At 67.4% G+C, this 57671-nt stretch carries 51 protein-coding genes and 1 pseudogene (2 of these 52 running past the window's edge); 31 read left to right on the forward strand and 21 right to left on the reverse strand.

The window, feature by feature from the left end:
• Both GOARA_RS09190 and GOARA_RS09195 read right to left on the reverse strand, forming a co-directional pair.
• Nucleotides 1-34: the 5' end (the start) of a WhiB family transcriptional regulator gene (locus GOARA_RS09190; RefSeq protein ID WP_007322075.1), read on the reverse strand. It extends 221 nt beyond the left edge of the window; the window shows 34 of its 255 coding nt (coding positions 1-34); it begins with the start codon at nucleotides 32-34; its stop codon lies beyond the left edge, outside the window.
• A gap of 211 nt (nucleotides 35-245) precedes the next feature.
• Nucleotides 246-1196, reverse strand: a complete 951-nt coding sequence (locus tag GOARA_RS09195) for a diacylglycerol/lipid kinase family protein (protein WP_007322076.1) — start codon at nucleotides 1194-1196, stop codon at nucleotides 246-248.
• 52 nt (nucleotides 1197-1248) lie between these two features.
• Between GOARA_RS09195 and GOARA_RS09200 the strand changes: the two genes are divergently transcribed.
• Nucleotides 1249-1662, forward strand: coding sequence for a hypothetical protein (locus GOARA_RS09200; RefSeq protein WP_007322077.1), 414 nt, complete (start codon nucleotides 1249-1251; stop codon nucleotides 1660-1662).
• 10 nt (nucleotides 1663-1672) lie between these two features.
• Nucleotides 1673-2470 carry a ParA family protein gene (locus GOARA_RS09205; RefSeq protein ID WP_007322078.1) on the forward strand — a complete coding sequence of 266 codons (798 nt, stop codon included), beginning with the start codon at nucleotides 1673-1675 and terminating at the stop codon, nucleotides 2468-2470.
• A 1-nt stretch (nucleotide 2471) separates the two neighbouring features.
• Here GOARA_RS09205 and GOARA_RS09210 read toward each other — a convergent pair whose 3' ends face one another.
• Nucleotides 2472-3722 carry an Rv3212 family protein gene (locus GOARA_RS09210; RefSeq protein WP_007322079.1) on the reverse strand — a complete coding sequence of 417 codons (1251 nt, stop codon included), beginning with the start codon at nucleotides 3720-3722 and terminating at the stop codon, nucleotides 2472-2474.
• A 15-nt stretch (nucleotides 3723-3737) separates the two neighbouring features.
• Entirely contained in the window at nucleotides 3738-5342 is a 1605-nt protein-coding gene (locus tag GOARA_RS09215; RefSeq protein ID WP_007322080.1) for a DEAD/DEAH box helicase, read from the reverse strand.
• Between the two features lie 201 nt (nucleotides 5343-5543).
• On the opposite strand from GOARA_RS09215, the gene GOARA_RS09220 reads away from it, so the two are divergent.
• From GOARA_RS09220 to GOARA_RS09250, 7 genes are all read left to right on the forward strand, one after another.
• Nucleotides 5544-6188: a ferritin-like fold-containing protein gene (locus GOARA_RS09220; protein ID WP_007322081.1), complete on the forward strand. Its 645-nt coding sequence runs from the start codon at nucleotides 5544-5546 to the stop codon at nucleotides 6186-6188.
• A 91-nt stretch (nucleotides 6189-6279) separates the two neighbouring features.
• Nucleotides 6280-6600, forward strand: a complete 321-nt coding sequence (locus GOARA_RS20840) for a WXG100 family type VII secretion target (RefSeq protein ID WP_373277741.1) — start codon at nucleotides 6280-6282, stop codon at nucleotides 6598-6600.
• Nucleotides 6601-6604: 4 nt separating this feature from the next.
• A complete protein-coding gene (locus tag GOARA_RS19815; RefSeq protein ID WP_007322083.1) occupies nucleotides 6605-7747 on the forward strand; it encodes an Rv0964c family protein in 1143 nt (380 codons plus the stop codon).
• A 17-nt stretch (nucleotides 7748-7764) separates the two neighbouring features.
• A complete protein-coding gene (locus GOARA_RS09235; RefSeq protein ID WP_138947620.1) occupies nucleotides 7765-8484 on the forward strand; it encodes a hypothetical protein in 720 nt (239 codons plus the stop codon).
• A 63-nt stretch (nucleotides 8485-8547) separates the two neighbouring features.
• On the forward strand, nucleotides 8548-9273 hold the full coding sequence (locus tag GOARA_RS09240; RefSeq protein WP_170265617.1) for a hypothetical protein: 726 nt from the start codon (nucleotides 8548-8550) through the stop codon (nucleotides 9271-9273).
• 294 nt (nucleotides 9274-9567) lie between these two features.
• Nucleotides 9568-9939 carry a hypothetical protein gene (locus GOARA_RS09245; protein WP_007322086.1) on the forward strand — a complete coding sequence of 124 codons (372 nt, stop codon included), beginning with the start codon at nucleotides 9568-9570 and terminating at the stop codon, nucleotides 9937-9939.
• 808 nt (nucleotides 9940-10747) lie between these two features.
• Nucleotides 10748-10981 carry a DUF3107 domain-containing protein gene (locus GOARA_RS09250; protein ID WP_007322088.1) on the forward strand — a complete coding sequence of 78 codons (234 nt, stop codon included), beginning with the start codon at nucleotides 10748-10750 and terminating at the stop codon, nucleotides 10979-10981.
• Here GOARA_RS09250 and fasR read toward each other — a convergent pair whose 3' ends face one another.
• On the reverse strand, nucleotides 10982-11620 hold the full coding sequence (gene fasR / locus GOARA_RS09255; protein ID WP_007322089.1) for an HTH-type transcriptional activator FasR: 639 nt from the start codon (nucleotides 11618-11620) through the stop codon (nucleotides 10982-10984).
• Between the two features lie 102 nt (nucleotides 11621-11722).
• On the opposite strand from fasR, the gene GOARA_RS09260 reads away from it, so the two are divergent.
• The 5 genes and pseudogenes from GOARA_RS09260 (at nucleotide 11723) to GOARA_RS09275 (ending at nucleotide 15503) form a co-directional block, all read left to right on the forward strand.
• Nucleotides 11723-12874, forward strand: coding sequence for a DUF3152 domain-containing protein (locus tag GOARA_RS09260; protein ID WP_007322090.1), 1152 nt, complete (start codon nucleotides 11723-11725; stop codon nucleotides 12872-12874).
• Nucleotides 12871-14043, forward strand: a complete 1173-nt coding sequence (gene moeZ / locus GOARA_RS09265; protein ID WP_007322091.1) for an adenylyltransferase/sulfurtransferase MoeZ — start codon at nucleotides 12871-12873, stop codon at nucleotides 14041-14043. The genes GOARA_RS09260 and moeZ overlap by 4 nt, the downstream gene beginning before the upstream one ends.
• 80 nt (nucleotides 14044-14123) lie before the next feature.
• Nucleotides 14124-14474 (forward strand): ArsR/SmtB family transcription factor, encoded by a 351-nt coding sequence (locus GOARA_RS09270; RefSeq protein ID WP_007322092.1) that lies wholly within the window; start codon nucleotides 14124-14126, stop codon nucleotides 14472-14474.
• Nucleotides 14467-14790: pseudogene (locus GOARA_RS19360) on the forward strand (SRPBCC domain-containing protein); the annotation flags it as partial. The gene GOARA_RS09270 and the pseudogene GOARA_RS19360, both read left to right, overlap by 8 nt.
• Before the next feature lie 59 nt (nucleotides 14791-14849).
• The gene (locus tag GOARA_RS09275; protein ID WP_007322093.1) at nucleotides 14850-15503 is read left to right on the forward strand and encodes a dihydrofolate reductase family protein; all 654 of its coding nucleotides are present in this window, start codon (nucleotides 14850-14852) and stop codon (nucleotides 15501-15503) included.
• An 81-nt stretch (nucleotides 15504-15584) separates the two neighbouring features.
• Here GOARA_RS09275 and GOARA_RS09280 read toward each other — a convergent pair whose 3' ends face one another.
• From GOARA_RS09280 to GOARA_RS09290, 3 genes are all read right to left on the reverse strand, one after another.
• Nucleotides 15585-16439: a TIGR02569 family protein gene (locus tag GOARA_RS09280; protein ID WP_007322094.1), complete on the reverse strand. Its 855-nt coding sequence runs from the start codon at nucleotides 16437-16439 to the stop codon at nucleotides 15585-15587.
• A 91-nt stretch (nucleotides 16440-16530) separates the two neighbouring features.
• Entirely contained in the window at nucleotides 16531-16836 is a 306-nt protein-coding gene (locus GOARA_RS09285) for an MGMT family protein (RefSeq protein WP_007322095.1), read from the reverse strand.
• Nucleotides 16837-16841: 5 nt separating this feature from the next.
• Nucleotides 16842-17660 carry an alpha/beta fold hydrolase gene (locus tag GOARA_RS09290; RefSeq protein WP_007322096.1) on the reverse strand — a complete coding sequence of 273 codons (819 nt, stop codon included), beginning with the start codon at nucleotides 17658-17660 and terminating at the stop codon, nucleotides 16842-16844.
• A 74-nt stretch (nucleotides 17661-17734) separates the two neighbouring features.
• Here GOARA_RS09290 and GOARA_RS09295 point away from each other — a divergent pair, with 74 nt between their 5' ends.
• From GOARA_RS09295 to GOARA_RS09325, 7 genes are all read left to right on the forward strand, one after another.
• Nucleotides 17735-21034, forward strand: coding sequence for an ATP-dependent helicase (locus GOARA_RS09295; protein WP_007322097.1), 3300 nt, complete (start codon nucleotides 17735-17737; stop codon nucleotides 21032-21034).
• The gene (locus GOARA_RS09300) at nucleotides 21027-24407 is read left to right on the forward strand and encodes an ATP-dependent helicase (RefSeq protein ID WP_007322098.1); all 3381 of its coding nucleotides are present in this window, start codon (nucleotides 21027-21029) and stop codon (nucleotides 24405-24407) included. Before GOARA_RS09295 ends, GOARA_RS09300 begins: the two co-directional genes overlap by 8 nt.
• 76 nt (nucleotides 24408-24483) lie before the next feature.
• Complete coding sequence (locus GOARA_RS09305) at nucleotides 24484-25557, forward strand: potassium channel family protein (RefSeq protein WP_007322099.1); 1074 nt, start codon at nucleotides 24484-24486, stop codon at nucleotides 25555-25557.
• A gap of 1 nt (nucleotide 25558) precedes the next feature.
• Nucleotides 25559-26494, forward strand: a complete 936-nt coding sequence (nudC, locus tag GOARA_RS09310) for an NAD(+) diphosphatase (RefSeq protein ID WP_007322100.1) — start codon at nucleotides 25559-25561, stop codon at nucleotides 26492-26494.
• Between the two features lie 133 nt (nucleotides 26495-26627).
• On the forward strand, nucleotides 26628-26879 hold the full coding sequence (locus GOARA_RS09315) for a mycoredoxin (RefSeq protein ID WP_007322101.1): 252 nt from the start codon (nucleotides 26628-26630) through the stop codon (nucleotides 26877-26879).
• Between the two features lie 149 nt (nucleotides 26880-27028).
• Nucleotides 27029-29146: an ATP-dependent DNA helicase UvrD2 gene (locus GOARA_RS09320; RefSeq protein ID WP_007322102.1), complete on the forward strand. Its 2118-nt coding sequence runs from the start codon at nucleotides 27029-27031 to the stop codon at nucleotides 29144-29146.
• Between the two features lie 396 nt (nucleotides 29147-29542).
• Nucleotides 29543-29827, forward strand: a complete 285-nt coding sequence (locus tag GOARA_RS09325; RefSeq protein WP_040522519.1) for a WhiB family transcriptional regulator — start codon at nucleotides 29543-29545, stop codon at nucleotides 29825-29827.
• Nucleotides 29828-29895: 68 nt separating this feature from the next.
• Here GOARA_RS09325 and GOARA_RS09330 read toward each other — a convergent pair whose 3' ends face one another.
• The 3 genes from GOARA_RS09330 to GOARA_RS09340 form a co-directional block, all read right to left on the reverse strand.
• Nucleotides 29896-31209: an ABC1 kinase family protein gene (locus GOARA_RS09330; RefSeq protein ID WP_040522474.1), complete on the reverse strand. Its 1314-nt coding sequence runs from the start codon at nucleotides 31207-31209 to the stop codon at nucleotides 29896-29898.
• A gap of 22 nt (nucleotides 31210-31231) precedes the next feature.
• Nucleotides 31232-32167 (reverse strand): hypothetical protein, encoded by a 936-nt coding sequence (locus tag GOARA_RS09335; RefSeq protein ID WP_083834837.1) that lies wholly within the window; start codon nucleotides 32165-32167, stop codon nucleotides 31232-31234.
• 90 nt (nucleotides 32168-32257) lie between these two features.
• Nucleotides 32258-33700: a zinc-dependent metalloprotease gene (locus GOARA_RS09340; RefSeq protein WP_007322106.1), complete on the reverse strand. Its 1443-nt coding sequence runs from the start codon at nucleotides 33698-33700 to the stop codon at nucleotides 32258-32260.
• Between the two features lie 37 nt (nucleotides 33701-33737).
• On the opposite strand from GOARA_RS09340, the gene GOARA_RS09345 reads away from it, so the two are divergent.
• A complete protein-coding gene (locus GOARA_RS09345; RefSeq protein WP_245548398.1) occupies nucleotides 33738-34844 on the forward strand; it encodes a YlbL family protein in 1107 nt (368 codons plus the stop codon).
• 106 nt (nucleotides 34845-34950) lie between these two features.
• On the opposite strand, the gene GOARA_RS09350 is transcribed toward GOARA_RS09345, so the two are convergent.
• Entirely contained in the window at nucleotides 34951-35916 is a 966-nt protein-coding gene (locus GOARA_RS09350) for an SGNH/GDSL hydrolase family protein (protein WP_040522475.1), read from the reverse strand.
• A gap of 30 nt (nucleotides 35917-35946) precedes the next feature.
• Nucleotides 35947-36546 (reverse strand): PPA1309 family protein, encoded by a 600-nt coding sequence (locus GOARA_RS09355; protein ID WP_007322109.1) that lies wholly within the window; start codon nucleotides 36544-36546, stop codon nucleotides 35947-35949.
• 141 nt (nucleotides 36547-36687) lie between these two features.
• On the opposite strand from GOARA_RS09355, the gene GOARA_RS09360 reads away from it, so the two are divergent.
• A complete protein-coding gene (locus GOARA_RS09360; protein ID WP_040522479.1) occupies nucleotides 36688-39669 on the forward strand; it encodes a UPF0182 family protein in 2982 nt (993 codons plus the stop codon).
• A gap of 16 nt (nucleotides 39670-39685) precedes the next feature.
• Here GOARA_RS09360 and GOARA_RS09365 read toward each other — a convergent pair whose 3' ends face one another.
• Complete coding sequence (locus GOARA_RS09365; protein WP_040522524.1) at nucleotides 39686-39973, reverse strand: hypothetical protein; 288 nt, start codon at nucleotides 39971-39973, stop codon at nucleotides 39686-39688.
• Between the two features lie 192 nt (nucleotides 39974-40165).
• Here GOARA_RS09365 and GOARA_RS09370 point away from each other — a divergent pair, with 192 nt between their 5' ends.
• Complete coding sequence (locus GOARA_RS09370; protein ID WP_007322112.1) at nucleotides 40166-41416, forward strand: MCE family protein; 1251 nt, start codon at nucleotides 40166-40168, stop codon at nucleotides 41414-41416.
• 24 nt (nucleotides 41417-41440) lie between these two features.
• On the opposite strand, the gene GOARA_RS09375 is transcribed toward GOARA_RS09370, so the two are convergent.
• Complete coding sequence (locus GOARA_RS09375) at nucleotides 41441-42940, reverse strand: PH domain-containing protein (protein WP_007322113.1); 1500 nt, start codon at nucleotides 42938-42940, stop codon at nucleotides 41441-41443.
• On the reverse strand, nucleotides 42927-43427 hold the full coding sequence (locus GOARA_RS09380) for a PH domain-containing protein (protein WP_007322114.1): 501 nt from the start codon (nucleotides 43425-43427) through the stop codon (nucleotides 42927-42929). The genes GOARA_RS09375 and GOARA_RS09380 overlap by 14 nt, the downstream gene beginning before the upstream one ends.
• 97 nt (nucleotides 43428-43524) lie before the next feature.
• Between GOARA_RS09380 and ppk2 the strand changes: the two genes are divergently transcribed.
• Entirely contained in the window at nucleotides 43525-44508 is a 984-nt protein-coding gene (gene ppk2, locus GOARA_RS09385; protein WP_007322115.1) for a polyphosphate kinase 2, read from the forward strand.
• Between the two features lie 25 nt (nucleotides 44509-44533).
• Here the strand turns inward: ppk2 and GOARA_RS09390 are convergent, their stop codons facing one another.
• Complete coding sequence (locus GOARA_RS09390; protein WP_007322116.1) at nucleotides 44534-45892, reverse strand: flavin monoamine oxidase family protein; 1359 nt, start codon at nucleotides 45890-45892, stop codon at nucleotides 44534-44536.
• 118 nt (nucleotides 45893-46010) lie between these two features.
• Here GOARA_RS09390 and GOARA_RS09395 point away from each other — a divergent pair, with 118 nt between their 5' ends.
• The 5 genes from GOARA_RS09395 to GOARA_RS18940 all read left to right on the forward strand — a co-directional run bounded on the left by GOARA_RS09395 (nucleotide 46011) and on the right by GOARA_RS18940 (nucleotide 49139).
• Nucleotides 46011-46643, forward strand: coding sequence for a TetR/AcrR family transcriptional regulator (locus GOARA_RS09395; RefSeq protein WP_007322117.1), 633 nt, complete (start codon nucleotides 46011-46013; stop codon nucleotides 46641-46643).
• Nucleotides 46644-46827: 184 nt separating this feature from the next.
• Nucleotides 46828-47268, forward strand: a complete 441-nt coding sequence (locus tag GOARA_RS09400) for a nitroreductase/quinone reductase family protein (protein ID WP_007322118.1) — start codon at nucleotides 46828-46830, stop codon at nucleotides 47266-47268.
• Between the two features lie 44 nt (nucleotides 47269-47312).
• Nucleotides 47313-47906 carry a TetR/AcrR family transcriptional regulator gene (locus GOARA_RS09405; RefSeq protein WP_007322119.1) on the forward strand — a complete coding sequence of 198 codons (594 nt, stop codon included), beginning with the start codon at nucleotides 47313-47315 and terminating at the stop codon, nucleotides 47904-47906.
• 22 nt (nucleotides 47907-47928) lie between these two features.
• Nucleotides 47929-48414, forward strand: a complete 486-nt coding sequence (locus GOARA_RS09410) for an ABA4-like family protein (RefSeq protein WP_007322120.1) — start codon at nucleotides 47929-47931, stop codon at nucleotides 48412-48414.
• Nucleotides 48411-49139, forward strand: a complete 729-nt coding sequence (locus GOARA_RS18940; RefSeq protein ID WP_138947623.1) for a hypothetical protein — start codon at nucleotides 48411-48413, stop codon at nucleotides 49137-49139. Before GOARA_RS09410 ends, GOARA_RS18940 begins: the two co-directional genes overlap by 4 nt.
• Here the strand turns inward: GOARA_RS18940 and GOARA_RS09420 are convergent.
• The gene (locus GOARA_RS09420) at nucleotides 49129-49734 is read right to left on the reverse strand and encodes a hypothetical protein (RefSeq protein WP_138947624.1); all 606 of its coding nucleotides are present in this window, start codon (nucleotides 49732-49734) and stop codon (nucleotides 49129-49131) included. The two genes, GOARA_RS18940 and GOARA_RS09420, sit on opposite strands and share 11 nt — an antisense overlap.
• A 1002-nt stretch (nucleotides 49735-50736) precedes the next feature.
• Here GOARA_RS09420 and GOARA_RS09425 point away from each other — a divergent pair.
• Nucleotides 50737-51180, forward strand: coding sequence for a very short patch repair endonuclease (locus tag GOARA_RS09425; RefSeq protein WP_050947228.1), 444 nt, complete (start codon nucleotides 50737-50739; stop codon nucleotides 51178-51180).
• Here the strand turns inward: GOARA_RS09425 and drmB are convergent.
• The 3 genes from drmB to GOARA_RS09440 form a co-directional block, all read right to left on the reverse strand.
• Nucleotides 51173-53095: an MrfA Zn-binding domain-containing protein gene (drmB, locus tag GOARA_RS09430; protein ID WP_040522483.1), complete on the reverse strand. Its 1923-nt coding sequence runs from the start codon at nucleotides 53093-53095 to the stop codon at nucleotides 51173-51175. The two genes, GOARA_RS09425 and drmB, sit on opposite strands and share 8 nt — an antisense overlap.
• Nucleotides 53092-56496 carry a helicase-related protein gene (locus GOARA_RS09435; protein ID WP_245548399.1) on the reverse strand — a complete coding sequence of 1135 codons (3405 nt, stop codon included), beginning with the start codon at nucleotides 56494-56496 and terminating at the stop codon, nucleotides 53092-53094. Before GOARA_RS09435 ends, drmB begins: the two co-directional genes overlap by 4 nt.
• A 110-nt stretch (nucleotides 56497-56606) precedes the next feature.
• On the reverse strand, nucleotides 56607-57671 hold the 3' portion of the coding sequence (locus tag GOARA_RS09440) for a nuclease-related domain-containing DEAD/DEAH box helicase (protein WP_007322127.1). It continues 636 nt past the right edge of the window; only the last 1065 of its 1701 coding nucleotides appear in the window; the start codon falls outside the window, past its right edge; the stop codon is at nucleotides 56607-56609.

A 57671-nucleotide genomic window follows, 5' to 3' on the forward strand; every position in this document is an offset into this window, starting at 1 on the left:
CGTCGCGACAGATTGCCTTGTGGCGCCAATCCATTTCTACAAATCTCCTCATACGCGCGCAGCGATGCGCGCCCGTCTAAAAGCCTCGCGGGCGTTGGCTGGTTTCTGGCTGTTTGCACGAGCGTCAACTGGCGTTCGACCGCTCGTGGGTCCTTGTGAATACTTTCACGAATCGAGCTGAAGTCAATAGGATTCCATTAACACGTGGGCAACATCACTGTTCGCCCGGGGTGCGTTTTGGTGTGTTACGCGGGCGGGGCGACGACCGACAAGGCGTCGGCGCGGTACCCGAAATCGATCGTCAGACGCTCCCCGACGTAGTCGCCGTCGATCTGCACGGGCAGGGCGACGGGGGAGTCGAAGCGAACGGCTTCGACGTCGTCGTCGCGGAACAGGTGGCGCGCATGCGGGTCGGCGCGGACCAGCAGTCGCGTCGCCAGCGGCAGGTTTCGCGCCACACTCATAGTCGACGAGGCGAAAACGCCCAGGCCACCGGACAGGGACGTGCCCGGGTTGGTTTCGATGATCTTGCCGCCCAGGTAGGTCCACGGGGTGGTGTTGAGGACGAAGGCGAAGCTGGTTTCCGGCAGGACATGGTGCTGGCCGTCGCGGTCGGTGACCGTCACCTCGAAGCGTTCTTGGTCTGCCCGATGGCGCAAGAAGGTCACCACCGTGGTGAACAGATAGCGCCCGGGCGTGGCCGCTTTGCCCTTGTTGCGTTTGGCTTCCATGACCTCGACGACCCGTGCGTCGATCCCCATACCACAGTTGAAGAGGAACCAGCGATCGTCGGCGATGCCCAGGTTGACTCCGCGCTGGGCGCCTGATTCGAGCAATTCGATCAGTTGCGCCGTCGCCAGCAGCGGATCGGCGTCGATGCCCAGGGCCCGTGCGAACACGTTCGCGCTGCCACCCGGAATGATGCCCAGGCGGGGCTGTGCCGTCGGCTTGGGGTCCGCGGGCGTCCCGAGCAACCCGTTGACCACTTCGTTGACCGAGCCGTCGCCGCCGTGGACGACGATCGCGTCGTAGCCGCCGTCGCTCAGCGCCCGTTGCGCCAGTTCCTCGGCGTGGCCTCGATGAGTCGTCTGCTCGACGGTGAGATCCATCCGGGCACCGAGGGTGTGCGCGAGGGTGTCGCGGCCCGCCGGGGTGGTCGCGGTCGCGTATGGGTTGACGATCAGCAATGCCCGCACGGAACACCACCCTACGGTGGCCACTTGTTCGCCGCGCAATACCCTTGGGGTCATGCAACGACCTGCCGCAACTCCCAAGCCGATCTGGTGGGCCGGCATCTCGATCGCGATCCAGGGCTGCGTCGGACTCGTCGCGGCGGCGATTCTGGTCCTCCGGGAGCTCGGCGGTCATCACGAGGATTTCGCCAGCGGCTACGGACTGGCGATGTGGTGCGCGTTCATCGGGCTCGGCGTGCTCGCCGGCGGCATCGCCCTTCTGCGCGGCAAGCGGTGGGGCCGGGGAATCGGCGTCGTCGCCGAGTTGCTGCTGTTGCCGGTGGCGTACGCGCTGTTGACCGATAGCCATCAGCCGTTCCTCGGGGTTCCGCTGGGGTTCTGGGCGCTCGGTACACTCGCCGCCCTGTTCACCGCAAGTTCGCTGGAATGGGCGGCAGGCCCCAATGCCCCGGAGGACTCCGAACCGTAAGGTAGGCGCCATGACTACGACCGTCGCGATCGCCAATCAGAAGGGTGGGGTCGCCAAGACCACCACTGCCGTCTCGCTCGGCGCCGCCCTGGCCGACCTCGATGTGTCGGTTCTCGTCGTCGACCTCGATCCACAGGGGTGCCTGACCTTCTCGCTCGGGCACGACCCCGACCAGCTGCAGGTATCGGTGCACGACGTGCTGCTCGGCGAGGAGGAGATCACCGACGCGCTGCTGACCACCGACGACGGCCCCACCCTGTTGCCGGCCACGATCGACCTCGCCGGGGCCGAGGCGCTGTTGTTGATGCGGCCGGGCCGCGAGTACGCCTTGAAGCGCGCGCTGGCCGAGGTGGCTCAGGACTACGACGTCATCTTGGTCGACTGCCCGCCGTCGCTGGGCGTACTGACACTCAACGGTCTGACCGCAGCCGACTCGGTCATGGTTCCGCTGCAGTGCGAGACGCTGGCGCACCGTGGAGTCGGACAGCTCTTGCGGACGGTCACCGAGGTGCAGCAGATCACCAACCCGGACCTGACACTGCTGGGCGCGATTGCTACCCTCTACGACGCCCGCACCACCCACAGCCGCGATGTGCTCGCCGACGTCGCCGACCGCTATGACCTCTCGGTGATCAATCCGCCCATCCCGCGCACCGTGCGCTTCGCGGAGGCATCCGCGTCGGGCGCGTCGGTACTGCGGGGTCGCAAAAACAAGGGTGCTATCGCCTATCGCGAGCTGGCGGAGAACCTCTGGGGGCACTGGTCGAAGGGACGCGACCTGGCGACCTTCGCCCTGACCGAGGGGTAGCTCAGGGGCCGTACGCGGTGATCATCGCACCGTGCTGCTCGATGATCTGCTCGCCGATCACGGCAGGGACTATCGCCGCATCGGCCGGGCCGGGGTTGCGCGGCACCGGCATCTCGCGCTCGCGACGCCCCGTCGCGGCGTCGACGACGAGATAGCCTGCTCCGGTGGGCACCAGCATCTGCCCGCCGACCGCGACGGCCGGGCCGCGCGTGCCGGGGACCGCGAATCGCGGCCGCATCGTCTCGGCGTCGAGGACGACGGTCGCCTGCCCGGTCCACACCGAGGTGAGGCCCTCATCGCTGACCGGGGCCGAGCTCGCGGGCAGCCCTTCTCCGCCGAGTACCGGGTGACGACCGGTGTCGGCGCCGTCGACGTCGAAGGTGCGGATGGCGGCGGATGCCGGCGCGGGCGCGTTCGCGCCGCCGTCGTAGACGGCGATTCCGGTTTCGGACATCGCGACGACAACCGGCGGTGCGAAGGCGGTGCCGCTCGTGATCACCGACGAACCGTGTTGGGTGATCTTCTCGTCCTTGTTGAGGACGGCTCCGAGGACGGTCAGCCGGTAGCCGGTGTCGCCGTCGCAATGTTCGACGATGGCGACCCGGTCGCCGGCGGTCATCCCGGACATGAGCCGGCAGCTGATCCCCTCGCGCGGGGCGACTTCCGGCTTGAACCGGGCGGCGACGCGGCCGTACTCGATCCCGCGTACGAGGTTGGACCCCCACGTCTCCAGTCGTTGCGGGCCGATGCTCAACGCGTATCCGCCATCGGATTGCAGGGTGACCGAACCGTCGGCGTCCGAGCTACGGGTCGCGCGACGGATGCCTCGGTCGGCGGCGATGGCCGTGACTTCGCCGCATCCGCGCGCGTTGCGGTAGGCCGCCAGCGCGGTCGGAGTCGTGGGCCACCACGCGGCGAGCAGTCCGCACAGCGGCAGTTCACGCTCGTAGCGCCACAGTGACCGCCCGCTACCGGGGTCTCGGGCCTGGACGACACCGTCGTGTCCGGTGAGGACGACGGCGTCGGTGACCTGCGGTGCACGCGTCGCGGCCGAACGGGCGGTCCACTTCGTCACCAGCCGGTCCGGCGCCTGCACCGGGTACGCGGGCGTGGTCGGCGTCGTCACGGCAGGTGACAGGGTCGTGCGGCGAGCGGAACTGAAGTACCAGGTGGCCGTCGCGGTGATGGCCAGGGCGACGACGATAATCGCCGAGACGACGAAGTCGACAGGCCGACGCCGAAGCGGTCGCATCCGGGCGGTGACGAGCTAGTCGCCCTGGGCTGCGGTCGGTGCCGCGGCCGCGGTCGACACGGCATCGCCGGTGCCCTTGCCCCGGCCACCACGGCGACGGCGACGCCGCCGCGGCGCGCCGTCCTCGCCGGTCGATGCCTCGGCGGTCGGGGCGCTGGCCGACTTCGCGGCGGGCGTCTTCTCGTCCGACTTCGGGGAGCCCGCGCCAGCGGGCTTGCCCCCGCGTGTGCGACGGCGTGAGCGCTGCGTCTTGGTGCGCTCGGGCCGCTCGACACGCGTCTGCTTCTCACGGCCGGCGCGAGTGCCCGATGCTGTCTTCGGCGCACCGATGCGCCCGGTTGCCGACTCGGGGATGCCGAGTTCCTCGCGAAGGTGCTCGGAGCTGGAGTACGTCTCGACCGGGTCGGGCACGCCGAGGCCGAGCGCGTTGTTGATGAGTTCCCAGCGGTGCATCTCGTCCCAGTCGACGAGGGTGATGGCGATACCGGTGCGACCGGCGCGGCCGGTGCGCCCGATGCGGTGCACGTAGGTCTTGTCGTCCTCGGGGCACTGGTAGTTGATCACGTGGGTCACGTCGTCGATGTCGATGCCGCGAGCGGCGACGTCGGTGGCGACGAGCACGTCGATCTTGCCCTCGCGGAATGCCGACAGCGCCTTCTCGCGGGCGACCTGTCCGAGGTCGCCGTGGACGGCGCCGACGGCGAAGCCGCGTTCGGCGAGGTCGTCGGCGACCTTCTGGGCGGTGCGCTTGGTACGGGTGAAGATCATCGTCGCGCCGCGGCCGTCGGCCTGCAGCACGCGCGCCACCAGTTCTGCCTTGTCCAGGGCGTGGGCGCGGTAGACGTGCTGGGTGGTCCGCTCGTGCACCGCGGAGTCGTTGGCGTGCTCGGCGCGGATATGGGTCGGACGGTTCAGGAAGGTGCGTGCCAGGGTGACGATCGGCCCGGGCATCGTCGCGGAGAACAGCATCGTCTGGCGGGCGCTGGGCACGGCGGCGAGGATGCGCTCGATATCGGGGAGGAAACCCAGGTCGAGCATCTCGTCGGCCTCGTCGAGGACGAGGATCTCGACCTTGCCGAGAACCAGGTGGCCCTGCTGGGCGAGGTCGAGAAGGCGGCCGGGGGTGCCGACGACGACGTCGACGCCGGCCTGCAACTCGGCGATCTGGGACTCGTAGGGTCGACCGCCGTAGATGGAGGTGACCTTCAGCGGTCGCGTCGTGCCGTCGGTCAGCGTGACATCGACGCCCTTACCGGCGACCGCGAGGTCACCGGTGACCTGCAGGCACAGCTCGCGGGTCGGCACGATCACCAGGGCGCGCGGGGTGTTGTCGAGTTCGCGGACCCCCGACGTCGGGGCGGTCAGCAGACGGTGCAGCAACGGGACGCCGAACCCGAAGGTTTTGCCCATGCCGGTGCGCGCCTGGCCGATCAGGTCGTCGCCGGCCAGCGCCAGCGGCAGCGTCAGCTCCTGGATGGCGAAGGTGTGGGTCTTGCCGTCGGCGATCAGCGCGGCGACGATATCGTCGTGCACGCCCAGTTCGGCGAAGGTGGGAGCGGAGTGCTCCTCGTCGATGATGGTGGTCTGCACCGACTCGTCGGTGTCTGTCGTATTGCTCATATGCGTTTGTCCAAAGCCTCTCGGATTGCCTCGCGCGCATCCGGTGGCTTGGGCCAGCTCCTTGGTCGCGGCTCCCCGTCGGGGGCGCGTGCGGAGCGATGCGCGCACAATTGTCGGCGCCGCGCTCGTCGAACCTTGGTGGGCGACGCCTGACGACAGTGTACTTGGTCAGCCGTACCAGACCCGCCTACCATCCATCCCATGGACGAAAACCCGGGCATCGCCAAGCTCTACTCGGTCCTCATCGCCGGCGAGTACGCCGCGCACAACCGACTGATCACCGAATCGGCGATGGCCCCGGATGTGCCCAGCCGCATAGCCATTGGACGGATGGCCGCTTCCGAGATGGGGCATTTCGACGAGCTGGCCGCCGAGCTGGTCAAGCGGGGAATCGACCCCGTCGAGGCGGTGCTGCGCCACCTGGACGTCTTCGATCGCTACCACGGCACGACGAATCCGAAGACCTGGGACGAAGTCATGGTGAAGGCCTATGTCGGGGACGGGCTCGCCGCCGACTTCTACGGCGAGCTCTCCGACGTGCTGCCCGACGAAGCGCGGCGTGTCGTGTCGACGGTGATGGCCGAGACCGGCAACTCCGAGTTCGCCAAAGATTGGGTGCGCGCGCGGGTCGCCGCGCAGCCGGAGCTGCGCTGGCCGCTGACCCTGTGGGGGCGACGCCTGCTGGGCGAAGCCATCACCCACACACAGTGGGTGCTCGCGGCCGAGGAAGACGTGACCGACCTGCTGTTCACCGGCGGCTCGACCGACCTCGCAGCGGTTTCCCGCTTCTTCGAATCGGTTACTGATCGTCACGCGAAACGCATGGCTGATTTGGGTTTGGGGTAGGAGCGAATGAAGCTCGGATGCTACTGAAATCCGCCACTTCGTCCACATGTTTGGAGGTATGTCGAACATGGCTATCGTGAATGATGGCGCGATGACCGTCGACCCGACGGTGTTGTTAGCCCACGCGAAAGAGGTGCGGTCGAGGGCTGACCAAGGGCGAGAGGAGCTGGCGAGCCACCGCCGCAACATAGAGGACGCGGCTGCCTCGTGGGGTCCAAGTTCCCGTCGGGCTATGAGCGAACGCGTCGCAGAGTGGGCATCGGACACCCGCACGATAGTCGCCAACCTCGAGAACTACGCGGACATGATTTGCGACGCGGGTCATCGCTACGCAGCGCAGGAGGAGCAGAATACTGGGCGAATGAACTCAGCCAGCAGTTCTGTTGGCCGTGATCGCTTGAATTTGGCGTGACGCTATGCTCCCCAGCGAAATTCGTAGGTGGAAAGTAGAAGACATTGAAAGTGTCTTCGGGTTATGCGACCGGACGACCCGGACATGTGAGTGGATCGGCCAGCCAATCGCAAACCCCGACGTCTTCTCGACATGGTCCGGCGATGCGGCAAGGGCTGCTCGCCGCGCCGGCAAGAAGCGCCGAAAAGACTTGGACGCCCACGGCAACGAGGCCCGTCGCGTCGGAGTGCTCGCAAAAAGGGCGGCAACGGCCGTGGGCGATCTACAGGTACGCTTGGACAAATTGGCGAAGGCGATCAGTGATCAAGGGATGGTGCTGCACGAGAATACCGGGTATGTCGAGGACCTCCGGCCACCGAGCCTCGACGAGCAGTTGGGGTCGACCGACGTCGCAGCTGCCGCTGCCGCTGCCGAACGTGAGGCGATGAAGCAGCGGTTTCAGCAACAGGTGGCCGATCTGATGCGAGATGCGGACGATGCCGACAGAGATCTCGCCGTCGCGGTCCAGGCGGCAAGCGGTGAGACGCCGATGAACCAGATTGGCGCGCCTGGTGACCCGAACTGTGAAGGCAGCTTTCCTGGAAAGTCGGCACGTGAGGTCTGGGGTTCTACACCCTTTGCGCAGAATCCCAATTCGCAAATCGTGAAGAGATACATACCAATGGTGTTGCCCAAGGGTTGGCGCGACAATCCGAGGAACCCCACTACAAATCTGGGAAAAACTCACAGTAAGAAAGTCGTCTTCGACCCGAACGATCGCGGAGTGACGGGACCGTACTCGGGGAGCTTCCACCGGAGGGGATCGACCTCCGGTAGTGACAAAATCGAGTTTGAGAGGCACAGCTACAAAGGGGGCAAGTTTACCAAAACGGAGTCGCTGGAGATTGATGTTGACCGCGGAACTCGACTCCGCGCAGACAGTGCAACACCGACATCAATGCGTGAGGTTACTATCAACGGCAAGCAATACATGGAGGTCGAATACACCTACGACTATTCTGCGTCGAATACCGTGAAGGTCGGAGTGAATGGTATTCCGTTTCATCACACATCGGGGTGGAATTCTCTTACTGTCGATGAGGTCAACAATCTCTACACCAACTATGGGATTGCGGCTCCCCGGCCCGGAGTCCGGCCAGGGGAGTAACCACCTTGAGGAGGACTATGAAGCGTCGATGGGTATTCGTCTTGCTGCCTTTGGTGGTTTTGTTAGTACTCGCATCTGTTCTTGTCTTCGCGTCAACGGATCGCGGTTCGGACGCACCGGATTCTGGTCGTACGACTTCTGGCGGTGCGGCGAACACTTTCGGTTCGGACGAGGCCTTCATGCTCACTGTTGCGGATCTCCCATCCGGATATGCCGTCCGCCCGCTGACCATCCCTCAGCTGCCGTTCGAGCAAGAGCTGAAGCAGGAGAAGGCCACGCCCTCTGTCGAGGATGGCTGTCACCGAGAACGCGTCGAAGCACTTGAGGAGTCTGTGGACGTTCCTATGGCCGCGATCTCAATCCAGCCGCCCATAGGTCGGGGTCTTCACGACTACACGCAAGTGGTTATCCATAGTCCCGACACCGTGGACCGTCTGCTGAACAGCAACGTTCAATGCGCGTTCACATGGTTCTTCACTTCAGCGGGAGAGAGGTTCGAACGCCGAATCAATTCGCTGCCGGAGCCGCCCCATCTGCCCAATGGAGTCGCGGTGACCGTGTGGTCATGGAACACCTGGGGTGTCGAATCGGCTAGAACACAGTATCGCCTGCAAGGCTTCGCTGTGTTCAAGGGCAAAGGGATGCTGCTGGAGACGACTAGCCCGGTCGCTATTGACTCGAAGCAGTTCCAGGCGATCTTCGTGAAGGCCGTCAACAAGTTTGCCCGGACGACGTAGCCAAGGTCGACCGCGACAAGAACGATCGGTGAGAATGACATGATTGGGCGGATCGCGTACGTCATGTTTGCGCTGCTCGGTGTGATCGTCCTAATTGTGGCGGCACTGTTCGTGGTACTCCGCTCCGAACCGAGGGCCGAATCATCCCAGGTGCCGCGCGGATCGAGCACGCTTGCCCAGTCCACTCGTGCATCGAACACCATCGCTGTCGATAGATCCTTGATGCTCACCGCTTCGGACCTCCTCCCTGGGGCCTATATCTCGACGCCGCTGACCGACCCCTACGTTCCGATAGATCAGGAACTGAAGGGAGAGCAAGCGAAACCTTCATCGCCGGAGGGTTGTCACGAGCTGCGATTGGATGCGCTCACCGGGCTGTCGAAGGTGCCCTTGTCGGCCATGCTCTTTCAGCCATACGGGGCGGCCGGGAGCGGAGTCCAATACACCCAAATGGTCGTCCATGACTCGAATGCGGTAGCTCGCCAGGTGACGAGCACCGAGACATGTGCGGACAGATGGCTGACCGATTCGCGTGGGCGGAATACCGCTCGCAGGGTGACTCCTTTGCCTGAGCCGTCGTCGATGCCAGATAGCGCCCGCGTGTTCTTGTGGCACACCTGGCAGGACGACGCGGGCTCGGTAGAGCGCCGGATCGACGGGTATGCCTTGGTCGGGAATATGGGAATGCATCTGTTTGCCACTAGTTCGGGCGAGATAGAAATCAAGGAGTTCGAGTCAGTGTTCAGAAAAGCTGTGAACCGGTTCGCCGAGGCCAGCTCCGGGCGATGAACCACTAGAGTAACGAGGTCATGTCATGATCTCTCTGCGCAAGATGCATCCAATATCAATGATGGAGGGGACCGATGCGAAGCAACTTCGCAATCTTGTGACGCCGGCGGCTATCCTGGCCGCGTTGTTTATCACGGGAATCTCGGTGTTCGTAAATTCGCGATCAGGTGCGTCACTGACCGGGATTCTTAGCCTCTTCGCGCCGTGGTTCCTGGTGGCGGGCGCAGCGGGAAGCCGTCCACTGTGGGATCCAGATTTCGTGACGGGCGACGTTTCGGGCAGCGCGGGTGGCAGGTGTTCTGGAAATACTACGGCCCGATCGGACTACTCATTTCGGTTCTGTTCAATGTGCAACTGTCGTTGGTCAATGATCATTTAGATCCGCCCGAGTGGTACTCCGGAACCACCTTCTTCGTCGTTGTGGCACTGATCGGCGTTGCGACGTTCGCGATCCCGCTGACGCCGATCCGGCAGATCGGATCAGGTCTTTTCGTTGGGGTTGGTGTGATTACGTTGTTTCCGATCATGCTCTATCTCGTGCTGTTCCTTGTACTCCCGTATTTTGCCTATGTGGCGACGGCCGTTGTCTGTTGGATAATCGCGACGCGGACCAACGCGCCGACCGAGGAGTCGCAACCGTTCGGGGGTGGATCGCCGTCACCGTGAACCACACAGAAAGGTCGTGTCGGTGAAGCGAGTGGCCCTGGTCGCGGTGCCGCTGGCACTCGTTTGCGTGCTGGTTGCCGCGTCGATTGCACTCTTCTCGGGGAGATCTGGCGAGGAATCTTCGCGGGCCTCCAACACAATCGCCGGCGACGAGGAGCGCATGCTTACCATCGCGGACTTTCCTCCCGGGTACTCCTCGGTCCCGCTCGCCGATCCCTACGTCCCGATTGCGAAATCGTTGGACGTGGAGAAATCGACGCCGTCGTCGCCTGACGGATGTCATCAGATTAGGGTTGGCGCATTCGAAGAAATGCTAAAGGTCCTGCTGTCTGCCAAGAACTTCTTTCCCCGCCCGGGTGCCGGTCAATCGGTGTACACGCAGATGGTGTTTCACGACTCGAATGCCGTGGCTCGACAAGTGACGAGTGGAGACATCTGTGCCAACAGTTGGTCGAAGAACTCGCGCGGGCAGACAGTTGAGCGCCGGATGACAGACTTGCCCGTCCCTCAAGGGTTGCCAGCTGGCGTGCGCATACGTCAGGTCATGGCGCGTATGGGAGCAGGGCTCGAGTCTTTCGGAGTATCGCACCGAAGCGTATGCCTTGGTCGGGGATATGGGCATGCACTTGGAGACCGCCCTTCCGGTCGAAATCGACAGGGCGCAGTTTGAAACCGTCTTCGTCAAAGCTGTGAACCGATTCGTCCAGGCGAAGTAGCCATGGCTGGTCGCGTCGTCTGGCTTCCGCTGTCGGCGAAACCGAGGTCACGGCATGTCGTAGCGCTTCGAGTCTCGGCTAGGCTCTAGCCCATGAGCGTGGAAGTGAAGATCGGCATCGTCGACAGCCCCCGTGAACTGGCCGTGCAGGTGGCCGATGACAGCGAGAAGACCTTCGACGCGGTGTCGTCGGCCCTGAGTGGCAAGACCGACCTGCTCACTCTGACCGATGACCGCGGCTCGCGCTTTCTGATCCCGTCGGCGAAGATCGCCTACGCCGAGGTCGGCAGCGCCGAAGTCCGCCGCGTCGGCTTCGGCTCCAAGTAGCTACTTCGCCTTTTCGACGTTCTGATTGGGGACGCGGGACAGTCCGCCCCACAGCAGGGCGACGGTGGTCTCCACCGCGATCTCCTTGTCGACCGGCCGGTGCGCGTCGATCCAGTAGCGCGCGTTGACCTGACTCGCTCCGACGAGGCCCGCGGCGAGCATCCGCGACCGGTACGGGTCATAACCCGAGTCGTGCATGATGAGTTCGTAGACGGCATCGACGCACGCCTCGATGGACCCCTCGACGCGCTTGATGACGGCCGGATCCTTGACGTCGGAAGTGAAGATGAGGCGGTAGCCGGAGTTGTCGAGGTCGACGAAGTTGAAGAAGGCCTCGACGGCGGCGCGTACACGCTGCCGGTTGTCGGTGCTGATGCGCAGCGCGTCGTTGATCGCGGTGACCAGCTTCTCGGCGTGCGAGTCGACCACGGCGATGTAGAGGTCGAGTTTCGACGGGAAGTGCTGGTACAGCACCGGCTTGGATACTCCGGCGTGAATGGCGATCTCGTCCATGCCCGCCGAGTGGTAACCGCGCTCGACGAAGATCTCACTGGCAGCGTCGAGGAGCTGTAGGCGGCGCGCACTGCGCGGCAGCCGCGTGCCGTTGCGGCCGGCGGGAGTCGTGCTGGACGAAGTCATGGCAGCAGCCTACTCCCGGGGTGGTCGGACGCTTTTCGGTAACCTGGACGTCATATGTGGAGCCTGCGCGGAATCCTGTGCGGCCTGTGAGAAAGTTAACGCGTGAACCGATCTGAGGACGTCCGCAACGGCGCTCCTCGACCCCGTGCGGGCGAGGGGGGCCGGTCGCGCCCCGCCGCCGGCGATCCGAACCGGCAGCGAACCGCCGCCGACGGCGGGTATCCGAACGCGGATCGGTATCGGTACAACGCGCCTCCGCCTCCGCCGCCTTCCGGGGCGATGCCACGCTCGCGCCCGGCCTCTGGTGCGTACCCGGTCACGCGGCCGAACCCGGGGCAGCCACTGACCGCGACGTGGGATCCGCCTGCCGGCTCGGCGAGCGCCTTCGAAGATCTCGGCAATCCAGTGAGCCGCTTCATCGCCACCTACGGTTGGCGCGCGTACGCCATCCCGGTGCTGTTTGTGCTCACCGTCGTACTGATGGTGATGACGGTGCGCGGGGGAGAGGCCGACGGCGCGGCCGACAATGCCTCGCCCGACGCGGGCCCCAACACGCAGATCGTGACCGAGTCGGCGCCCGTGGGCGCGCCGACGGGGAACATCGCCGAGTCGGCGCTGCCGGTCGGTGCGCTGCCGCCAGGCGGGCACTTCACGCGCGAGGGGCGTAAGACGTTCCACGTCGTGCCGGTTGCCGGCAAGCCGAAGAAAGCGGGCACCGGCGCAAGGCTCTTCACGTATACCGTGGAGGTCGAGGACGGTCTCGTCGCCCACGACTTCTCCGGCGACCGGGCCTTCGCGTCGATGGTGGAGGCAACCTTGGCCAACAAGAAGAGCTGGATCGGCGGCGGCAAGGTCTCCTTCCAGCGCGTCGGGCCGGGCAACAACCCGGATCTGCGGATCTCGCTGACGTCGACGAACACCGCGCGGGCGCTGTGCGGCTACCAGATCAAGCTGGAGAGTTCCTGCTTCTACCCGCCGACGCACCAGGTGATCATCAATGAGGCGCGGTGGGTGCGCGGTGCGATCTCCTTCGCCGGCGATACCCACAGCTACCGCCAGTACCTGATCAACCACGAAGTAGGGCACGGCATCGGCTACGAGGCGCATGAACCGTGCAAGCAGGACGGCGCCCTTGCACCGATCATGATGCAGCAGTCGTTCGGGACCGCTAACAAAGACATCATGGCGCTCGACCCGGACATGAACGCCAACCGCGCACTGAGCTGCAAACCCAACCCCTGGCCATTCCCATGACTCTTCCTCCGTTGACCGAACCGACCGGCGAACTGAGCCGCGAGGAGGTCGCCCGGTACAGCAGGCACCTGATCATTCCCGACGTCGGCATGGCCGGCCAGAAACGCCTGAAGAACGCCAAAGTTTTGGTCATCGGCGCAGGAGGATTGGGCTCTCCGACGCTGATGTACCTGGCCGCCGCCGGAGTCGGCACGATCGGCATCGTCGACTTCGACGTCGTCGACGAATCCAACCTGCAGCGCCAGGTGATCCACGGGCAATCCGACATCGGCATCGCGAAGGCGCAGAGCGCGAAGAACTCCATGCTGGAGATCAACCCGCACATCACCGTCAACACCCACGAATTCGCACTGAGCAACGAGAACGCCGTCGAACTGTTCTCCCAGTACGACCTGATCCTCGACGGTGCGGACAACTTCGCCACCCGGTACCTCGTCAACGATGCGGCGATCCTGGCCGGCAAGCCGTACGTCTGGGGGTCGATCTACCGCTTCGAAGGCCAGGTCTCGGTGTTCTGGGAGGACGCGCCGGACGGCCAGGGCATCAACTATCGCGACCTCTACCCGCAGGCGCCACCGCCCGGAATGGTGCCGTCGTGCGCCGAGGGCGGGGTTCTTGGCATCCTCTGCGCGACGATCGGCTCGATCATGGGTACCGAGGCGATCAAGCTGATCTGCGGGATCGGGGAGACCCTCCTCGGCCGCCTCATGGTCTACGACGCGCTGGAGATGACGTTCCGGACCGTTCGGATCCGCAAAGATCCGGACGGCGTCAAAGTCACCGAACTCATCGACTACGACGACTTCTGCGGCGTGGTGTCCGACGAGGCGCAGGCCGCCGCTGCCGGTGCGACGCTGACCCCCGCCGAGCTGAAAGCCCGGCTCGACGACGGTGCGCGACTGGCGCTGATCGACGTCCGCGACCCGGTCGAGTGGGACATCGTGCACCTCGACGGTGCGACGCTCGTTCCCAAAGGCGAGTTCGAATCGGGCGACGGTCTGGCGAAGATCCCGCAAGACCGTCCGACGGTGCTCTATTGCCGTACCGGGGTGCGTTCGGCCGAGGTGCTCGCGATGCTGAAGGGGGCGGGCTTCTCCGACGCGACTCACCTGCAGGGCGGCATCACGGCGTGGGCCCACCAGGTCGATCCGTCCATGCCCGTCTACTGATACCCGCTTGCCCAGATGCGTTCACCTAGATTGCGAGACGCGCATTGATCATTTGCCTATATGGGCATATGATGGTCGGCATGGCCCGAGCAGCGACCACGTCGGACGCGTTCAACGCGATCGCCGAGCCGCAGCGCCGGGAGATCCTGGTCCGGCTGCGGCGCGGGGAACGAGCGGTCGGCGAGCTGGCGAACGAGCTCGGCATGACCCAACCGCAAGCCTCCAAACATCTGCGGGTGCTACGCGAGGTCGGGCTGGTGCAGGTCCGAGGTGCGGGCAAGCAGCGGCTCTACGACCTCGATGCGAGTGGGCTCCTGCCGGTACAGGAATGGCTGGGCGGCTTCGAGCAGTTCTGGAGCGAGAGCTTCGACCGATTGGACGCCTACGTGCGGGATTTGAATCAGACGCGACAGGAGCACCCTCATGAGTGATACGACCGACCGCGAGATCGTGGTCTCCCAGGTCATCGGCGCACCGCGCGATCTCGTCTTCGAGGTCTTCACCGATGTCGCGCATCTCTCTCAATGGTGGGGGCCCGAAGGGTTCACCACGACGACGCGATCATTCGAGTTCCGCGTCGGCGGGGAGTGGGACTTCATGATGCACGGGCCGGACGGAACCCACTATCCCGAGTGGATCAGGTGGCGGGAGATCGTCCCACCGGAGGCGATCGTGCTCATGCACGGTGAGTACCGCGACGATCCCAACGCCTTCGACTCATTCCTCAGCTTCGAGCCGGAGGGGGACGGCACCCGGCCGACTACGTCGTCGAAGCCTCGGCCACCAACCGATAACCAGGAGGCACCGTGTCACTCGTCCGCGTTCACAACTTCTCCATCTCGCTCGACGGCTTCGGCGTCGGCGAAGGCCAGCGAAAGGAAGAGCCGTTCGGTCACGCCGGAACCCGCCTGCTCGACTGGGCCATCGGGACCAAGACTTTCGTGGAAATGGGTTTCCACGACGAGCAGGAAGGCTCCGTCGGGATCGATGAAGCCTTCGCGAGCCGATGGAATACCGGCATCGGCGCAGAGGTCATGGGACGCAACAAGTTCGCCCCCAAGCCCGGACCCTGGCCCGACGAGCAGTGGCGGGGCTGGTGGGGCGACAACCCGCCGTTCCACACTCCGGTTGTCGTCCTCACGCATCACCCGCGCCCTCCGCTGGAACTGGAGGGCGGCACCTCGTTCCATTTCGTCGACGCGGAGCCGGAAGCCGCGCTGGCGCGCGCTCGCGAACTCGCGGGTGATCTCGACGTGCGGATCGGCGGTGGCACGACGACTATCCGCGAGTTTCTGCAGGCCGATCTGATCGACGAGATGCACATCGCCGTCGTGCCGATTCTCCTCGGTCGAGGAGAACGGCTCTGGGACGGACTGGAAGGTCTCGAGCAGCGATTCCACGTCGAAGCGGTGACCTCGCCGAGCGGCGTCGTCCACCTGACCTTTTCCCGGCGCCGCTGACCTACCCCACGCAAACCCAGCAGTCGGAGACAAACCCGACACCGAATCGCTGCTGGGTTTGTCGCTAACCGCGGGGTTTGCCTAGACGCGGAGGCGGACCAGGTCGACGACCCGCATCAACCCGGGCAGTGCGCCTGCCGTCGAACGCGGGTGCAGCGCGTGCACGGCCAGCCGGAACATGGCGGCGCGCAACAGCATCTGGCCCCATTCGGGCTGATCGGACCATCGGTCGAGGAGATCCTCGTCGGCGCCGCCCCAGGCCAGCGAATCGACCGCGACGACCGCGGCCGCCCAAGGGGCCGGCCGCCAGTACGGCACGATGTCGGTGATGCCCGGTGCGGCGGCGCCCGCGAAGAGCACGGTGCCGAACAGGTCGCCGTGGACGATCTGCGACGGCGAGGTCACCGGACGGCGCAGGCCCGCCAGGGTCTTGAGCGCGTCGACGCTCGCCTTCCCGTCGTCGGTGACCGGCTCGGACATTCCGGCTGCTCGGGCGGTGCGCAGCGGCTGATCCTCCCAGGCGGCGCGGTCGGCGGCGGTGAAGACATCGACGTCGGTGTACGGCGGGGCGGGCGGCTGGAGCAGGAAACGCGGCCGGTCGAGATTCGCCAGGGCCGTGTGCAGCCGCTCGGCGACCTGCAGCACCTCGTCGTACCGGGGCTCGGGCGACCCGGCGATGTAGGTGTCGGCACGCCATCCGGAGACGACGTAGCGCCCGTCGGTCGAGCGGAACGGTCTCGCGATGCGCAGGCCGTCGACGAAGAGATTCTCGCGGGAGGCGGCCGACCACGCCGCACGGGCATGGTCGGGAACCATCGACAACACGACCTCGCCGACGCGCCAGCCGCCCACCCACTGATCTCCCATCGGAATCGGTGGATGGGCCGTCAGGCCGAAGGTTTGCCGCACGTGTTCGGGCGGCTCGACTGTGGTCACGACCCAAGATTACCCAGCTAGCCGTCCGATTCCGGGCAGCGACACTTCGGGCCGGACCGAGCACGGATCGCCAGACGTGTGCGCCTGAGACCTACCGGCCGGGCGGCGACCACCGGCATTCGCGGAGTACGACCCGGCCGTCGACGACGGGCGCTCCCTCGTCGGCGAGGCGGGAAAGTTGCCGCGAGGCCAGGTGCGACGGCGGTCTGCCGGAGGCGCTGATCACGCGGTGCCACGGCAGGTCGGCGGAATCGGTGCGCATGATCCAGCCGACGATGCGCGGGCTGGAGAGCCCGGCAGCATCGGCGAGGTCGCCATAGGTGCAGACCTGGCCGGGCGGAATGGCAGCGACCAGGCCGCGGACTCGCTCGACGTCGTCGTCGGTCACCTTGGCCATGGCGCTCAGTCTCCTCGCACGAGGCGCGCCACGAGGCCGGGCGCCAGAAACGGCACCATGTGTTCGCAGTCGGCGTGGTGAATCCGCACCGAGTCGGCACGGTGCTCCCGGCAGGCGTCGAGGAATTCGGCGCTGACCAGCGGAGGGTCCACCCGATCGGCGACGACGACATCCGTCGGCAGCCCGGCGGGCGGGAGTTCGAACCCCGTGGCCATCTCGCTCCACGCCGTCGCCGCTGCCGGTTGGCTCACCCGCCAGCCGTAGCGTCCGGCGGGCAGGAGCACCTGTTCGGACGGACGCAGGTGCGCGGCAATCTCCTCGTCGAGGATGTCGTCGGGTACCTCGGCCCAGCCCTCGCCGCGCTTGGCGTCGCGCGCGACATCCGGCGACGGATACGTCCAGTGGGCCATGCTCGCGGAGGCGATCTCGAGCGCCCGGTCGGGGGCGAGGCCCTGCGCCGGATCGAGCAGGACGAGCGCCCGGACTTGCTCCGGGTGTCGCTGTGCCAGGCGGATGGCCAGGGCACCGCCGAACGAGTGCCCGACGAGCGTGAACGGCGAATCCAGCTCGGCGACAACGGAATCGAGAGCCGTCAGATTCGCCTCGTACGACCACGGCGGCTCCCACGACGACTCGCCGTGCCCCAACAGGTCCGGGGCGACGATACGGTGTGAGGGCAGGTCGCGGGCGAGACGCGCCCACCGCCTGCCGTGTCCGGTGAGTCCGTGCAGGGCCAAGACGAGCGGCGCCGTCGTGGCGTCCGGACGAGCCGAATCGTCGCTCGGATCGCGAGGGCCGAAGGTCTCGAGGTGCAGTGCGCTCATGGTGCGTCCGACCCTAATCGAACAGCGCGACTTACCCCCGACGAGGACGTCAGACCGACGTGATTCGATAGGGCATGGTCCGCAGCCCGGCTCAGCGCCCCCTCGTGCGCACGACGCTGGTCGCCGCGCGGCCCCGGGCCGACGCGCCCCGGCATTGGCCGCCCGAGGTGGCGCGTCTGATCGAGAACCCGGTACTGGCCGATCGGGAACGCCCGTGGCTGCCCCACCGGGTCCACGGCGGCCCGGGCAGCGGCAAATCGTCGATCATCGTCGACGCCGCGGTAGCGCGCCTCACGCACCCGGATGTCGACCCCGAGTCGGTGCTGGTGCTGGCCGCGAGCCGACGAGCCGGCGCGGCATTGCGCGAACAGATCACGCGCGGGGTCTTGGCGGCCGGCGGATCGCCGGCCGGCGCCGCGCGCGAGCCATTGGTGCGGACCATCCACTCGTACGCGTTCGCCATCCTCCGATTGCAGGCCCAGGCACACGACAATCCGCCGCCGCGCCTGATCACCGGTTCGGAACAGGATGTCGTGCTGCGCGAGCTACTCGCCGGCGATGTCGCCGACGGCGCGGCCCACTGGCCCGAGGTGCTCCGGCCCGCGTTGCCCACCGACGGGTTCGCCCAGGCGTTGCGCGATCTGCTGATGCGCGCGGCCGAGCGCGGAGCCGGTCCGGAGGAGCTGGTTCGTCTCGGAAAACGGCACCGGCGCCCCGAGTGGGTCGCGGCCGGCCGCATGTTCGCCCAGTACGAGCAGACGATGCTGCTGCGCGGGGCTGTCGGCGTCGGAGCACCGCAGGCCAGCGCACCGGCAGTCGACGCCGCCGAGCTGGTTGGGTCGGCACTCTCGGCGTTCGCGACCGACCCCGACCTGCTGACCGCTCAACGGGCGCGGATCCGGCACGTCCTCGTCGACGACGCCCAACACCTCGATCCGCAGGCCGCGCAACTGGTCCGGCTGATCGGTACCGGCGCGGACTCGACGATCATCGCGACCGACGTCGACCAGTCGATCTTCGGGTTCCGAGGGGCATCGCCGCAGTTTTCCGACGAGCTGGTCGACGGTGATGCCCCGCGCGATATCGAGCTCGTGCGCGACTACCGCGCCGCGGGACCGATCAACGCGGTGGGCGCGGCGCTGGCCGCGCGGCTGCCCGGTGCGCGCCCGCACCCGTATCCCGAACCGGATGCAGACGCGTCCGGGACCGCGACGGTCAAGGTCTTCACCTCCGCGGCCAAGGAGGCGACGGCCGTAGCCGACGTGCTGCGCCGAGCCCATTTGTTCGAGGATGTGCCCTGGTCGTCGATGGCGGTCATCGTGCGGTCCGTTCCGCGCGCGCTGCCGGCGCTGCGCCGAGCGTTCCGCTCCGCCGGGGTCCCGGTGGTCACGCCTGCGTCGGATCTGCCCCTGCACCGGCAGCGCGCGGTGGGCGCCTTTCTCGTGGCGCTCCTCGCCGCCGACGGAGCCGACCTGGAAGCCGAGTACGTCATCTCGTTGCTCACCGGCCCGATCGGCGGCGCGGATCCGGCAGCGTTGCGGCGGTTGCGCCGCGGTGTTCGCCGGGCCGCCGAGGGCGAGACTACCGACTCGATCGCCGCACTCGGCGCTGCCATCGTCGACGACGAGGAGGCGCGTCGTTACTCCGAAGTGCTCAGCGAAGCCGAGGCCCGGCCCCTGAACCGGGTGCGTACGGTCGTCATGGCTGCCCGAGCGGCGATCGCGTCGAAACGATCGGTCGAGGAGGTGCTCTGGGAGGCGTGGCAGGCGTCGGGGCTGGAACGTCGGTGGGCGCCGGCGGCGTTGCGCGGCGGACCCGCGGGCGAGCAGTCCGATCGCGACCTCGATGCGATGCTCGCGTTGTTCGAGGCGGCCGAGTCGTTCGGTGAGAACCTGCCCAGCGCCGGTGTCACCGCGTTCGTCGACCACGTCGTCGCGTTGCAGATCCCGCGCGATTCACGGGCTCCCTCGGCACGAGACGGCGCGGTCACGATCTGTTCCGCCCACGCCGCCGCCGGGCGCGAGTGGGATGTCGTCGCGGTCCCGGGAGTGCTCGACGGGTTGTGGCCGTCGCTGCGCCCGCGCGGCAGCATCTTGGCGACCGGTGCACTCGTCGACCTCCTCGACGGCCTCGACCCCGAAGCGGTCGACACCGTCGCGCGCGGCACGGTCGCTCTCGCCGACGAACGACGGTTGCTGCTCGTCGCCTGCTCGCGGGCGCGCCGGCGGCTGTTCGTCAGCGCCGTCGAGGACGGCAGCGGAGAGTCGGCGCCGTCGCGGTTCATCCCGGAGATCGCCGCGGTCCTCGGAACCGGTCCCGACGACGAGCGCGAGCCCGAGGCGGTGCCCGTCGACCCCGGCGTCGACCGCGTGCTGTCGCTGCCGTCGCTGGTCGCCACGCTGCGTGCGGAGGTCATCGCCGGCGTCGGCGACGACGAGACCGGGCCAACGGCGCGGGCGCGGGCGGCGGCCGAGCTGCTGGCCCGATTGGCCGATCTCGATATCCCCGGCGCGCACCCCCGCGACTGGTACGGGCTCGCCGACGCGAGCACCGACGAGCCGCTGTGGCAGCCCGCCGATGGGCCCCGGCGCCTCTCCCCGTCGAACATCGAATCGCTGACCCGGTGCTCACTGCGGTGGGTGCTGGAGGGGCACGGCGGGCGCGACGGCGACGCCACCCCCGCCGTCACCGGCACCCTCGTCCACACGTTGGTGCAGGCGCTCGCCGGACAGATCGCGCCCGACGACGTGACGGCGGCGCTGCGCGGAATCTGGGACCGCGTCGACACCGGTGCCGAATGGTTCTCCCAGCGCGAACTGGAGCGCGCCGAGCAGATGCTCGACAACTTCCGCAGCTGGCTGACCGCTTCGCGCGACGCGCTGGACGAAGTGGGCACCGAGGTCGACGTCGATGCGCGGCTGGGGTCGGAGGACGGCACCGGCGACATCCCCATCCGCCTCGTCGGCCGCATCGACCGGCTGGAGACCGACCGCGCGGGCAGGCCCGTCGTCGTCGATGTGAAGACGGGAAAGAATCCGCCGAGCAAGGCCGACGCACAAGCGCACCCGCAGCTCGCTACCTATCAGTTGGCGCTGCATCTGGGCGGCGTGGAGGGCTTTGCCGACGGGACGGAGCCCGGCGGGGGAGAGCTGGTCTACGTCGCAAGTCCGCACAAGACGACCGGGGCCGCGGTGCGTCAGCAACCGCCGCTGACCGCGGAGCAGATTTCGGAGTGGATGCTGATCCTGCGCGCGGCGGCGAAGGCCAGCGTCGGTCCGGTGTTCACCGCGACGCGTAACGAGGGGTGCGGCCACTGCGGCCTGCACACGTCGTGTCCGGCGCAGCTGACGGGCCGGAGCGTGGTCGATGACTGAGTTGATCCCGGCCACCAGCATCGCCGCCGCGCTCGGGTTGCCGCGCCCCACTCCCGAACAGGTCGCCGTCATCGAAGCGCCGCTCGAACCGGTTCTCGTCGTCGCCGGTGCCGGGGCGGGGAAGACCGAGACCATGGCCGCCCGCGTCGTCTGGTTGGTGGTCAACCGGTTCGCCGGGCCCGAAGAGGTGCTCGGCCTGACGTTCACCCGCAAAGCGGCGAGCGAACTCGGGGCACGGATCCGCCGGCGCCTCTCGGCACTGTCGGGGGCGCCGGTGCTGGCCGAGTGGGATCCCGACGGGTCGTTGCGGACCCGGTTGCGCAACGCCGACCCCGAGATCAGCACGTATCACGCGTACGCCGGTCGTCTCATCGCCGACTACGGCCTCCTGCTCCCCGTCGAACCGTCGTCGACGCTGCTGAGCGAGACCGAACTGTGGCAGCTGGCCTTCTCCGTCGTCGCCAACTACTCCGGCGAACTCGCCACGCGCAAGGTGCCCTCCGGCGTCACCGAAGCCGTGCTCAAGCTGTACTCCGACTCCGCCGAGCACCTCGCCGGGCCGGACGAGCTGGCAGTGGCCGGCCAAGACCTGTACGACCTCGTCGACACGCTGCCGAAGGGCCCGCGGCAGCGCGACGAGCCGTCACGCAAACTGCGCGACATCCAGGACGTCATCGATGAACGGCGGGCGTTGCTGCCGCTGATCAGGGAACTGAGTGCGCGGATGCGCGAACAGGGCGCGTTGGACTTCGGGTCGCAGATGTCGCTGGCCGCGCAGCTGGTGACCCGGCATCCCGAGGTAGTGGCCGCCGAACGCGCGTCGGTGCGCGCCGTGCTCCTCGACGAGTACCAAGACACCGGGCATTCGCAGCGCGTACTGCTGCGCGCGTTGTTCGGCACCGGCGGCGCGCCGGTCGCGGTGACCGCGGTCGGTGACCCGATCCAGTCCATCTACGGGTGGCGCGGTGCCTCGGCGGCCAACCTGCCGCGGTTCTCCACCGACTTTCCGCGGCCCGACGGGACACCCGCGCGACGACTCGAACTGCTCACCAGCTGGCGCAACGGCGCGCATGCGTTGCGGCTGGCGAACGCCGCGTCGGAGGAGTTGCGGCGCCGAGGTGTGCCGGTGTCGGTGCTGAACCCGCGCCCGGACGCACCGCTGGGAACGGTGTCGATGGCGCTGACGGAGACGGTGCTCGACGAGCGTGCGTGGATTGCGGCCTCGATCGCGCGGCGGTACACGGCGGCTGCCGATGCCGGCGACTCCCCGCCGACGACGGCGATCCTGGTGCGGCGCAACGAGGACTCGGCGCCGTTGGCCGCCGAGTTGGAGAGCCTGGGCATCCCGGCCGAGGTGGTCGGGATCGGCGGTCTGCTGCACGTACCCGAGGTCGAGGACATCGTCGCGACGCTGCGGTTGATGGCCGACCCGATGGCGGGCAGCGCCGCGATGCGGCTGCTCACCGGCGCGCGCTGGCAGCTCGGCGCCGCCGATATCGCGGCGCTGTGGCGGCGGGCGCGTGAACTCGCCGCGCGAACGAGGGTCGCCGACATGCCGTTGGACACCCCCGAGCAGCTGGCCGAGGTCCTCGCGGCGTCGGTTCCCGACGAGCTGGTCGACGACGCCGGGATCGCCGACGCGCTCGTAGACCCGGGTGACGCGTCGCGCTACAGCCCGGAGGGATTCGCCCGCATCCGTCGATTCGGCAGCCAGCTGGAGCAGCTGCGCCGCCGCATCGGACAGCCGCTGCCCGAACTCGTCGCCGACGTCGAGCAGACCATTGGTGTCGCCGTGGAAGCCCAGATCCGGGCGCGGCGGATGCGGGGAGCCACGACCGGGCGCGAGCACCTCGACGCGTTCGCCGGCTACGTCGCCGCCTACGCGGACAAACCCGGGGCGACGCTGCCTGGTCTCCTCGCCTTCCTCGACACCGCCGAGACGATCGAGAAAGGGCTCGAACCCGGCCGCGTCGAAGTCGCCGAACAGCGCGTACAGATACTCACCGTCCACGCGGCGAAGGGGCTGGAGTGGGACGTCGTCGCGATCCCGCACGTCTGCGGCGGCATCTTCCCGAGTGGCCGGTCGGACGGGACGTGGCTGGGCAGCGTGCGCGAGCTGCCCGCCCAGCTGCGCGGCGACCTGGCCGATCCGGGCGCGGGGAAGGGCGGGTCGGAAGGGTTTCCGCGGTTGGATCTCTCCGGTGTCGCCGATCGCAAGGAGCTAGAGGTAGCGCTCGACGATCACAAGGAAGCGATTGCGCGGCGCCGCCTGGAGGAGGACCGGCGGCTGCTCTACGTCGCACTCACCCGGGCCAAGGAATCGCTGCTCGTCTCCGCTCACCACTGGTCGATGGGATCGGCGAAGCCGCGTGCCGTCTCGGAGTTCTACGCGGAACTGGTCGAGATCGTCCAGGCGGCGATCGACGATCCGGGCGTCGACTCGACGGGACTGGTCATCGACGTCGACGCGGCCGAGCCCGCCGCCGACGCGGACAACCCGTTGGCGGCGCACGTCGTCAGCGCGGCGTGGCCGGCCGACCGGCTGGGAGAGCGGCGCAGCGCGGCCGATCGGGCCGCGGCCCTCGTGCGGGATCGTCTCACCTCGCGCGCGCAACCCTCCCTGTTCGACGACGGAACGTCGGCACCCGCGGACGCGACCGTCGAAGACCCGGAGGTCGAGCAATGGCGGGCCGAGGTCGACGTTCTCCTGTCCGAGCATGCCGAATCCAATCGGGCCGGCGTTGATGTCGCGCTGCCGACCCATCTTTCGGTGAGTCAGTTGGTCGAACTCGACACCGACGAGGCGACCTTCGCCCAACGGCTGCGGCGGCCCGTCCCCTTCAAGCCCAACCCGCTGGCGCGCCGCGGGACGGCCTTTCACGCGTGGGTGGAGCGGCGGTTCGGCGCGACGAGGCTCCTCGACATCGACGAACTGCCGGGCGCCGCCGACGAGACCGCCACCGTCGACGAGGATCTCACCGAACTCATCGAGCGGTTCGAAGCGTCGCGGTGGGCGTTGCGAACGCCGGTGGAGGTGGAGGTGCCGTTCGAGACGGTGATCGGGGATACGGTGATCCGCGGCCGAATCGATGCGGTCTTCACGGAGAAACCCGGTCCGGACGGGAGGCCGCGATGGCTGGTCGTCGACTGGAAGACCGGCACCGTGCCGGAGCCGGCCAAACGGAAATCCCTCAACATCCAGCTCGCCGCGTATCGGATCGCCTGGTGCAAGCTCGTCGGCGCCGAGCCCGACCAGGTCACCGCCGCGTTCCACTACGTCCGGTCGGATTTCACGCTCGAACCCGACGATCTGCCGGACGCCGACGCGTTGGCGGTGTTGCTGGGAGCCGGTCGAGCGGAGCGAGGGGGATGATGATGTCGAGCGGAGCGAGGGCGATGATCCGGTCTTGCGGTGCTAGATTCCCACAGGTGACCATCACGAGGCGCCGATGAAGGCCCGTTTGCGTCGCAGGGCGCGCGCTGGTGCCCTCTCGGCCGAGCCGGAGTACGCGCTCGTCAACATCGTGCGCATCCCCGACGCGCGGGTGAGCCCCGCGCGGGCGATCGGGCGCCGCATCCTATTCGCGCTGCTCGCGCTGCTGTTCACGTCGCTTATCGTCTACATCGACCGCGCCGGGTATCGGGACGCCAAGGGCGGAACGATGTCGTTCCTGGACGCGATGTACTACTCGGCGGTGACGTTGTCGACGACCGGCTACGGCGATATCACCCCGGTGAGCGAGGGTGCGCGGCTGGTGAACATCATCGTGATCACGCCGCTGCGCGTGCTGTTCCTGATCGTCCTGATCGGTACCACCCTGGAAGTGCTGACCGAACGGTCGCGCCAGGCGCTGAGGATCCAACGCTGGAGGGCTACCTTGCGCAATCACACAGTCGTCGTCGGATACGGCACGAAGGGTCAGACCGCGGTCGACGCGATGCTCGGCGACGGCGTGAAGCCGTCGGAGATCGTCGTCGTCGATCCGTCCCAACAGGCGCTCGACGCCGCCGAGGCACACGGGCTGGTCACGGTGCGCGGCGACGCCACGAAGTCCGATGTGCTGCGTCTCGCCGGCGCCGCTCACGCGGCGAGCATCATCATCGCCACGAGTCGTGACGACACCGCGGTGCTGACGACGCTCTCGGCGCGCGAGATGAACAAGACTGCCACGATCGTCGCGTCGATCCGCGAGTCGGAGAACTCTCACGTGATGAAGCAGTCCGGCGCGAATTCGGTGGTCGTGACCTCCGAGACGGCCGGGCGGTTGCTGGGCATCGCGACCCAGACGCCCAGCGTCGTGGAGGTCTTCGAGGACCTGCTGACCCCCGACGAGGGGTATGCGATCGCCGAGCGGATCGTCGACCCGACCGAAGTCGGCGGATCACCGGCACACACGGTCGACATCGTGCTGGGCGTCGTCCGCGACGGCAAGCTCTACCGCGTCGGCGAGCCCGAGGTCGAGTCCATCGAGCCGGGCGATCGTCTGTTGTACGTCCGGCGCGGGCTGGACAAGGATCGCTGATATGCCGTTCGCGCTGCCGCAACCTCCGCTGTTCTCTCGGTCCACGATCGCGCGAGGCGGCGAGTGGCGAGGCAATCACGGTGCGGCGCAGCAAAATTGGCCCGAGGCCAAAGTTCTGTTGATCGACCGGCGGGGACGGTTCGGTATCGCCGAAGGCGGCGGAATGCGATGGCTTCCAGGGCCCGAGGTCGGCGACGGCCCGCCGGTCGATGCCGTGCTGCTGGGCGTCGACGGCGAGGTCTTCCTGTGGGCTCGGCGGGTCGACGAGGTCGCCGAACCTCTCGGTGACGCGCGGTCGGCCGGGCATCATCTGAGTGGCGACGAGGCTGGGTTGCTGGTCACCGCCCTGGGTCTGCTGAACTGGAATGACACGGCGGAGTTCTCGCCGATCACCGGGGCGCCGACCGCGACGGAGAAGTTCGGCTGGGTTCGGCGCGACCGATCGTGCGGGCGCGAGGAGTTCCCGCGCACCGACCCGGCCATCATCACCGTCGTCCACGACGGCGCCGACCGCATTCTGCTCGGGCGTCAGGCGATGTGGCCGGACAAGTGGTATTCGACGTTGGCCGGCTTCGTCGAGCCGGGGGAATCGCTGGAGCAGTGCGTGATCCGAGAGGTGTTCGAGGAGGTCGGCATCGTCGTCACCGAGCCGCGGTATCTCGGCAGCCAGCCGTGGCCGTTCCCGCGGTCGCTGATGCTCGGGTTCGCCGCGCTGGGTGATCCCGACGAGCCGCTGCGGTTCCTCGACGGCGAGATCGCCGACGCCGCGTGGTTCACGCGCGAGCAGGTGCGCGACGCGCTCGCGGCGAAGGAGTGGACCGACCCGGAGAACGGCGACGACGTGCCGCCGGTGCCGCTTCGCCTGCCAGGCTCGGTGTCGATAGCCCGCAGCATGATCGAAGCCTGGGCCGCCGCGCCGTCTTCTGCGTCTGCCTGACCTTCTCGCCGAGTGGGCATGTCACCCCCGCCGAGTGGGCACCTCACCGACGCCGAGTGGGCACCTCACCCACGGTCAGTGGGCACCACGGCCCGCGGGAACAGGATGGCGGCCCTGTGGTGTTATTCATTGCATGAGTACTGATGCACCCGCGCTGACCATGTACACCACGACCTGGTGTGGTTACTGCAACCGCCTCAAGACCGGGCTCAAGAGTCTCGGCGTCACTTGGGACGAGGTGAACATCGAGGAAGATCCAGCGGCCGCTGATTTCGTCGGCAGCGTGAACAATGGCAATCACGTCGTCCCGACGGTGAAGTACGCCGACGGCTCCACGGCGACCAATCCGTCGATCGCGGATGTTCGCAAGAAGCTCGGTCTCTAGCGGTTTGCCCACTCGGCGTCGGCGAGGTGCCCACTGGGCGTAGGTCAGGTGCCCACTCGGCAGGTTGAGGTGCCCACTGGGCGGGGGTGAGGTGCCCACTCGGCGGAGCTCGGGAGCGGTGAGCAGACCTGTCGGACGCGGGTGAGATAGTGGTCGGTGTGGGGGAACATCTCACCGATCTCGACCCGGAGCAGCTCGCGGCCGTCACTGCGCCGCGCGGTCCCGTCTGCGTTCTGGCCGGTGCCGGCACGGGTAAGACGCGGACGATCACCCGTCGGATCGCGCACCTCGTCGACCAGGGCCAGGTCAACCCCGACCAGGTACTCGCCGTCACGTTCACCGCACGCGCCGCCGGCGAGATGCGTTCGCGGCTACGCGCTCTCGGAATCGGGGATGCGGGATCGGCGGCGGGAGTTCAGGCTCAGACCTTCCACGCCGCCGCGCTTCGACAACTGCGCTACTTCTGGCCTCGCTGCATCGGTGACGCACGCTGGGAACTGCTGGACTCCAAACTGCCCATCGTCGGCCCGGCGGCGCGCAAGGCCCAGTTGCCGACGACGACCGAGACCCTCCGCGACCTGGCATCGGAGATCGAATGGGCTAAAGCCAGCCTGATCGGCCCGAGTGAGTACGCCGTCGCCGCGGCCAAGGCCGGTCGCGACCTTCCCGCGCCGGCGGAGCAGGTCGCTGCCGTGTTCGCCGCTTACGAGGCCGCGAAGGTATCTTCCGACGGCGACTACCTTCTCGACTTCGACGACCTGCTGATCTTCACCACCCAGATGCTCGCCGGCGATCCCGGCCTCGCCGACGAGTTTCGTTCGCGCTACCGCTGCTTCGTCGTCGACGAGTATCAGGACGTCACCCCGGTCCAGCAGGGCTTACTCGACGCCTGGCTCGGCGACCGCGACGACCTCACCGTCGTCGGCGACGCCAATCAGACGATTTACACCTTCGCCGGCGCCCGACCGGACTATCTGCTCAACTTCTCCCGCCGATTCCCCGAGGCCCACGTCGTCCGCCTGATCCGCGACTACCGCTCGACGCCCCAGGTCGTCGACCTGGCGAACCGGGTGATCGGCGCGGCACGCGGACGTGCCGCGGGAACACGGCTCGAACTGGTCGGCCAGCGTCCACCGGGGCCGCCGCCGCGGTTCGCCGAGTATCCCGATGAACCGGCGGAGGCGACGGCAGCCGTCGCCGAGATCTCCAAGCTCATCGACGACGGGGTGCCCGCCTCGGAGATCGCCGTGCTCTATCGCGTGAACGCCCAGTCCCAGGTCTACGAGCAGGCGCTGACCGAGGCGCAGATCCCATATCAGGTCCGCGGCGGCGACGCCTTCTTCGCGCGCACCGAGATCCGCCAGGCGCTGCGGGAGATTTCCCGCGAAGCACGGTCGGAGAACGTTCCCGCCGGCGACGAGCTGTTGACGGCGCTGCGGCGCATCCTCTTCCCGCTGGGCCTGACGCCCGACGAGCCGTCGGGTGCCGAGGCCAAGTCGAGATGGGCGTCGCTGACGGCGCTGGTCGAGCTGGCCGAGGAACTCCTGGGGCACAACCCGCAGCTGACCATGGGCGAGCTGGCCACCGAGCTGACCTCCCGGTCGCAGGCGGGCCACCCGCCGACCATGCGCGGTGTCACGCTGTCGTCGCTGCACGCGGCGAAGGGGTTGGAGTGGGACGCGGTGTTCCTCGTCGGCCTCACCGACGGCGCGGTGCCGATTTCCCACGCCATCGATGCGTCGGCGGAGGCGATCGAAGAGGAGCGGCGCCTGTTCTACGTCGGCGTCACACGAGCCCGCGAGCACCTGCGCCTGTCGTGGGCGCTGGCCCGCAACGAAGGCGGGCGGCGAGGGCGGCGCAAGTCGCGGTTCCTGACCGGGCTGTTGCCCAACTGCGAGCGATGTTCGTCGCATCTCCTCGGTGCCCGTGCGCTGCGCACCGGTGTCTGCGACTCGTGTTCGGGCGATCGGCGTTCGGCCGGTGGATCCGGCGCCGCGCGGAAGGCGGCGACGATGCCGTTGGCCCCGGTCGACGCCGAGCTGTTCGACAGTCTCAAGGCGTGGCGGCTGGCCGAGGCCAATCGGCAGGAGAAGCCGGCGTTCACCGTGTTCGCGGACAAGACGCTGCGGGAGATCGCCACGACCAGGCCCGCCGACCTGCGCGCCCTCGCCCGCGTCAACGGTGTCGGCGCCGCCAAGCTCGAGCGGTACGGCGACGACGTCGTCGCGATAGTCGCCAACGCCGGTCCGACGGCCGAAGACGGGTAAAACCCCAGGTAGAAAATAGGTTGTGCCGCGCGACGACGGTCCGTACCCTGGACCGAGTCAAAGCAGTGGGGATCAGTACCTGCTGCGCCTAGCACCGAGACCGGAAGGAGTACGGACAGTGAACTCAAGCCATCAGTTCGCCAGCCATGCGATCGCTGCCGTGCGCCTGTGGGACAAGGCTGTCCTGCCCACGACCCCTCTCGTAGGTGCACCGAGCAAGCCGATCGCAGCAGTGGCTGCGCGAGCGCTGTGGCGATTCTCCGTACCGGACCATCCGATGTGACGACTTAGTCCATCTGGACTCTTCCCGGCCACGGCGAATCGCGACAAGCGAGAACCGTGGCCGTTTTGTTTGTCACCGATCCGTTGTACGTCCTGATCTTCCTGGAGAATCCCATGACCTGTCTGACTGATTTCACCAGCGGCGCGTCTCCAATGGCGCCCGCTTCGCTCGGCCTGCCCTGTCGGGAGGCCGACGCCGACCTGTGGTTCGCCGACGCTCCCGCCGACCTCGAGGCCGCCAAGGCGCTGTGCCAGGGCTGCCCGCTGCAGCGGGAGTGCCTGGAGAGCGCGATCGAGCGCTCCGAGCCCTGGGGCGTGTGGGGCGGCGAGATCTTCGAGCGCGGCCAGATCGTCGCCCGCAAGCGGCCGCGCGGCCGGCCCCGCAAGGTCGCGAGCTGAACGAGCCCGGCAAGCAGCAGCTTGCCGGGCTCGTTTGCGTCTTGGGCCGGTGCGACGGCGACGCGACGTCAGTCGACGCCGGGTACCCACTCCGACATGATGGCGCGGTACGGGGCGTGCGCCTCCAGCTGGGAGGCGATGCCGACGCACCCGAGCAGCACGCGGAACACCATCACGTAGGCCTTGGGCACGTTGAGGTTGCGCGAGGTCTTGTAGACGTCCCCGCGCATGTCCGTCGCGTTGCCGGCGGCGCGCTGTAGCCATTTGCGGGTGAAGTGGAACTCGTCGGTGTAGAGCGGGTCGACGAACGGCTTGAGGTAGGCCTCGAGGTCGGCGGCGGTCACCTTGTTCGCATGGCTGGGACGGATGAAGTCCGTCGCGACGAGCAGATTGCGCAATTCGTCGTAGTCCCGATCGCGGGCCAGTTTGAGGATCGGACCGGTCTCGGCCGGCAGGCCGTCGGGATAGTGGCCGACGGCGCCGAAGTCGAGCACCCCGAAGCGACCGTCATCGGCGATGAAGAAGTTCCCCGGATGAGGGTCGCCGTGGAGCAGCCCGGTGCGATACGGCGAGGAGATCTCGAACTGCGCCATCCGTGCGGCCGCGAGGTTGCGCTGCTCCTGGGTGCCCTCGGTGATCAGCTTGGAGAGCGGGGTCCCGCTCATCCACTCCGACACGACGACTTTCGGCGCGCTCGCCACGACCTTGGGAACCAGGAAGTCAGGGTCGCCGTCGAAGGCCTTGGCGAACACGCGCTGGTTCTCGGCCTCGCCGAGATAGTCCAGTTCGGCGTCCGTACGGTCGATCAGCTCGTCGACCATCGCCTTCACGTCGGTTCCGGGCGACAGCTTCTGGATGAGGCCCGACATCCGCCCGAGCGTTTTGAGATCGGCGCGCAGCGCATGGTCGGCGCCGGGGTACTGCACCTTGACCGCGACCTCACGCCCGTCGGACCACACCGCCCGGTGGACCTGGCCGATGCTCGCCGCCGCGGCGGGTTCGTCGTTGAACTCGAGGAAGCGCTCCCGCCACTTCGTGCCGAGCTGCTGGTCGAGGACGGCGTGCACCTTCTTCGCGGGCAACGGCGGTGCCTCGGCCTGCAACTTGGTCAGCGCCTCACGGAACGGTTCGCCGAACTCCTCGGGGATCGCCGCCTCCATGATGGACAGGGCTTGCCCGACCTTCATGGCGCCGCCCTTGAGCTCGCCGAGGACGGCGAAAAGCTGCTCGGCGGTCTTCTCCATCAACTCCTGGTTGACTTCGTCTTTGCTCTTGCCCGCGATTCGTTTGCCGAGGCCGCCGACCGCGCGTCCCGCGACGCCGATCGGCAGCGCCGCCAACTTTGCGTTCCGGCGCCCCGACCCCCGCGTGATTTCACTCATGAGTGAAGGATAGTCGACCGCCTCAACGGCGGGTATCGCGCCAAACCGCACCGCAGAAGCAGCGGGGATGGGCCGGCCACGATTTCCGGCGCAGCCGCAGCGGGCCCGCATGGATCTCGACGGTCGCCGACAGCAGATCCGGCGGCGCCACCGTGGCGACCGAGCCGTCGGCGGACTCGGCACCATGGGTCCGCCGGGCGAGTCCGGAGGTGATCTGGTCGATCTGCTCCAGCGCGGCGCCGACGGTGAGCCGAGTGATCGCCTCGCTGGCGTAGCCGGACCGGTTGACCAACTGGGCGCTCAGCAGCGGCCACTCGGGGTCGAGCGCCGCCCGGTGGTGGTCGGCGCACCGCAGGCAACTAGTCCGACCGGGCAAGACCAGCGGCCCGACGACGCCGACGCCGTCGCGCAGCAGAACCGGGAGGTGCGGGATGCGATTGCGCATCAGGTCGCCGAGGACGAGCGGATCGTGATGGGTGTAGTCGGTCAGCACGACCAACGTCGGCCGCCGCGTGGTGGCATGCCACGGCCGGGCACGGCGGACGCTGCTGCGGGCCAGCGGGTAGCCGGCGTCCGACAACGCCTCGCCGAGGCCGCTGCGCAGGGGGCCGGTGCCGTGCAGACACACCCGCAACGACGGGCTCGTGCCGGTGAAGACCGCTCCGATCTCGCGCAGGTGCCGCACGATCTCGTCGAAATCGGTTGTGCTGAGCCCGATTTCGCTCAGGCGTGCGGCGATGTGCCTGGCGCCCGACGGCTGACCGAGCGATTGCAGGAGACTCGTGACGGCGCGGGCGTCGACGGTAGGCGGCAAATCGACGAGGATGCTGCGCTCAGGATCGCAGCCGAGTTGTACCTGGTGCGGACCGCGCACCAGGATGGCCGTTCCCCGGCGCAGCATCGGCACTCTGACGCTGGGTGCAGAGTTCGATGAGGGCTCGATTGCCGGTGCGACCATGGGACGAGTGTGCCTTGGCGATCCGTCTCACCGCCCTCGTGCGGCAGGGTTATCCACAGCCAGATCATGCCGTTGAACTGGGCTTATCGCCTACCGATCAGAATCGTCGGGTTTTCCGCCGGATTCCGCGTCCGGACCGTCGTCGGAGGATTGCTCGTCGGCGATCGTCTTCTCCAGCGCCGCGAGCGGGTCGGAGTCGTCGCGGGTGAGAATCTGGTCGATGAAGGCGGCGGGGGAATCCAGATCGGAGCCGTCGGGGAGCAGATCGGGGTGATCCCAGACGTGATCGCGGGTGGTGACGTCGGTGGCTTCGAGCAGGCGGTCCCACAGCGCGGTGGCCTCCCGGACGCGGCGCGGCCGCAGCTCAAGGCCGACGAGCGTGGCGAAAGTCTGCTCTGCCGGCCCGCCCGACGCACGGCGCCTGCGCATGGTTTCGGTCAACGCCGCCGTCGCCGGGATCCGGTCACCCAAGCCGCGGGTCACGACATGCTCGACCCAGCCCTCGATGAGTGCGAGGAGCGTCTCGATGCGGTCCAGCGCGGCCTGCTGCTCGGGCGTCGTGGTCGGTTCGAAAGACGCCGCCGAGCCGAGGATTTCCTCGAGCTTTCCCGGGTTCGCCATGAGCTCTTCTGGGCTGATGTTCTCACCGAGGTCGGCGATCCCGCTGACATCGACGGTGATGCCCGCCGCGAACTGCTCCACCGCGGCCAGCAGGCGCTGGCGCAGCCACGGGACGTGGGTGAAGAGGCGGACGTGCGCCGCTTCGCGCGCGGCGAGGTACACGATGATCTCCTGGGCCGGCAGGTCGAGCCCGTCGGCGAACGCGGCGATCGCCTCGGGCATCAGCACCGCGGTGCCCGAGGGGGCGAGGGGCAGCCCGATGTCGGTGCCGGAAAGCACCTCGGTCGCGAGTTTGCCGAGACCTTGGCCGAGCTGCGTTCCGAAGACCGAGCCGGACAGCTGGTTCATGATGCCCATCATCGGTCCGGCGAGCGCCGCCGCCTCCTCCGGCATGCCTTGAGCCCATGCCTGCGACAGCTGGCGGGCCAGCGGATCGCACAACGTCGTCCACGTCGGCAGGGACTCCTCCAGCCACTGCACCGGCGTCCAGGCCACCGACTGTGTCACCCCGCTGGGCAGGGCGCTGACCTCGTCGAGCCACAACTCCGTCAGGTGCACCGCATCGGCGACGGCTGACGTCTCCCTGTCCAGCACCGGCGTGAAGTCGCCGATCTCCTGCCGCGCGACCGATTTCGCGAGCTCGTAGTTGACCGGCGATCCGCTGCCGCCTGCGCTGGCGCCGCCGGCGCCCATGGCGCTGAACATGCTGCCGAGCTGGGAGAACAGCTGGCCCATCATTTCCGGGCTCAGTTGGCTGGGGTCGAAGTTCCCGCCCAGCGCAGCGAACTGCGACGGGTCGAACTGCGCGGGATCGAAGTTGAACGCACCGCTCGCGCCGGCGCCGTCGGACTTGTCTTTGTCCTTGTCGTCGTCGCGGTCGTTGCCGGAGAACCCGAACGGGAGATCGCTCATGATTCCACCGTACCGACGACCGACTACCCTGGCCCGGGTGAATGCTTCTGTTAGCTATCGGCGAATTTTGACGCTCGCGGTGAGCGCGGTGCTGCTGGCCCTGTTCGTCTACCTCGGGCTCACCGTGCAGGCCCCGTACGTCGCGTTCGGCCCCGGCCCCACCGTGAACACCTTGGACACGGTGAAGATCGCCGACGGCAAGGGGCCCGACGGCAAGGAGAAGCTGAAGTCCGTTCCAGTCGTCGACATCACGGGTGTGCCGACCGACCGGACCGATGGCCACCTGAATCTGACGACCGTTTCGGTCACCGACGGTCTGTCCCTGTTCGATGCGTTGAGCATGTGGGCCTCCCGCCGGTACGCGCTCGCTCCGCGTGAATCCCAGTACCCGCCCGGTCAGTCCACCGACCAGGTCCGCAAGCAGAACGCGGCCCAGATGACGGGTTCGGAGCTGACCGCCCAGGCCGCGGCGCTGCGTCAGATCAACCGGCCGACGAAACTGGTCATAGCCGGGGTCGGCAAGAACGCGCCCGCGGCGGGTGCGCTGCGGGTCGACGACGAGGTGCGCGCGGTGGCCGGGACGCCGGTGGCGACGGTCGAACAGATGCAGGCGGCCGTGCGCAAACACAAGCCGGGTGACGTGGCCGACATCGACATCGTGCGCAACGGCCAACCGCAACGCGTACCGGTGACGCTGGGCAAGGTCGACGGCAAGGACGGGTCGGGCAACGACGTCTCGATGACCTACCTCGGGGTGACGCCCGCCGTGGTCAACGCCGATCCGGCGCTGAAGATCAACATGAACGTCGGCGACATCGGCGGGCCGTCGGCGGGGCTGATGCTCTCGCTGGCCATCGTCGACCGGCTCACTCCGGGCAGTCTGACCGGCGGCAAGTTCATCGCCGGCACGGGCACCATCAGCGACGAGGGCAAGGTCGGCCCGATCGGCGGCATCACGCACAAGATGGAGGCGGCCCGCGAGGAGGGCGCCACAGTGTTCCTGGTCCCCGCCGGCAACTGCCGCGAGGCGTTGACTGACGTGCCCGACGGCTTGACCCTGGTCAAGGTAGAGAGCCTGGCCGGTGCCATCTCGGCGCTCAACGCCACCACCGTGGGCAAGCCGGCGCCGAGCTGCGCCAAGTAGTAGCTGCCTACTTGCCCACTGGGCGAAGGTGAGGTGCCCACTCGGCGTGGGTGAGGTGCCCACTCGGCGGGGGTGAGGTGCCCACTCGGCGGCTAGGGGCGGCGAATCAGCGGCGCACCGATCGCGCGATGCGGTCGGCGACGACCGCGCGGCCGACCGTGTTCAGGTGAAAGGCCATGTTCCCGGCCGGAGCGGTGCGGCCGTAGAACCACGGCCGGCCCGAGCAGGCGTCGTGGCCGCGGTCGGTGACGTCGATCAGTTTGCCGCCGACCCCCTCGGTGGCCGCGCGCAGACGCTTGTTGGCCTCGGCGAACAGGTTGTTGAACCAGACCGCGTCGGCCCTGCTGAGCTGTACCTGACGGCAGCCCCGCTTGCCGATGAAGCCACCCAAGCCGACGGTGAAGATCTGCGCCCGCGGAGCGCGGCCGCGAATGGCGCGCAGCGAAGTGGTCGACTGGACCGTCAGGCGGTGCAGGCCGCGGCGGGCGCGGGCCTTGATCCGCGGGTTCTTGCTGCAGTTCGCGCGCGAACGGATGTTGCACTTCTTCAGTATCTCGGCCCAGTCGAGATCGTTGCCGCCGGTGCTCACCGTGATCACCTGCGCGTTGCGCGGGACCTGGGGGAGCTGGGCGGGGATGGGGAATGCCAGCGATCCGGTCATCGAGCCCGACGCCGAGCCGAGCGGGTCGTTGGTCTTGCGCAGGCCCATCACCTGGGGGTGGTGGCGCAGGTTGGCGCTCTTGGCCCCGATGCAGGAAATGTCGAGGTAGGTGCGCGGCTTGATCCGGTCGCGCACCATCGACGGGTAGTTGTCTCCCGAGCGCCGGCACGGGTTGAGCTGGTAGTCGCTAGTCAGCGTCGCCGAACCGCCGGCGGCCCGCGAATCGCCCATCGCCACGTACACCCCGTGCGTGTACGGGGCGCCCTGCGGCAGGTTCGGCTTGGCCGGTGCGGCAGGGGAGGGGGCCGCGGGAGCCGGCGGGTCCGCGAAGGCGGGTCCCTCCGTGGTCACAAGCACGGTCGCGACCACCGCGGGGACTACGAAACGGGCGAGCGTAGTGCGGGTTTTCACCCGTATAGGTCTAGCAGAATCCGGGGCCGGTCAGAAATCGTGTTCGGCGTCGAGTGTCGCGGCGAGAGCGTCGAGGAGACCGGGTGCCAGGTCCGGGTGGGACAGGAGTTCGAGGCGATCGCCGCGCTCCTCGGCGGTGTCGTCGCGCATCTGAAGGAGCGCCAGCCGCTGTCCGTCGCGCAGCGCGCCGGCGATCAGACGTGCTCGCTGCTGCTGCGGGTGCTCGCGCGCGGTCGCTCTGGCCGCGGCATCGGCGGCCTCGGGGTCGGCCAGCAGCGGTACGAACGCCTCGTCGAGGTCGGACTCGGCCTGCGGCGGCAGCACGATGATCTCTTGGGCCAGCGCGCAGCCGGCCACCACGTCAGGCCATGAGGTGGTGGCGAGGAGATGCTCGAGCTCCTCGGCGACCGTGTCGGGATCATCGGAGAGGGGGAGCTGTTCTTGGGCGATCGGGGAGAGTTCGGAGTCGTCCTGCTCGTCGACGAGGTCGGGGTCGGTCTGGGCGAGGGCCGCCGTCGGCACGAGGGCGAACAGCATCGGCGGTTGGTCCCAGCCGGCGGCGTCGACGAACTCGGTGACGTCACGCAGGGCGCAGCCGAGCGCGTCGGGGGACAGGTCGTCATCGGTCACCGCTCCATCATCACCCACCGGGAACTGTCCGGTTGCGCCGGACGTAGATACAGTGGGAGAGAAATCGGACATATGCGCGCCGCCGAAGCCGCGGCAGCGAACGACCGGAGTGGAAAAGAGCGATACGTGACTAGCCCAACAATGCCGACGTTGACCCGGCGCGGACGAGTGCTGATCGGCGTCGGTGTCGCCGTACTGGCCCTCCTGCTCGTCGGCCCCCGCCTGGTCGGCATCACCACCGACTGGCTGTGGTTCAGCGATCTGGGCTACCGCTCGACGTACGCGACGATCTTCTGGACCCGTATCGCGGTCTTCCTGGTGGTGACGCTCGTCGTCACCGCGATCATCGCGGCGGCCGTCTACGCGGCCTACCGCAGCCGGCCGATCGTCGTCTCCTCGCTCGGGCCGGCCGATCCGTTGGCCAACTACCGCTCGGCCGTGGTCGCCCGACCGCGCCTGTTCGCCCTCGCCCCGGCGTTGGCTTTCGGGTTGATCGCCGGCCTAGTGGCCCAGGCGTCGTGGTCGACCGTGCAGATGTTCCTGCACGGCGAGAACTTCGGTGTCAAGGATCCGCAGTTCGGACTCGACATCGGCTTCTACGCCTTCGACCTCGGCTTCTACCGGATGGTGCTGTCCATCCTGATCATGGCGACGATCATCGCGTTCATCGCCAGCCTGGTGACGCACTACGTCTTCGGCGGCATCCGGCTCGGCGGCAACGGGATCCCCGGCGGGCTGACCTCGGCGGCACGGATCCAGCTCGCGATCATCGCCGGGTCGTTCCTCCTGCTCAAGGCCGTCGGCTACTGGCTCGACCGCTACACCCTGCTCTCCAGTGATCGGCGCGCGGAGATCTTCACCGGCGCCGGCTACACCGATATCAACGCCGTGCTGCCGTCGAAGCTGATCCTGCTGGCCATCGCCGTCATCTGCGCGGTCGCCTTCTTCGCCGGCGCGGTGCTGCGCGACCTGCGGATCCCGGCGTTGGCGACGGCGCTCATGGTGCTGTCGTCGCTGCTGATCGGCATGGGCTGGCCGGCGGTGATGGAGCAGTTCTCGGTCAAGCCCAACGCGATGCAGAAGGAATCCGAGTACATCTCGCGCAACATCGACGCGACCAGGCACGCCTACGCCATCGACAAGGCGAACGTGACCTACGAGCCCAATTGGACCTCCGCGCCGCCCGACGCGGCAACGGTCAACGCCGACGCGGCCACGCTGTCGAACATCCGCCTCCTCGACCCCAACGTCGTCGAGCCGGCCTTCGCCCAGCGCAACCGGCTGAGGAACTTCTACGGCTTCCCGAACCAGCTGGCGATCGACCGGTACAAGGTCGACGGCCAGATGCGCGACTTCATCGTCGCGGCCCGCGAGCTCGACCCGGCCCGTCTCTCGGCGAACCAGCGCGACTGGATCAACAAGCACACCGTGTTCACCCACGGCAACGGCTTCATCGCGGCGCAGGCCAACACGGTGGACTCGGCCGCCTCGACCGCGGACAGCGACAGCGGCGGTCTGCCCGTCTACCAGGTCAGCGACCTGGAGACGATCAAGTCACCCGACTACGCCGCGAACGCGCCGATCAAGGTGCGCCAGCCACGTATCTACTTCGGTGAACTCATCGCCAAGCAGCGGCCCGACTACGCCATCGTCGGCACCGACGGTGCCGACAAGGAATACGACGAAGAGGGCAAGAACTACACCTACACCGGTGGTTCCGGGGTTTCCCTCGGCAACTGGTTCAGCCGGATGCTGTACGCGGTCAAGTACGCCGAGCGCAACATCCTGCTGTCGTCGGTGATCAACGACAACTCGAAAATCCTCTACAACCGCGACCCCCGCGACCGCGTGAAGAGCGTCGCGCCGTGGCTCACCGTCGATTCCAAGACGTACCCGGCGGTGATGGCCGACGGATCCATCAAGTGGATCGTCGACGGCTACACCACGCTGGACCGCTACCCCTACGCTCAGCCGACGTCGCTGCAGAACGCGACCACCGATGTGCGGACGCTGACCGCGGGCCAGACCGCGCGCGTGCAGGTCGACCGCGAGGTGTCCTACGTCCGCAACTCGGTGAAAGCCACCGTCGACGCCTACACCGGCAAGGTCGAACTGTTCCAGTCCGACGAGACCGATCCGGTCCTCAAGACGTGGATGAAGGTCTTCCCCGGCACGGTGAAGCCGCGCGCGGAGTTCGAGAAGCGCGAGGACCTGCGTCAGCACGTCCGCTACCCGGAGGACCTGTTCAAGATCCAGCGCTCGCTGCTGGCCAAGTACCACGTCGACGATTCGACCGAGTTTTTCCGGGGCAGCGACTTCTGGTCGATCCCGGCCGACCCGACGGCCGACCAGGCCGCGGCCACGCCGACGAATGCCAACACCAACGCGAACGTCCCGGGGCCGCGTCAGGCGCCCCCGCAGCCCGAGGTGCAGGCGCCGTACTACTTCACCGCGGCGGCGCCCGGTGACGAGCGCAAGTCGCAGTTCCAGCTCACGACGGTGCTGACCGTGCTGAACAACCCGTATCTCGCCGCCTATGTCACGGCGTCGTCGGATCCGGACACGTATGGCCAGCTGACGGTCAAGATGCTTCCGGTGAATAAGCAGTACATCGGTCCGCGACAGGCCCAGGACCGGATGAAGAACGCCACGGCGAACGAGCGCAAGCTGCTGGAAGGCACCGTGGACACGACGTTCGGGAACCTGCTGACCCTGCCGGTGGGCAAGAACGGAGTGCTCTACGTCGAGCCGCTCTACACGCAGTCGAAGAACGCCGACTCGGCGGTTCCGAAGCTGTACCGCGTGATGGTCTCCTACAACGACAAGGTCGCGTTCGCACCGACATTGGCGGGTGCCTTGCGGCAGGTGGGCATCGATCCGGCCGCGGTCACACCACCGGAGCACGGTGCTCCGGGGGCCCCGCCGAGCGAGCCACAGCAAGCGGCGGGCAACGTGCCTCCGCCGTCGCCGAACGCACAGCGGGACTCGGCGGTGGCCGAACTGAACACCGCGCTCGAACAGGTGCGCAGCGCTCAGCAGTCCGGTGACTTCAAGGCCTACGGCGAGGCACTCGACCGGCTGAAGAAGGCGGTCGATCGGTACCAGTCGCTACCGAAGAGCTGACGGAGCAGCCGAGGCCTTACCCGCGGTACTCGTCGAGGTAGCGGCGCGCCTCGATCTCGGTGTTCTCCGGCTGGATGGGGCCGTGGCTGGAATGCGTCGCCACCATCCGGAACGCGGTGATGGCACCGATGAACAGCACCAGCGCCGCGACGCCGAGGGCCATCGACGCCTCGTGGCCGGACGCCAGCGCGACTAGCCAGACGCCGGCGCAGCCGATGCCAGCCAGCGTTGCGCAGAACGCGACGATACTCATCGGGTGGTTGCCGTGGGACTCGTGGCGGTGCACCACGTGGGTGGTGGCCATCATGGACCTCCTTGCTAGACCAATCGGGCACTCCCGATTCTACCCAGATGTGACGTAGCCCACAGTTGGATCGCCGTTGTGTGCTGCCTCCAGAAAGGTGGTTCGGCGCCCTGTCCGAGTCGTAGTGTCGTCATGCCGAGCGTTGCCCGCGCGGCGTCACGCTTGTATGAATCGAAGAGGTCGCAGCAGCCCATGCCACCCCTCAGTCGGGCCGAGATCATCAAGATCGCCGCGACCGCGATCATCGGAATCGTCGCCCTGATCGTCGGCGCCTTCAAGGTCGTCCACGTCGACCGTCTTTTCGGTGCCGGCGTGTACGAGGTCACCGCGGCGCTGCCCGCGTCGGGCGGCATCTTCACCAACGCCGAGGTCACCTACCAGGGCGTGCCGGTCGGCAGGGTCGCCGGGCTCCAACTGACCCGGTCGGGGGTCGACGTGACGCTGCAGTTGGACAAGGACAAGCCGCGGGTTCCGGCGTCTGCCGTCGCCGTGGTCGCCAACCGGTCGGCCATCGGCGAACAGTTCGTCGACCTGCGTCCGACGTCGACCGGTGCCCCCTTCCTCGAATCCGGGGCGCGAATCACCGAGTACTCCCTGCCCGCGCCACTCGAAGACGTGGTCGATTCCGCGCTCGACTTCGCCGAGTCGGTGCCGGTGGACGACTTGCGGACGATCGTCGAGGAGTTGGGCAAAGCGTTCAACGGTCAGGGTGAGAATCTGACCCGGCTGGTCACCTCGCTGAACACGTTGTCCAAGGCCGGCTACGACTCGCTGGGCGACACGATCGCGCTGCTGCAGCACTCGAACAAGGTGTTGTCGACGCAGGCCGAGCAGTCGGACGCCATCCTGGCGTGGTCGAAGAATCTGGATCTGATCACGGCCACGCTGGCCGGCGCGGACCCGGATCTGCGACGGCTGCTGACGACGGGCCAGACGTCGGCGTCGGCGTTGTCGAATCTGCTGCAGGAGCAGGGCGGCGACATCACCGCGCTGCTCAAGGACTTGGGCTCGGTGACGCGCACCGCGATCGCGCCGACCGGCTGGTCGGCCAACGCGCTGTTCGCCATGCTCTCGCAGCTGTCGGCCGGATCGCACAGCCCGGCGCACGGTGACGGGCAGATCCATTTCGGTGTGGTGCTGGAGACCAACAATCCGGCGGCGTGCACGTCGGGCTACGAGTCGACGCAACAGATGATCGACGAGATCAAGCGGCGCAATCCGAAGTTCGACATCAACTACGACGACTTCCCGTTGAATCTGAACGCGCGGTGCACCGTGCCGCAGGGTTCGCCGACGAGCGTGCGCGGCGCGGCGCGGGCCGGGTTGTCGAATCCGCGTGTGCCGCAGCCGTGGGACAACAAGCCGAAGAAGGACCCCGACCGTCTGGATCTGAACCCGCTGGCGACCCAGCTGGCGTGGCTGCTCGGCGTCCACACCCGATAGCGGGCGAGCCCCCGGCGGTGGGCGTCAGTCGTCGGCGGCCACGAGGAACGGGCGCACCAGCTCGGGCGTGGCCTGGACCATGACACCCGCGGCATCGCCGTCGCGAAGATCGACCATCGCGTAGGCCTCGGTACCCGCGGCGGTGGCCAAGATCAGCGTCGCGATCCCTTGGCGTCGCTGGAAGATCGACGACGACCGCGACCAGCCGACGATGCCGTCGCGCTCGACGACGAAGCGGTGGCGGGCCAGCGTCGGCGAGGATACGATGACGAGCCGGTCGGTGACCCGGGTGCCCAGATGGCGGTAGCGGACGGGCGCGGCGAGGAGGGCCGGAACCGCGCCGACGATGCCGATCAGCACCGCTACGGGTGCCGGCAACCGACCGAGGAACCAGGCGGTGGCCACGATCGCGACGATGACCAGCGCCGTCACCGCAGCGCGGAACCAGCGGCGTCGTCGTGCCGCAGGGCCGTGTTCGTCCAGCGGCAGTGCGAGTTCGGCCGACGCGTCGGCGACTGCCCCGGCGACGCCGACCGCGTCGACGCGCGGGGCGGGCGGCAACAGCAGCGGGTGCTTGCTCGATCCCGTCGCGATGGCGAAGAGGCGGGCGCCGCGCACGAGGCGCATCAGCACCGGCTCGTGCAGATGTACGCCGCGCACGCGGTTCTCGTCGAGGCTGGTCGACGTGGTAGTGATCAGTCCGCGTGAGACGCGCAGCGTCGCGTCGGGATAGCGGGCGAGGGTGAAGTTCCAGTATCCGAGCAGATAGCTGGTCAGCGAGAGCAGCGCCCCGGCCGCGCAGACGACGGCGAGGACACCCAGGACGACGAGCGGGACCGGAATCCGTGAGATCCAGTCGACCGCGGCGCTGCCGGTGCTGCGAGCCCGGTCGAACAGCCCTGCCTCGCCGGCGAACTGAGCGGCGAAGCCGACGCCGGCCGCGGCGGCGGCGAGGCCACCGAGGGAGAACGGCGCGTAGCGCAGCCAGTCGGGCCGGAATCGTGCGAGGACCGTCGCGGGCTCGGCGGGCGTCGCGACGCCCGCCGGCGTTGGGTATGCCGACGGCCCCGTCGGCATCAGATAGGCCTGGAGCGCTTCGCCGTAGGGCGCACCGACGCAGTCCAGCTCGACGTTGCCGTCGTCGGTGCCGGTACCGATCACCACCTTCTTGAGGCCGAGGATGCGGTGCGGCGCCGACGCGGTGAGGTCGACGCTGCGAATGCGGTCGCGCCGCGCGGTGGCGACCTTCTTGTTCACCAGCCCGGTGCGCAGCCGGACGTGCTCACCGGTTACCTGATACCGGGTGGTCAGCCACGGCACGACGGAGATGAGTCCGAGCGCGACCGCCGAGAGGAAGAACGCGATCAGCGGCGCGGCGCGGCCCGCGAAAGCGATCGCGATGATCACGGGAACCAGTTGCGGCAGTTGCTGGATGGGGCGGACCGCCATCATCCAGGGCGACAGGTGATGCCACTCGTCGGGCTGATCCGCGCGCGGTACGGCGGCCGGGTTAGGTTGCGTCACCGGGGTGTGCCTGGGTTGCGACGGTGAGGTGGGCGGCGACCTGCTTGGCGATGTCGGCGTCGAGCCCGGCGATGTGGACGGTTCCCGCCGACGACGCGGTGGTCACCGTCAACGCGGCCAGACCCAAGAGCTGTTCGAGCGGTCCGGCTTCGGTGTCGACGACCTGAATGCGGGCGACCGGGATGATCACCGAGGTGCGGGTGAACCACCCGGATTGCGTGTAGATCGCGCCGGGCGTGACCTCCCACCGGTGGAATCGGTAGCGCCACTCCGGGACGGCGACGGCGAAGAAGACCGTCGCGACCAAGGCGAGCAGGGCGATCGCGGCGGCCCCCGCGCGCACCTCGGAGGATGCGAGGGCGACCACAGCGGCCACCAGCGTGACGGGAATGCCGACTATCAGCGGCGGGATCCGCCATAGTGTTTTGGCGCGGTCGGACACGCGGTTGGCCGGCTCGCGCAGGGTCAGGTGTTCAACGGTGGTCATCGGGCTCATTATGGCAGTCGGCAGGCTCCTGTGCCGCGATGGACCGACGAGGCGGGCTCGCCGAGAAGAGTCGCTCCGACCGTCCTACACTCGCCTTATGGCAACAGACCCGCAGGCCGGTCGTATCCAGCATTCCGACGCATTCGACGAGGACTTCGAGATGGCCGCGCCAGGGCAGATCGACGTCACCCCCGAGATCGACGAGATCGAAGAACTCCAGCGGGCGGCGGCGCACGCGCCGAGTGACGACGACCCCGACGCGCCGTGGCGGCACGGTTATCCCTACGACAAGAAGATGACCAGGCGGACTTACGAGCGTGAGAAGCGCCGCCTGCAGATCGAGTTGCTCAAGCTGCAGGCCTGGGTCAAAGAGTCCGGCGAGAAGATCGTGATCGTCTTCGAAGGCCGCGACGCCGCAGGCAAGGGCGGCTCGATCAAACGGTTCACAGAGCATCTGAATCCCCGCGGCGCTCGCGTCGTCGCGCTGGAGAAGCCAACCGAGCGCGAGCAGTCGCAGTGGTATTTCCAGCGGTATGTGCAGCATCTGCCGACCGCCGGCGAGATCGTGATGTTCGACCGGTCCTGGTACAACCGCGCCGGTGTGGAACGCGTGATGGGGTACTGCACGCCGCAGCAGTACCTGGAGTTCACCCGGTCCGCCCCGCAGTTCGAGCAGATGCTGGTGAATTCGGGCATCCACCTCATCAAGTTCTGGTTCTCGGTCGGTCGCGCCGAACAGCATTCCCGGTTCGTCGCGCGGTCCACCGACAAGGTGAAGCAGTGGAAGCTCTCGCCGACCGACCTGGCATCGCTGGACAAGTGGGACGCCTACACCGAGGCGAAGGAGGCGATGTTCTTCTACACCGACACGCCGCACGCACCGTGGACCGTGGTGAAGTCCAACGACAAGAAGCGCGCCCGGATCGAGGCGATGCGCTGGGTGCTCTCGCGCTTCGACTATCCGAACAAGGACCACCGGGTCGTCGGAAAGCCCGATCCGAAGATCATCGGGTCGCCCAAGAATGTGTACGACGAGGGGGAGTCTCCGTCGGGAACCTTCCCGGTCGTGGATCCGTCCTGAATCCTTCGCGAATCCGCGTCGGCGATCATCCGAGTTCGGCGAGCACTTCACGGGCGGCTCGGCGTCCGGAACGCACGGCGCCCTCCATGTAGCCGTTCCAGACGTCGGCGGTTTCGGCGCCCGCCCAATGGATCCGGCCCACGGGCTCGGCCAGTGCCCGACCGTACTGCGTCCACACGCCGGCGCCCAGCCGTCCGCCGTAGCATCCGCGCGTGTACTCCTGCGCCATCCAGTCCTGCTCGACGTAGTCGACCGGCTCGGCGGCTTGGGGACCGTAGAGCTTGACCAGGGTGGCGATCGCCGACGCCCGCCGATCGTCGGGGCTCATTTCGGCGGCGGCGCGTGCGTGGGCCCCTTCGAAGAACCCGACGAGCACACCGAGCGACTCGTCCGGCGGTGTGTTGTCCAGGGTGACGCTGAAGTGGTCGTCGAGGCTGAAGGCGAACCCGTTGAGTCCTTCCGCGCGCCAGAACGGCGTCGGATAGGCGACCTGGACTTTGATCACCGATCCCATCGGCATTTGCTGGGTGAGGCCGTCGCGCCGTGCGGGCATCGCAGGCTCGTAGGTCAGCCGTCCGGCCAAGGTCGGCGGGATCGCGACGATCACGTGTTTCGCGCGGAGTTCCCCGCCGTCGTATCGGACGGTCACGCCGTTGCCGTCGTGGACGATCGTGCGCACGGGAGAGTTCAAGCGGACGACGTCGCTTCCGAGTTCCGCCGCGATCCTTTCGGAGATCTGATGGGTTCCCCCGGCCACCCGGCGTTCCTGTGCGCCCGCCGTCGTGCTGACGAGCATGTCGATCATGCCGCCGGATTTGACGTAGAAGAGGAAGTGGAGCAGTGACATCTCCGACGGTTCGGCCGAGAACACGGCGGGCACCACCGCGCCCCAGAAAGCGAGCGCTTCGGCGTCGGCGGTGTGGGCGCGCAGCCATTCGTCGAGTGTCTGCCGGTCCAACTCGGCGGCTGCGGGCGACTGCCACGGTGAGGCCAGCGAGACCGTCTCGGCGAGGGCTTCGAGTTCGCCTTGGAGTCTGCCGGCTTCGATGGCCGATTCCAGCGTGAGGCCGAAGGTTTCGTCGCCGTATCGGGTGAGCTTCCCGTTGTAGAGGGTGAGCGCCTCGCCGTCGTCGTAGGTCGCGAATGTCTCCAGGCCGAGTTCGGCGACCAAGTCGATCATCTCGGTTTGCGTCGGTCCGATCCACTGGCCGCCCATCTCGACGGGGACGCCGTCGCCGATGGTGCCGCCGAGGTTGCGGCCCGCCACACGGTCGCGGGCTTCGAGGACCGCGACGCTGCGGCCGGCGGCCGCGAGTTCGCGTGCCGCGACGAGACCGGCAAGCCCGGCGCCGACCACCACGGTGTCGATCGTGTTCTCGGTCATGTTGTCTTCCCTTAATGACATCCAAAGTCGGACGTCCGTCCGAATGTAATGTAGATCACGGCGGATCGGGTGTGCGATAGTGGGTGGGATCGGACGGCTCGGGAGGGAAGTGGCGACGATGGCCTACGTGCGAGCGCAGGACCGAGAGGCCCAAGTCGTCGCGGCGGCGATCCGGGTGCTGAGCCGGGTGGGTGTTCCCGCCGCCACCGTGCGCGCGGTCGCGGCTGAGGCCGACATGCCGCTGGGCACCCTGCACTACGTCTTCCCCAGCAAGGACCAGTTGATGCGGGCCGTGCTGGCCGCCGTGATCGACGACATCTCCGACGCGCTGCGATCCGACTTGGAACTCGACAAGGGCGTGGCGCACGCGCTGCGGCACGGGATCGGCGCCTTCTGGGAGAAGCTCGTGGCGCACGACATCGGATTGCAGGTCATGCAGTACGAGCTGACCATGTACTCGTTGCGGGGAGAGGTCGACGGAGGACTCGCCCGCTTCCAGTATGAGCGCTACAACTCGCTGGTCACACAGTTCTGCGAACAGGCCGCCCAAGCGTCCGGCGAGCGCTGTGCCGTGGGCTTCGACTCGTTGGGGCGCCTGGCGCTGTCGGTCGTCGACGGGCTGATCCTGCAGTACATCGCCAAGCCGGATCCCGAGCGGGCTCGCCGCGACCTGGACAACGCCTTGGACATGCTCGTCGTCTATGCCGATCCGCAGCCGGTGACCCGCGGCGGCAAGCGGCGTACCGCCTAGCGGCGACATTCTCCGTCTCGTCGGTGTGCGGCCGGGTGGGGTTTGGCTCATAAAGTCGGACGCCTGTCCGGCTTAGCTCGTCGATCGGCGATCGATCGCCGCCGTTGGCGTCCGATTCGGTCTCCGGTCGTAGATCCGTCCTGGGTAGGACGACATGCACTGACGCGCCACGTAGGGTCGTGGGATGCACACTCCAGATCGCGTGGCATCCGCAGGGGCGTGGGTGCTCGAGAACGGGCACCGCGCATTGTTGGCCGTGACCGGCGGACGATTCCCGACGAAGCTCCTGGGCATGGTGACCGTCGAACTACACACCGTCGGCCGCAAGTCGGGCAAGCCGTATGCCAACTTGCTCAGCAGCCCGATCAACAACGACAAGCGCATCGTCGTCGTCGCGTCGAAGGGCGGTCACTCTGACCATCCCGATTGGTACAAGAACGCGGTCGCCACTCCCGACGTCAGCGTGACGGTCGACGGCGTCACCAAGCCGATGCGCGCCCGGACCGCGACCCCCGCCGAGCGCGCCGAACTGTGGCCGCAGGTGGTCAAGGTCAATCCCGGATATGCCGGGTACCAGAAGAACACCGAACGCGAGATTCCGCTGCTGATCCTGGAGCCGCGCTAATCCGTAACCTTGTTATGTAACGCCGTTACGGATAGCGTGGGGGCATGGCAAGGCCCCGGACCCACACCGCCGAGCTCCGCGAGCAGATCATGGGGTGCGCGCTCGACGCGGTCGCCGAGCACGGAGTCAAGGCGCTCGTGTTGCGCGACATCGCAGACTGCGCCGGGACGTCGACGACGGCGGTCTACTCCCTGTTCGGCAACAAGGAAGAGTTGCACAGGTCCGTCCTGATCAGGGCTTTTACCGACTTCGCGACTGCTCAGGAGTCGGAGCCGCCCAGCGACAGCCCAGTTGACGACATCGCCGGGCTGGGGATGCGCTACGTCCAGTGGGCGCTCGACCATCCTCGGCTGTACGAGGCCATGTTCACCGATTCCGCGGCCGGACTCGCGCCCAGTTCGGAGCTGGACGAGGCCCGTGCCCGTGCGATCGCCGCGGTGTCCGACGCGGTGGGCCGAGCGCTGGAAACCGGGGCCTTCCGCCCCGCCGACCAGGCGACCATCGTGGTGTCGCTGTGGGCGCAGGTCCACGGGCTCGCCGTGCTGATGATCGCCGGACAGCTTCCCGACGAGGCCGACATCGCCACCGCGGCATGGGCCGTGGTCGCCGGCTGGCTGTCGGAGGAGAACCCGAGCTAAACCAACCCGAGGAGCGTTCCCCATGACCCACACCGCCGCAGAGCCCGTCTTGCACTCCCCGGCCGGCGCCGCGCCGCTTGCACCGCTGGGGCCGACACGAGGCCGTGTGTTCGCGGCGATGAACGCGAGTACCGCACCGATCTGGCTGGCGATGATCCTCGCGCCTCGCTCGCGCCTGACCCGGCTGCTCGTCCGGCGCTCGGTGCCGTTACATGCAGGCTTCTCCGTCGCGTACACCGGGCTGCTCGGCGCCGGCATGGTGCGCAGCCGGACGCGGCCCGACTTTCGCGATCCGGACGTGCTGCGCAGCCAGCTCGTCGACGGCGATGTCTTCCTCGCCGCGTGGTCGCACTACCTGACCTTCGATCTGCTTGTCGGCCAATGGATCTGGCAGGACGCGCTGACGTCGGGACGCACCGCTCGGATCGCGCTGTTCCTGACGTGGATGGCCGGTCCCGCCGGCCACGGCTGGTACCTCGGGCAACGATGGTGGGGGAGCCGGTCATGACGATGTCGCTGCATCTCGTGCGCCATACGAGCCGGAACGCGATCTCGTTGTGGCGTCGGCGCCGCGTCCTTCTCGCGGAGCTTGACCGGGACCCGGGAATCGCCGCCGCGCGAATGATGGCCAGCATCGATTTGCGGGCGGTGACCGGCGGGACGCCGCGTCTGCGGCAAGCGGCGCTGCTGATCGAGTGGAAGGACCGGGCGTCTCGCGACGAACGTTTCGCCGATGCCGTCTGGCCGTCGTCGTATGCCGCCGAAGCTCGGGAGGCCTGGAGCGTGGCGCTCGACACCGCCCGCGTCCTGCGCAGCGATTCGCCCAACTGGAGCCCGAGTGTCGACGGGGTGGCGCAGCTGCGTCCCGACGAGCCGATGGCGGCGCTGACCTTCGGCGGCGTCCATCCCCGCTACGTTCCCGCGTTCAACCAGGGCAATCGCAATGTCCTCCGAGAACTCGACGACAACTCCGACGAGACGTTCCGGACCGGCGTCCAGGACGGCCCGCTGGGCTTCGGCACCTTCACGCTGTGGCGTTCGCAGGCCGCGATGACACGCTTCGCGTATCGCACGCCGACCCACGACGGGACTCGGAAGCGATCGGAGGAGCAGGGCTGGACCCACGGCCAGCTCTTCGTGCGATTCCGGCCGGTTGCGTCCCGCGGGACGTGGCAGGGCCGCGATCCGCTGGCCGAGCTGTTGGCGTCGAGGGTTAGCGGGATCAGGGAATAGGCCTCGGCACGTCGTGGTGGTTCACCGACCACGCGCCCAGGAGTCGGCAGCTAGCGATCGGCCGCGCCACGCGGGGCTCGTCGATCGGGACCGCGCGGGTCTCCCGCCCCCACAGCGGCTCCCCGGAAAGGGGCCATATCTCGGCGATCCCCGCACCGAGTGAGGCGCCGTCGGCGTCGAACCGTTCCACCCACGCCCACGTGTTCCACGCCGGCCCGTGCGGATTGCGGAACTCGACCGCCGTCGGGCCTTCGCACGCGGTCAACCGGACGTTCTCCGGCCCGAGTGCACGGCCGCTGCGCCCGTCTTTCTCCGCGATCTTCGATGTCCAGTCCTGCGGCTTGCCGATCTCCGGCTCGCACCGCGGATCGGTGGCGTCATTGTGTTCGCGCACCAGGGTTTCGGAGTGACGCTGTCGGCTGCCCGGGCCGATCGGTCCGATGTGACCCAGCCCCGAGTTGGCGAACGGTCGTCCCTGTCCGTTGGTCACGGCGATATGTCCGCTGAACTGTGCTGGACCGGAAAGCGGGTTGATCAGGTCGACGACGAGTTCGACGGTGTGCGGGCCGGTCTGCGCACAGGTCACCACGCTCACCAGCGGACCGGACTGAGCCTGGGGGACTGTGCCGTGGGTCAGGCCGGGCTCGCGGTCATAGCTTGAGCACGCTACGACCGCGAGGCATGTTGCGACCGCCAGCGCCGTTCGTGGAAGGCGCCAGCTCCGGCGCTGCCGCCCGCTGACCGTCATGGTGCCCGAAGGTACTCGACTGAGACGAAAACGAGAGTCCCCCTCTCGGCTGATGCCTGGTCAAGGGGACTTTCACGTCGATGTCCTCCAGTTGGGTCGGCAGGGCCCTTTCGCTTTGCGCTCCCATGCCTGCGGCGTGTTCGCTGGTTAGGTTCTCCTCGGTGCCGCGTTCAGTACACCAAGGCTGAAGTCGGTGAGCACGACGCGAGAGGCGAAACCACACCTCGTCATACCCGCCCAGCTGCTCAGCTAGGAGACCGAGCGCCCAGTCGTGGCTCCAATCGTCGAGGCGAATCTCGGCGTCGGTGCGCAGACCGCCCGCCACTCGCCTATGGGTGCAACCGCTCCAGGACAGAATCAGGTGGCGTCGCCGGTCGTTTGCGGTCGTCTCAGGCTGTCACCGAGTAGTCCGAGGAGGCTGATGTTGCAGCAACCGGGTGGTTGACATCGCCTCAGTTGAGGCGCACCGTCGATACATGGGCATCTCCGCCGCCACCCGTCTCCTGGCTCCGGCAGGGGGACGGCCATGCCGAATCGGCGGACCCGTTGGTGGCGAGGGCTGACGGCCACGAGTTCACGCTTCCGCACGGCGGGCCGGTGGCGCTGATTCAGTACCTTCGCGACCAGGGCCGCCGCGGAAGCAATGCACGGTGGTGGCGACTCCCCACCACGGTGGCGCGCGGTTCCGGCGACTCGCCGGAACCGTAGTTCCGACAGGCACGCCTTGTGCTGCGGTGTCGGTGGTTCCGGCGTGACGCGTGCTGCCACAAGCCGCTCCTTTTGAGGTACGCACGGTGGTGTGGGCTCCGCACCACAGCCGTGCGTGACGCCCACGCCTAGACTTATCGGATGGCACAAACTGAAGCCAGTTCCTGGGCATCGAGTCCAGGGAGACGTCGGAACATGCAAGCCAACCGGTCGAGGGATACCAAGCCCGAACTTGAGATTCGTCGTCGGCTGCACGAACTCGGTCTCCGCTACCGAGTTGCTATTGCGCCCGAGCCGGGCCTACGCCGACGAGCGGACATCGTCTTCACCCGGGCGCGGGTAGCGGTGTTCATCGACGGCTGCTTCTGGCACGGGTGCCCGGAGCACGGCCGGTCGACCTTCAATCACAATGCCGATTACTGGCCCGCGAAGATCGCCACCAATGTGGCGCGCGATGCCGACACAAGCGCCAAACTGGACGCAGCCGGCTGGCACGTTCTGCGCTATTGGGAGCACGAGGATGCAGCGGATGTCGTCGAGGAGATCCGGCGGACCGTCTTAGCTGTCAGGTCCGGTCCTAAGTAGACGTCGAGAAATACCCCAGCGTTGGGTCGGCGAATGTCCCGACGACCAGGCCGCGGTCGAGGAACCGGTTGAATTCTTCGCAGCTCGTTTCCGGCAGCAGGGCGCAGCCGTGACAGGCTGCTAGGTTGCACGAGTCTGGCCCTTGCCCCTTCTCGCCGACGTCCATACAGACAGGGTCGGTGGAGCACCAGTGGGCATCGCTGAGTGCCGCCGCAGCGACCGGTTGTAGGCGGTCTGGTCGAGACATACGGACCAGGCCGCCCATGGTGCCTTCGGAGTCACCGGCGGCCGTGTAGATCAGGAGGCCGGCCATGTCCCGACCACCGTCGCGCGACACGTACAACCGCTCCCGAAGCGAGGCCGAGCTGTAACCGCAGGTGAAGACGAGTTCGTTGATCAGCAGGTGTGCGAACGTGTGCAGCATGATCATGCGGGGCGAGATGTCCCTCGGGCTGCCTCCACGATCGGTGATCACATGCCCGTACTGATTTGCGATGAGATCGGCCCGCGCCTGGACTTCTCCGCGCGCTTCCCAGGCCGCGAGGCGCTCGCCGTCGAGCTCAAAGTAGATTCCCTCACCTCTAACCACGTAGGCCGGAAGCCAATCCTTGTCCGGCGGCAAGGGGCGGCGCCGAAGCAGGGCCTTGCCCTCGGCAACCTTCAGGTCACTGTCACGGCCGCGAGTAAATCCGCGCAGGACGCGGGTCTCGCGGAGGACGGTAACACTCCGAACTCGATCGATATGTCCCGCGATTGCGGGGTGGACACCGGGATCCGACGCGCGCAGCTCGTCGTCCTGTGGCGTTTCGCGCAGCAGCTTGAACTCGGGGTAGCGCCAGATGTCGAGGTCGCCCGAGTCATCGTCCTCGTCGTCAGATGATCCGATGCCGAAGCGGTCCTGGTAGGCCGCGAGCAGCTCCTCGTCGGAGAACTGGTCGAACAGATCTCCGGCGCCTCGGGTGGCCTGTCGGATCTCAGCCACGGTGGCGTCCTTACCGCGCATCGTGTTGAGGAACGCCATGGTCGGCTCGACGTCTGCTCGCTTCATCAGGTCACGCATCGCGCCACTGACAGCACCGACCCTCGGCGGCAAGAAGATCGATGACTCCACGTATGGGAAGTAGACGTTGCCACTTGCACGGAGCGCACCCTGAACCGGTTGGTCGCAGGCGCCGGCCTCTTCATGCAGCCACGGCCGTGCCCCCGTGCACAGATACGGATCCGAGCGGCCAGCCAACTGCTGAGTCAGGAAGGTACTGTCCTCGCCGGACTCGTTCTTCATCCCGCCGGTCGTGATGCCCTGCAGGGAACGGGACACACCACACCCCTTGCGCTCGTCCCGCTTGTTCTTCGCGTCGTAGCCACAGCGGACGACTTGACCCTCGAGCCCACCGCCGCCGGTCGAGAAGAGTCGCAAGACGCCGGTGCAGCTGGGGTCCTTCGATCGGTGCACCCACTCCCTGAAGGGGAAGTCGTCGATGTGTCCCTTGCCGCAGATCGCGACGAACGGCACCTGCGACATCTTCGGGCCGAACCGACGCCTGCCCACACAGGTGGGTTCGTCGCATCGGACGGTGTCCTGGAAACTCAGTGGCACCTTCTTGAGGCGCTTGCAGTACATGCAGAACGAGTAGCCCGGGAATCTCAGGGCGGGGACGCTCAGCTTCTCGTTTCGGTGGTCCTCGGGAGATCCCTTGCGGTAATCCGGAGGCAGGCGGAACTCCTGGACCTTCAGCCGGGCTTCAAGCCGCCAGTCGTTCACACGGAAGTCCTCCAGAGCGAGGTCGGCATTGTTGCGTGGGAACCAGTGGTCAAGGCCCGCGGTGATAACCGAGGTGCCGTCGACGAGCACGCTCATTGCGCCCACGCCGAACGGCGACACCAGCTGGGCTCGGCGCATGCTGCCTGACGTCATGCCTGTACCTCCGGCTCTTCAAGGTCATCGGTGAGGTAGTCGAGCGTGACGGAGAGCTGGCACTCGGCGTCGACGCTGCGCATGCTCATCGGCGTTTCCCAGGTGACGTTCTTGTTGCCAGGATCTGCGAGGTCACCGGCGGGACGCATGAGGCCCTGCTTCGGGTCTCCGTTGAAGTAGCTGACCGTCGCCCAGGTCGTGCGCTCACCCTTCGCCCATTGGCGAGAACGCTCGGCGACCCATTGATCGAACACTGGCAGTTCCTCACTGTCGACGAGGGCGGCCCGTGCCCGAAGCAGCGCGATCGAGTCGTCGAACTCGGCCTGCGGGAACGGGCTCGGGTCGAGCGTCGGATTGAGTTGGCGCATGCGAGAGATTGCCGCTGCGTGGAGCGCTCGTTTCAGGACCGGCTCGGCGAAGGGCGTCACGGAGGTGGGTTCGACCTGCGCGTACAGCTGCTGGTGATAGGTCCGGAACCGCTCGTAGTGGCTGCGGTCGCGAGGCTTCGCTGCCCCGTAGATCGTGATGACAAGGCCAGGTGTCTTCACGTTGCGTCCGACGCGACCGCTCACCTGGATGTACTGCGCCGTTGTCTTGGGTTGACCAACGATCGTCATCAGGCCGAGCCGATCGATGTCGACCCCGACTTCGATGATGTTCGAGGCGAGGCAGATGTCGACGCACTTGGCGTTCTCGGGGCATGCCCCTGAGTTGACGCATTTGGCGCCGTCCGCACAATCGGGGTGAGGCAGCCGGAGTTCGAGCTCCTCGATTGCCTTCGGGATCTCGTCGCTGCGGCGACGCGATGTGAGCTCCATTTTGTTGCGTGGGTACCTCGGCGTGATGCCGTCGCGCCGCTGCAGTCCTACCAGGTAGTCAGGGACGTCGGAGTCCAGCAAGGACAGCGTGTTGCCAAGCTCTCGGAGGCTGTTCAGGAAGTTGAGGTTGGTCCAGTACCCGTCGCGGTCGGCTGGGTCCGGGATCTGTGGACCTGCCTGGAGTGTTGCGGCTGCGACTCTTGCCTGGACGGTCTGCGTGGAGCCGAGCGAGGGGCTCATGACTCCGAGGTAGCGTCGGCCGGGTGCCGGCTTGCCGTCCGGAAGCCGGGCCGGTTCCGCGAAGAATGACCGCCCCTCTTCAAGCCCGTGGGGCGGGAACAGGGCGACTTCCTTCCGCCCAAACAGTCCGAGGATTTGATCCTCGTAGCGGCGCACCGTGGCGGTCGAGGCGATGATCTTGGTGGGGATTGGCGGATCGCTTCGACGGTCGGTGGCGAGGTCATCGATCATTGGTTCGTACAGGCCGACCATTGACCCCAGCGGGCCGGAGATGAGGTGCAGTTCGTCTTGAATGATCAGGCCGGGCGGCGAGTAAACGCGTTCACCATGGTCGCCGAGTCCAAACATGGTCCGAGCTGCGGGCTGCCATGCCATGGTGGCGAACTTGTCGACGGTGCCGATCACGATCGACGGACGCGACTCGTAGATGTCCTCATCGACGACATGGATGGGCAAGCCTTCTCGTCTGCTGTATCGGCAGAGCTCGTCTTGGCACCGGAAGAGGAATCGGCCGCCCGACCACACGTATCCCGGGGTGTCCTGCCCGCGTGACTTGCTGACCGGGCCCATGCGCGTGCCGCACCACGGACACTTGAGCAGCAGGAACTTGTTCGAGGCTCGGGAGTCGCGGCGTAGCTCCCCGAGCGCGCGCTCGGCGGCCGTCCATCGGTTGGGCGTCGAGTCGCGGCCCAACCAGACGCCGATCCCGAAGGGTGCCGTGCCGAGCTCGTCCTCCATGCCGGAGCGGACGTCCTCCAAGACGCAGATCAGAGACGAGGCGCGCAGGAACTGCTGAGCTGTGAGCAGGCGCAGTGTGTAGCGCATCAGCGTATCGGTGCCGGCGTCGTCTGGGTTGCGGAGTCGGCGGGCGAGCAGAGAGATGGCCGATGCGCCGAGGTATGCCTCGGTCTTGCCGCCACCTGTCGGGAAGAAGATCAGGTCGACCAGCGTGCGCTTCTGGTGGGTCGGGTCGACCAGTTCGGGCAGGCTCGCCAGAATGAAAGCGATCTGGAAGGCGCGCCAGCGACCACCTTTCGGGTCGGACGTTGCAGCGGGGTGAGCTCCGTCGGGCCGGTAGACCCCTTGCTTGTCCTTAATGAGATCTCGTGGCTCAAGCCGGGACCGAACCTGCTGGTACAGCATCGCGAAGTTCGCGAGCTGGAAGGCCCGGCCAGCGATGGGGGCGTTCTGCACTAGGTACCAGCCCTCCTGCATCCGTTCGAGGGCCTCAGTGCACCTTTTCACGTGCTCCCGCGCGGCTCGCTGGTAGCGCGCTGGCAGGTCGTTGATCGAGGCGCTTCGGTCGTTGATCCACCGGCCGTACAACTCGAGGACCTTCTCGACCTGGGCGTCGCCAGCAGCGGTGGCGTTGGCGAGTTCCTCCATGCTGACGCTCACCGGCGTGCGGGTGCCGTCAGGGTGCTCTTCGTAGACGTCGGGCGTCAGGCTGGTGACCTCGTAGGCGGGCAACGCGTCGGCCTTCACGAATGGGACCGTCGGGATTCCGTCCTCTCCGGCCAAGTCCTCCCAAGTGGCTGCGCATCCGTGCCCGATCGCGAAGGTGCATCGGTGGCGGTAGAGGAGTGCAATCGACTCCTCTTCCTCATCACTGTCCGCCTGCTCGACGTCTGGGTACGGCTCGATACGGAGTCCCTCCGCTGCTGTGGCGGAAAACGCGACTTGGAAGAAGGCGCTCCCCGATCCTGTGCCGACCGCGTCGTCAACGACCGCGAGCGTGACCAGTCGAAGATCCGGGTCCGCCTCACCGGGCACCGCGCGACTAAAGATGGAAACGCTGGGCTTGATACGCGGCTCGATCTTTGGCTCAACAACTACAGGCGTCGTGTTCAGCGGTGACCGCTTTCGCTCCCGTCGGAGTACGTTTGCCGAGGCGACCGCGTCGAGCACGAAGGGACGGCGGACCCACCAGTTCAGCGGGGGCGAATCCGGTGCGGTGATCTTGACGGGGTCGTAGTAGGCACCGGTCACCTGGATCTTGAGTTCCGCTCCTTCAGCGACTCGGACCTTGAAGGAGATCGCCATGGCCGACGGCTTTCGTCGGTTCGCGTCGGACAGGTCGAAGTCATCGGAGTCCGGTTGGTCCTGCCGACGGGGACCACGTACGTCCGTCGCCGGCGCCTCGGGGTTCTCTTCATTCTCGGCCAGTCCTGGAATGACGGCAGAGTCGTCACCCTCGGAGGCTAGGCCGCCGCTCGGGGTTCCGCCGCTGTAGAGAACACCAACGCCGTAGCGGCGCAGGGGGTCGGAGCGCGTCAGCACCTCTTCGAGCGTGTCGCGATCATGGAACTGTCCGTTGATCTCGTCCTTCGTCTGGAAGGTCAAGGACGGCCCTGAACAGTCAACCGGGCTGCCGATGGGAGCCTCGCCGCCGGGCGGTCCAAACAGCTCGCGTCGTACCGCTGCCTCGACGACATCGCGTGCTTCAATACCGCTCATTGGTTCCCTGCCATTCCTGCCAGTCCGGTGCTCTCCTCGAGGACACCGTAGAGACGATCGGTTGCTCGGGTCAGGCCGACGTACAGGACGGACTCGAAGTTCGGCACGTTCGCCCGGTCGAGGTCCGTGACGATGACGGCCGGCGCTTCGAGGCCTTTGAAGGCGTGGATCGAGGAGAAGCGGATCTTGCCCTTCTTGATGGTGTCGCCTTCAACTTGGACGAGCACGCTCTTGAGCCATCGGTCACTCGTCGTGGCAGCTACGGACCCAGCGCCGAGCGGACTCAGGACCACGATCTCGCTGAGGTCGAACGATTCTTCCCGCAGTGCCTCGACTGCCTGGCGCAGCAACGGCGACTGGTCATCGCCACGCTGGTATTTGAGGAGCACGGGGTTGGCGCCGTCATCGTCTCGTCGGAACTTCCGGTAACCGGGGGTGAGTCCGCTGAAGAAGTTGACGCTGAACCCGATCCTTGGAAGGTTCCGGCAGTTCACGGTGAGTCGGTGGGAAGGCATGTGCGGCATGCACGCCTTGAGAAGTTCGCGGCCACGGCCGTCGTCGTAGATGGCCTGGCGCTCGAAGTCGCCAAACATGAGGACGCGGCCGCCGGACAACCCGCCCTTGACCATCAGCTCGAAGACGTCGAGATACGACTCAGACAGGAGATCCTGGATCTCGTCGATGATCAGGAAGTCAGCCGGAGGCTCGCCCAACTTAAGCAGGACGTCGACGGCTCGTTCGGGAAGTTCGGTGGTCCAGAACAACTGCCCAGCATCGTCTGGCGCCTTCAGCCTCGTGAGCGCCAAGAGCTGGCGATGGAAGGTGCCGACCGACAGGCCAGGCCCGTCGATGTCGGTCGCAAGGCGTCGACCGAGCAGCTTGTTGAAGCACATGAGGCTGCCGGTTCGCCCGAGCGCCAGCTCGCGGCGCGCGGCCTCCAGTGCGAGGAAGGTCTTCCCGGAGCCAGCCGGTCCGGTAAACAGCACGCTTTGGTTGTCAGACATGGCGTCGAGAGCCAGGAATTGCTCCTCAACGAAACGGACGAGCTGATGCTCGCGAGC

The organism is Gordonia araii NBRC 100433 (genome assembly GCF_000241265.1).
GTDB lineage: Bacteria > Actinomycetota > Actinomycetes > Mycobacteriales > Mycobacteriaceae > Gordonia > Gordonia araii.

Coding starts and splice junctions, on each gene's coding strand:
- GOARA_RS09330 (WP_040522474.1), bottom strand. CDS start 31,209: ATGAGTGAAATCACGCGGGGGTCGGGGCGCCGGAACGCAAAGTTGGCG.
- GOARA_RS09410 (WP_007322120.1), top strand. CDS start 47,929: ATGACCCACACCGCCGCAGAGCCCGTCTTGCACTCCCCGGCCGGCGCC.
- GOARA_RS09270 (WP_007322092.1), top strand. CDS start 14,124: ATGGCCCGAGCAGCGACCACGTCGGACGCGTTCAACGCGATCGCCGAG.
- GOARA_RS09365 (WP_040522524.1), bottom strand. CDS start 39,973: ATGGCCACCACCCACGTGGTGCACCGCCACGAGTCCCACGGCAACCAC.
- GOARA_RS09405 (WP_007322119.1), top strand. CDS start 47,313: ATGGCAAGGCCCCGGACCCACACCGCCGAGCTCCGCGAGCAGATCATG.
- GOARA_RS09215 (WP_007322080.1), bottom strand. CDS start 5,342: ATGAGCAATACGACAGACACCGACGAGTCGGTGCAGACCACCATCATC.
- GOARA_RS09400 (WP_007322118.1), top strand. CDS start 46,828: ATGCACACTCCAGATCGCGTGGCATCCGCAGGGGCGTGGGTGCTCGAG.
- GOARA_RS09425 (WP_050947228.1), top strand. CDS start 50,737: ATGGCACAAACTGAAGCCAGTTCCTGGGCATCGAGTCCAGGGAGACGT.
- GOARA_RS09380 (WP_007322114.1), bottom strand. CDS start 43,427: ATGACCACCGTTGAACACCTGACCCTGCGCGAGCCGGCCAACCGCGTG.
- GOARA_RS09250 (WP_007322088.1), top strand. CDS start 10,748: ATGAGCGTGGAAGTGAAGATCGGCATCGTCGACAGCCCCCGTGAACTG.
- GOARA_RS09315 (WP_007322101.1), top strand. CDS start 26,628: ATGAGTACTGATGCACCCGCGCTGACCATGTACACCACGACCTGGTGT.
- GOARA_RS09295 (WP_007322097.1), top strand. CDS start 17,735: ATGGTCCGCAGCCCGGCTCAGCGCCCCCTCGTGCGCACGACGCTGGTC.
- GOARA_RS09285 (WP_007322095.1), bottom strand. CDS start 16,836: ATGGCCAAGGTGACCGACGACGACGTCGAGCGAGTCCGCGGCCTGGTC.
- GOARA_RS20840 (WP_373277741.1), top strand. CDS start 6,280: ATGACCGTCGACCCGACGGTGTTGTTAGCCCACGCGAAAGAGGTGCGG.
- GOARA_RS19815 (WP_007322083.1), top strand. CDS start 6,605: ATGCTCCCCAGCGAAATTCGTAGGTGGAAAGTAGAAGACATTGAAAGT.
- ppk2 (WP_007322115.1), top strand. CDS start 43,525: ATGGCAACAGACCCGCAGGCCGGTCGTATCCAGCATTCCGACGCATTC.
- GOARA_RS09240 (WP_170265617.1), top strand. CDS start 8,548: ATGTTTGCGCTGCTCGGTGTGATCGTCCTAATTGTGGCGGCACTGTTC.
- GOARA_RS09390 (WP_007322116.1), bottom strand. CDS start 45,892: ATGACCGAGAACACGATCGACACCGTGGTGGTCGGCGCCGGGCTTGCC.
- GOARA_RS09200 (WP_007322077.1), top strand. CDS start 1,249: ATGCAACGACCTGCCGCAACTCCCAAGCCGATCTGGTGGGCCGGCATC.
- drmB (WP_040522483.1), bottom strand. CDS start 53,095: ATGACGTCAGGCAGCATGCGCCGAGCCCAGCTGGTGTCGCCGTTCGGC.
- fasR (WP_007322089.1), bottom strand. CDS start 11,620: ATGACTTCGTCCAGCACGACTCCCGCCGGCCGCAACGGCACGCGGCTG.
- GOARA_RS09325 (WP_040522519.1), top strand. CDS start 29,543: ATGACCTGTCTGACTGATTTCACCAGCGGCGCGTCTCCAATGGCGCCC.
- GOARA_RS09205 (WP_007322078.1), top strand. CDS start 1,673: ATGACTACGACCGTCGCGATCGCCAATCAGAAGGGTGGGGTCGCCAAG.
- GOARA_RS18940 (WP_138947623.1), top strand. CDS start 48,411: ATGACGATGTCGCTGCATCTCGTGCGCCATACGAGCCGGAACGCGATC.
- GOARA_RS09370 (WP_007322112.1), top strand. CDS start 40,166: ATGCCACCCCTCAGTCGGGCCGAGATCATCAAGATCGCCGCGACCGCG.
- GOARA_RS09335 (WP_083834837.1), bottom strand. CDS start 32,167: ATGGTCGCACCGGCAATCGAGCCCTCATCGAACTCTGCACCCAGCGTC.
- GOARA_RS09395 (WP_007322117.1), top strand. CDS start 46,011: ATGGCCTACGTGCGAGCGCAGGACCGAGAGGCCCAAGTCGTCGCGGCG.
- GOARA_RS09210 (WP_007322079.1), bottom strand. CDS start 3,722: ATGCGACCGCTTCGGCGTCGGCCTGTCGACTTCGTCGTCTCGGCGATT.
- GOARA_RS09305 (WP_007322099.1), top strand. CDS start 24,484: ATGAAGGCCCGTTTGCGTCGCAGGGCGCGCGCTGGTGCCCTCTCGGCC.
- GOARA_RS09300 (WP_007322098.1), top strand. CDS start 21,027: ATGACTGAGTTGATCCCGGCCACCAGCATCGCCGCCGCGCTCGGGTTG.
- moeZ (WP_007322091.1), top strand. CDS start 12,871: ATGACTCTTCCTCCGTTGACCGAACCGACCGGCGAACTGAGCCGCGAG.
- nudC (WP_007322100.1), top strand. CDS start 25,559: ATGCCGTTCGCGCTGCCGCAACCTCCGCTGTTCTCTCGGTCCACGATC.
- GOARA_RS09360 (WP_040522479.1), top strand. CDS start 36,688: ATGCCGACGTTGACCCGGCGCGGACGAGTGCTGATCGGCGTCGGTGTC.
- GOARA_RS09220 (WP_007322081.1), top strand. CDS start 5,544: ATGGACGAAAACCCGGGCATCGCCAAGCTCTACTCGGTCCTCATCGCC.
- GOARA_RS09290 (WP_007322096.1), bottom strand. CDS start 17,660: ATGAGCGCACTGCACCTCGAGACCTTCGGCCCTCGCGATCCGAGCGAC.
- GOARA_RS09235 (WP_138947620.1), top strand. CDS start 7,765: ATGAAGCGTCGATGGGTATTCGTCTTGCTGCCTTTGGTGGTTTTGTTA.
- GOARA_RS09340 (WP_007322106.1), bottom strand. CDS start 33,700: ATGAGCGATCTCCCGTTCGGGTTCTCCGGCAACGACCGCGACGACGAC.